General features: G+C 27.9%; 47 protein-coding genes and 1 other annotated feature (2 of these 48 running past the window's edge). Of the genes, 4 read left to right on the top strand and 43 right to left on the bottom strand.

Annotation, left to right across the window (positions count from 1 at the left end; all coding sequences use genetic code 11):
• The 12 genes from EGD97_RS05185 to rapZ all read right to left on the bottom strand — a co-directional run.
• Positions 1–500, bottom strand: the 5' portion of a protein-coding gene (locus tag EGD97_RS05185) for a phosphoribosylanthranilate isomerase (RefSeq protein ID WP_127836650.1). The gene continues 112 nt to the left of window position 1, outside the view; the window shows 500 of its 612 coding nt (coding positions 1–500); it begins with the start codon at positions 498–500; the stop codon falls past the left edge of the window.
• Positions 497–1,285 (bottom strand): indole-3-glycerol phosphate synthase TrpC, encoded by a 789-nt coding sequence (gene trpC, locus EGD97_RS05180; RefSeq protein ID WP_127836649.1) that lies wholly within the window; start codon positions 1,283–1,285, stop codon positions 497–499. Before trpC ends, EGD97_RS05185 begins: the two co-directional genes overlap by 4 nt.
• Positions 1,285–2,301 (bottom strand): anthranilate phosphoribosyltransferase, encoded by a 1,017-nt coding sequence (gene trpD, locus EGD97_RS05175; RefSeq protein ID WP_127836648.1) that lies wholly within the window; start codon positions 2,299–2,301, stop codon positions 1,285–1,287. Before trpD ends, trpC begins: the two co-directional genes overlap by 1 nt.
• The gene (locus EGD97_RS05170; protein WP_127836647.1) at positions 2,291–2,869 is read right to left on the bottom strand and encodes an anthranilate synthase component II; all 579 of its coding nucleotides are present in this window, start codon (positions 2,867–2,869) and stop codon (positions 2,291–2,293) included. Before EGD97_RS05170 ends, trpD begins: the two co-directional genes overlap by 11 nt.
• Complete coding sequence (gene trpE / locus EGD97_RS05165) at positions 2,869–4,296, bottom strand: anthranilate synthase component I (RefSeq protein WP_127836646.1); 1,428 nt, start codon at positions 4,294–4,296, stop codon at positions 2,869–2,871. The genes EGD97_RS05170 and trpE overlap by 1 nt, the downstream gene beginning before the upstream one ends.
• A gap of 47 nt (positions 4,297–4,343) precedes the next feature.
• Positions 4,344–4,681: a binding site (T-box leader), on the bottom strand.
• Positions 4,682–4,881: 200 nt separating this feature from the next.
• Positions 4,882–6,639, bottom strand: a complete 1,758-nt coding sequence (gene pyk, locus EGD97_RS05155) for a pyruvate kinase (RefSeq protein WP_127836645.1) — start codon at positions 6,637–6,639, stop codon at positions 4,882–4,884.
• A 21-nt stretch (positions 6,640–6,660) separates the two neighbouring features.
• A complete protein-coding gene (pfkA, locus tag EGD97_RS05150; RefSeq protein WP_078682734.1) occupies positions 6,661–7,620 on the bottom strand; it encodes a 6-phosphofructokinase in 960 nt (319 codons plus the stop codon).
• 194 nt (positions 7,621–7,814) lie between these two features.
• Positions 7,815–11,303 (bottom strand): DNA polymerase III subunit alpha, encoded by a 3,489-nt coding sequence (locus EGD97_RS05145; protein WP_078682735.1) that lies wholly within the window; start codon positions 11,301–11,303, stop codon positions 7,815–7,817.
• 45 nt (positions 11,304–11,348) lie between these two features.
• Positions 11,349–12,656, bottom strand: coding sequence for a DRTGG domain-containing protein (locus EGD97_RS05140; RefSeq protein WP_078682736.1), 1,308 nt, complete (start codon positions 12,654–12,656; stop codon positions 11,349–11,351).
• A gap of 6 nt (positions 12,657–12,662) precedes the next feature.
• Positions 12,663–13,622, bottom strand: coding sequence for a DNA-binding protein WhiA (whiA, locus tag EGD97_RS05135; protein ID WP_078682737.1), 960 nt, complete (start codon positions 13,620–13,622; stop codon positions 12,663–12,665).
• A 19-nt stretch (positions 13,623–13,641) separates the two neighbouring features.
• Complete coding sequence (locus tag EGD97_RS05130; RefSeq protein WP_078682738.1) at positions 13,642–14,982, bottom strand: gluconeogenesis factor YvcK family protein; 1,341 nt, start codon at positions 14,980–14,982, stop codon at positions 13,642–13,644.
• Entirely contained in the window at positions 14,979–15,863 is an 885-nt protein-coding gene (rapZ, locus tag EGD97_RS05125) for an RNase adapter RapZ (protein WP_078682739.1), read from the bottom strand. Before rapZ ends, EGD97_RS05130 begins: the two co-directional genes overlap by 4 nt.
• 508 nt (positions 15,864–16,371) lie before the next feature.
• Between rapZ and EGD97_RS05120 the strand changes: the two genes are divergently transcribed.
• On the top strand, positions 16,372–18,063 hold the full coding sequence (locus EGD97_RS05120) for a methyl-accepting chemotaxis protein (RefSeq protein WP_127836644.1): 1,692 nt from the start codon (positions 16,372–16,374) through the stop codon (positions 18,061–18,063).
• Positions 18,064–18,241: 178 nt separating this feature from the next.
• On the opposite strand, the gene EGD97_RS05115 is transcribed toward EGD97_RS05120, so the two are convergent.
• From EGD97_RS05115 to EGD97_RS04965, 31 genes are all read right to left on the bottom strand, one after another.
• Complete coding sequence (locus EGD97_RS05115) at positions 18,242–19,240, bottom strand: LacI family DNA-binding transcriptional regulator (RefSeq protein WP_127836643.1); 999 nt, start codon at positions 19,238–19,240, stop codon at positions 18,242–18,244.
• Positions 19,241–19,371: 131 nt separating this feature from the next.
• Positions 19,372–20,277: a ribose ABC transporter substrate-binding protein RbsB gene (gene rbsB, locus EGD97_RS05110; RefSeq protein WP_078682742.1), complete on the bottom strand. Its 906-nt coding sequence runs from the start codon at positions 20,275–20,277 to the stop codon at positions 19,372–19,374.
• Positions 20,278–20,312: 35 nt separating this feature from the next.
• Positions 20,313–21,242: a ribose ABC transporter permease gene (rbsC, locus tag EGD97_RS05105; protein WP_127836642.1), complete on the bottom strand. Its 930-nt coding sequence runs from the start codon at positions 21,240–21,242 to the stop codon at positions 20,313–20,315.
• A gap of 37 nt (positions 21,243–21,279) precedes the next feature.
• Positions 21,280–22,779: a sugar ABC transporter ATP-binding protein gene (locus EGD97_RS05100; protein ID WP_078682744.1), complete on the bottom strand. Its 1,500-nt coding sequence runs from the start codon at positions 22,777–22,779 to the stop codon at positions 21,280–21,282.
• Between the two features lie 22 nt (positions 22,780–22,801).
• On the bottom strand, positions 22,802–23,197 hold the full coding sequence (gene rbsD, locus EGD97_RS05095; protein WP_127836641.1) for a D-ribose pyranase: 396 nt from the start codon (positions 23,195–23,197) through the stop codon (positions 22,802–22,804).
• Between the two features lie 3 nt (positions 23,198–23,200).
• The gene (gene rbsK / locus EGD97_RS05090) at positions 23,201–24,133 is read right to left on the bottom strand and encodes a ribokinase (RefSeq protein ID WP_127836640.1); all 933 of its coding nucleotides are present in this window, start codon (positions 24,131–24,133) and stop codon (positions 23,201–23,203) included.
• Between the two features lie 380 nt (positions 24,134–24,513).
• Positions 24,514–25,611 (bottom strand): histidinol-phosphate transaminase, encoded by a 1,098-nt coding sequence (gene hisC / locus EGD97_RS05085; RefSeq protein ID WP_078682747.1) that lies wholly within the window; start codon positions 25,609–25,611, stop codon positions 24,514–24,516.
• A gap of 92 nt (positions 25,612–25,703) precedes the next feature.
• Positions 25,704–26,621, bottom strand: coding sequence for a UDP-N-acetylmuramate dehydrogenase (gene murB, locus EGD97_RS05080; RefSeq protein ID WP_078682748.1), 918 nt, complete (start codon positions 26,619–26,621; stop codon positions 25,704–25,706).
• 59 nt (positions 26,622–26,680) lie between these two features.
• Positions 26,681–27,421, bottom strand: coding sequence for a phosphatase (locus tag EGD97_RS05075; protein ID WP_078682749.1), 741 nt, complete (start codon positions 27,419–27,421; stop codon positions 26,681–26,683).
• Positions 27,422–27,471: 50 nt separating this feature from the next.
• A complete protein-coding gene (uvrC, locus tag EGD97_RS05070; RefSeq protein ID WP_127836639.1) occupies positions 27,472–29,346 on the bottom strand; it encodes an excinuclease ABC subunit UvrC in 1,875 nt (624 codons plus the stop codon).
• Between the two features lie 266 nt (positions 29,347–29,612).
• Entirely contained in the window at positions 29,613–30,212 is a 600-nt protein-coding gene (locus EGD97_RS05065) for a metal-dependent hydrolase (protein WP_078682751.1), read from the bottom strand.
• A gap of 114 nt (positions 30,213–30,326) precedes the next feature.
• On the bottom strand, positions 30,327–31,769 hold the full coding sequence (locus EGD97_RS05060; protein ID WP_078682752.1) for a peptidoglycan D,D-transpeptidase FtsI family protein: 1,443 nt from the start codon (positions 31,767–31,769) through the stop codon (positions 30,327–30,329).
• A 2-nt stretch (positions 31,770–31,771) separates the two neighbouring features.
• Entirely contained in the window at positions 31,772–32,971 is a 1,200-nt protein-coding gene (locus EGD97_RS05055; RefSeq protein WP_127836638.1) for an FtsW/RodA/SpoVE family cell cycle protein, read from the bottom strand.
• A gap of 10 nt (positions 32,972–32,981) precedes the next feature.
• Positions 32,982–33,416: an FHA domain-containing protein gene (locus EGD97_RS05050; RefSeq protein ID WP_078682754.1), complete on the bottom strand. Its 435-nt coding sequence runs from the start codon at positions 33,414–33,416 to the stop codon at positions 32,982–32,984.
• 61 nt (positions 33,417–33,477) lie between these two features.
• The gene (gene uvrA / locus EGD97_RS05045) at positions 33,478–36,300 is read right to left on the bottom strand and encodes an excinuclease ABC subunit UvrA (RefSeq protein ID WP_127836637.1); all 2,823 of its coding nucleotides are present in this window, start codon (positions 36,298–36,300) and stop codon (positions 33,478–33,480) included.
• A 26-nt stretch (positions 36,301–36,326) separates the two neighbouring features.
• Positions 36,327–38,303, bottom strand: coding sequence for an excinuclease ABC subunit UvrB (gene uvrB / locus EGD97_RS05040; protein WP_127836636.1), 1,977 nt, complete (start codon positions 38,301–38,303; stop codon positions 36,327–36,329).
• A 361-nt stretch (positions 38,304–38,664) separates the two neighbouring features.
• On the bottom strand, positions 38,665–39,879 hold the full coding sequence (locus tag EGD97_RS05035) for a PDZ domain-containing protein (protein ID WP_228201972.1): 1,215 nt from the start codon (positions 39,877–39,879) through the stop codon (positions 38,665–38,667).
• 25 nt (positions 39,880–39,904) lie between these two features.
• Entirely contained in the window at positions 39,905–41,104 is a 1,200-nt protein-coding gene (locus tag EGD97_RS05030; RefSeq protein ID WP_078682758.1) for a S41 family peptidase, read from the bottom strand.
• A gap of 129 nt (positions 41,105–41,233) precedes the next feature.
• On the bottom strand, positions 41,234–42,547 hold the full coding sequence (locus tag EGD97_RS05025) for a murein hydrolase activator EnvC family protein (RefSeq protein WP_127836635.1): 1,314 nt from the start codon (positions 42,545–42,547) through the stop codon (positions 41,234–41,236).
• Between the two features lie 110 nt (positions 42,548–42,657).
• The gene (ftsX, locus tag EGD97_RS05020; protein WP_127836634.1) at positions 42,658–43,548 is read right to left on the bottom strand and encodes a permease-like cell division protein FtsX; all 891 of its coding nucleotides are present in this window, start codon (positions 43,546–43,548) and stop codon (positions 42,658–42,660) included.
• Positions 43,538–44,227 carry a cell division ATP-binding protein FtsE gene (ftsE, locus tag EGD97_RS05015; protein WP_127836633.1) on the bottom strand — a complete coding sequence of 230 codons (690 nt, stop codon included), beginning with the start codon at positions 44,225–44,227 and terminating at the stop codon, positions 43,538–43,540. The genes ftsX and ftsE overlap by 11 nt, the downstream gene beginning before the upstream one ends.
• A 333-nt stretch (positions 44,228–44,560) precedes the next feature.
• Positions 44,561–45,415, bottom strand: coding sequence for a YitT family protein (locus tag EGD97_RS05010; RefSeq protein ID WP_078682762.1), 855 nt, complete (start codon positions 45,413–45,415; stop codon positions 44,561–44,563).
• 25 nt (positions 45,416–45,440) lie between these two features.
• Positions 45,441–45,791 (bottom strand): hypothetical protein, encoded by a 351-nt coding sequence (locus tag EGD97_RS05005; RefSeq protein WP_078682763.1) that lies wholly within the window; start codon positions 45,789–45,791, stop codon positions 45,441–45,443.
• Between the two features lie 60 nt (positions 45,792–45,851).
• A complete protein-coding gene (locus EGD97_RS05000; RefSeq protein ID WP_078682764.1) occupies positions 45,852–46,202 on the bottom strand; it encodes a type II toxin-antitoxin system PemK/MazF family toxin in 351 nt (116 codons plus the stop codon).
• The gene (locus EGD97_RS04995) at positions 46,162–46,482 is read right to left on the bottom strand and encodes a CopG family ribbon-helix-helix protein (RefSeq protein ID WP_078682765.1); all 321 of its coding nucleotides are present in this window, start codon (positions 46,480–46,482) and stop codon (positions 46,162–46,164) included. Before EGD97_RS04995 ends, EGD97_RS05000 begins: the two co-directional genes overlap by 41 nt.
• A gap of 232 nt (positions 46,483–46,714) precedes the next feature.
• Positions 46,715–47,875 (bottom strand): alanine racemase, encoded by a 1,161-nt coding sequence (gene alr / locus EGD97_RS04990; protein WP_127836632.1) that lies wholly within the window; start codon positions 47,873–47,875, stop codon positions 46,715–46,717.
• Between the two features lie 47 nt (positions 47,876–47,922).
• Positions 47,923–48,537: a germination lipoprotein GerS-related protein gene (locus tag EGD97_RS04985; protein WP_127836631.1), complete on the bottom strand. Its 615-nt coding sequence runs from the start codon at positions 48,535–48,537 to the stop codon at positions 47,923–47,925.
• Between the two features lie 81 nt (positions 48,538–48,618).
• Positions 48,619–50,121 (bottom strand): NAD(P)H-hydrate dehydratase, encoded by a 1,503-nt coding sequence (locus EGD97_RS04980; protein ID WP_127836665.1) that lies wholly within the window; start codon positions 50,119–50,121, stop codon positions 48,619–48,621.
• Positions 50,105–50,512: a holo-ACP synthase gene (gene acpS / locus EGD97_RS04975; RefSeq protein WP_127836630.1), complete on the bottom strand. Its 408-nt coding sequence runs from the start codon at positions 50,510–50,512 to the stop codon at positions 50,105–50,107. Before acpS ends, EGD97_RS04980 begins: the two co-directional genes overlap by 17 nt.
• A gap of 96 nt (positions 50,513–50,608) precedes the next feature.
• On the bottom strand, positions 50,609–50,962 hold the full coding sequence (locus EGD97_RS04970) for a DUF6514 family protein (RefSeq protein ID WP_323052675.1): 354 nt from the start codon (positions 50,960–50,962) through the stop codon (positions 50,609–50,611).
• A 332-nt stretch (positions 50,963–51,294) separates the two neighbouring features.
• Positions 51,295–51,888: a hypothetical protein gene (locus EGD97_RS04965; RefSeq protein WP_127836629.1), complete on the bottom strand. Its 594-nt coding sequence runs from the start codon at positions 51,886–51,888 to the stop codon at positions 51,295–51,297.
• Between the two features lie 303 nt (positions 51,889–52,191).
• On the opposite strand from EGD97_RS04965, the gene pgmB reads away from it, so the two are divergent.
• The 3 genes from pgmB to EGD97_RS04950 all read left to right on the top strand — a co-directional run.
• Positions 52,192–52,842, top strand: a complete 651-nt coding sequence (gene pgmB / locus EGD97_RS04960; protein ID WP_078682771.1) for a beta-phosphoglucomutase — start codon at positions 52,192–52,194, stop codon at positions 52,840–52,842.
• 83 nt (positions 52,843–52,925) lie between these two features.
• The gene (locus tag EGD97_RS04955) at positions 52,926–55,229 is read left to right on the top strand and encodes a glycoside hydrolase family 65 protein (protein WP_127836628.1); all 2,304 of its coding nucleotides are present in this window, start codon (positions 52,926–52,928) and stop codon (positions 55,227–55,229) included.
• Between the two features lie 309 nt (positions 55,230–55,538).
• A protein-coding gene (locus EGD97_RS04950) for an FAD-dependent oxidoreductase (RefSeq protein WP_078682773.1) crosses the window boundary here: on the top strand, positions 55,539–57,671 show its 5' portion. Its footprint extends 438 nt past the window's final position; only the first 2,133 of its 2,571 coding nucleotides appear in the window; it begins with the start codon at positions 55,539–55,541; its stop codon lies beyond the right edge, outside the window.

Here is a 57,671-nt window from a genome sequence, read left to right as displayed (position 1 = left end):
ATAGCATCTTGTACATTCTCACAGTTTAAACCTCCTGCGAGAATTATTTTATCCTCTAAATTATGTCCTTTTAATATATTCCAATCAAAACTTTTACCACTGCCTCCCTTTATTCCATCAACCTTTGAATCAAGAAGCAGTCTTATATTTTTATATTTATATATATTAGAAATATCATCTTTATTTTTAATTGGGATTGCCTTCCAAACTTCAAAATTTTTAAAATTTTTAGTATATTCAATATCTTCTTCACCGTGAAATTGTAATACATCTAATTTAACTTTTTTTGCAATTTCTTGTACAATTTCAATATCTTCATTTACAAAAATTCCTACAGCTTTTATATCTTTATTTAGTTTCTGCCGAAGTTTTAAAGCAGTATCAATACTTAATTTTCTCCTGCTTTTAGCAAATACAAAACCTGCATATTCTGGTCTTAACTTATTTACATATTCAACATCAATATCTCTTGTTAAACCACAAATTTTAATTTTTATCATAGTTTAACACCATCTTTACAAGCTCTTACAAATTCGTAAATTTTAATTCTATTTTCAATATTTCTCATAAAAGTTTCACCAACTAATATAGCATTAACTCCAAAACTTTTTAAATATTTTACATCTTCAGCATTAGCTATTCCACTTTCTGAAACTATTATTTTATCTTTAGGTATAGATTTTACAAGTTTTTCAGTATTATCTAAACTAACTTTAAATGTCTTAAGATCTCTGTTATTTATTCCTATTATCTTTCCACCGCTTTCAAGTGCTTCATAAAGCTCACTTTCATTATGAACTTCAATAAGTACATGAAGGCCTAAACTTGATGCTAAATCATAAAATTTTTTAAGTTTTCCAGGTAAAATAGCTGCTATAAGAAGAATAGCATCTGCGCCTATATCTAAAGCTTGATATATTTGATATTCATCTATAATAAAATCTTTTCTAAGCACAGGCTTACTAGATATTTCTTTTACATCTTTTATATATTTATCATTACCTTTAAAAAAATGTTTTTCTGTAAGTACTGAAATAGCATCTATATCAATTTGTTCATATATTTTTGCAATAGATTTATGATTGAAATTTTCTATAATAACCCCCTTTGAAGGAGAAGCTTTTTTTATCTCTGCTATTATAGATATAGAATCTTTATTAAGGGCTTTTTCAAAATTTCTAATATCTCTCGGTTTTATATTTTTAATTAAGTCATCTAAAGATCTTTCTGACTTTTCTATTTTAAGCTGTTTCTTTTTAACTTCAACAATTTCATCTAATATCATTAAACTGCCACCTTCTTGCTAAAGTTTACTATTTCATTTAACTTATCATAAGCCTTTCCAGAATCAATAATTTCTTCTGCCATAATAATCCCATCTTTAAAATTATCTACTGCCTTTCCTACATATAAAGCAGCTGCAGAATTCATTACTACTATGTTACGTTTAGGTCCTTTTTCGCCTTTAAATATATTTAAAATTATAGCTGCATTTTCTTTTGAATTTCCGCCTTTTATTTCTTCTTTTGTACAAAGTGGTATACCATAATCTAAAGGATTTATAGTATAATCTATAACTTTTCCATTTATTACTTCTGTTACAGTTGTAATAGTAGTAGTTGTTATTTCATCTAAACCGTCATTTCCATGTACTACAAGTGCTCTTTCTCTTCCAAGTTTTAAAAGTACTTCTCCAAGAATATGGGTTAAATTTATATCAAATACACCAAGCACCTGCCCCTTTATATCTGCAGGATTTGTAAGAGGTCCTAAAATATTAAATATAGTTCTTATTCCTAACTCGCTTCTTATAGGAGCTGCATTTTTCATTGCAGGATGATATTTTTGTGAAAATAAGAATGTCATTCCTGTTTCTTTAAGACATTGCTCAGAAATTTTAGTTTCAAAATCTATATTAAAACCTAACTCGCAAAGTACATCTGCACTGCCACTTTTACTTGAAACTGCTCTGTTACCATGTTTTGCAACATTTATACCTGCAGCAGCTGCGATTATAGCTACAGCCGTAGATATATTAAAAGTATTTGCACCATCTCCTCCTGTACCACAAGTATCTATTGCAAAAGAAGGTACATTGAAACTTTTTGCATTTTGTTTCATAGATTTAGCACATCCAGTTATTTCATCTATAGTTTCTCCTTTCATTCTAAGAGCTATAAGAAAAGCCCCTACTTGTGAAGGAGTACACTCTCCTTTCATTATTGCATTCATAGCTGTTTCTGCTTCTTCAATTGTTAGATTTTCTCCTGCAACAATTTTTTTAATAGCCTCATTTAACATTACAAATCACCTCTATAAAATTTTTCAATATTTTATCACCATATTCCGTTAAAATAGATTCAGGATGAAATTGAAGTCCATATAAATCAAAATTTTTATGTTTTACTCCCATTATTAAATCATCTTTTGTTTTTGCTATTATTTTTAGTTCTTTTGGCAAACTCTCTTTTTCAATAATTAATGAGTGATATCTCATTACATTAAAACTCTTTGGTATATCTTTAAATATGTTACTTTCATAAACAAAAATCTCTGAAGTTTTTCCATGCATTATTTCTTCTGCACCTATTATTCTCCCTCCAAAAGCATAGCCTATAGCTTGATGACCAAGACATATACCTAATATAGGAATTTTACCTGCAAAATTTTTTATTACATCAACACAAATACCAGCCTTCTCTGGCCTTCCAGGGCCTGGAGAAATAATAATTCCATCTATATTCATATTAGATATTTCTTCTATAGTAATAGAATCATTTCTAATAACTTTAATATCACTGTATATTTCTCCTAACATTTGATATAAATTAAAAGTAAATGAATCATAATTATCTATTAAAAGAAGCATTAAATCACCACCCTTAACGCTTTAGCTTTGTTTATCGTTTCTTCATACTCTTTAATTGGATCCGAATCATATACTATTCCGGCTCCCGCTTGAAGATACGCAGTTTTATTTTTGAAAATTACAGTTCTTATAGCAATACACATATCCATATTGCCATCATATGAGAAATACCCTAAAGCTCCTGCATATAAACCACGTCTTACATTTTCAAGTTCATCTATTATTTCCATTGCTCTTATTTTTGGAGCACCAGATACTGTTCCTGCTGGAAGACAGGCTTTTAATGCATCAAAGCAGTCTAATCCCTCTTTTAATTTGCCTGTAACTTTTGAAACCAAATGCATTACATGTGAATAAAACTCTATTTCCATAAATTTATCTAATTTAACAGTACCGAATTCACTTATTCTTCCAATATCATTTCTTCCTAAATCTACAAGCATTACATGTTCAGCTCTTTCTTTTTTATCTGACAGCAAATCTTGTGCTAATAATTTGTCTTCTTCGCTATTTTCTCCTCTAGGTCTTGTACCAGCTATAGGATTAGTAATTACTGTATTATCAATTACTTTTACAAGGCTCTCTGGAGATGATCCTACTACCTGAAAATCTTCAAACTCTATATAAAAAAGATATGGTGAAGGATTTTTAGATCTTAATCTTCTATATACTTCAAAAGGATTTTCATCTGTATGGATATTAAATCTTTGAGATAAAACTACTTGAAATATATCTCCTTTTTTTATATAGTCTTTAGCTTTATTTACAATTTTGCAGTACTCTTCTTTAGTTAAATTAGATTTTATGCTGTTAGCTGATCCATTGCTGTTAAGTGTGTGAATTTCCCTTCTGCTTTTTATCTTCTCATAAGTTAAATATAAAATATTTTTTATTTCTTCATATTTAAGATTATCTTCAGGAAGTACATTATAAATTATATAAACCTTATGATTATAATGGTCATAACAAATAACTGTTTTATAAAATAATAAATAAGCTTCTGGTATATTTATTTCATCTTTATTTTTATCAGGAAGTATTTCATATTGTCTTATAACATCATATCCTATATAACCTATAGCACCTCCACTAAAAGGTAAATCTACAGCTTTATACTCTAAATTTAATACTTTTTTAATTTCATCTAATATATTTCCTTGTTTTTCTATTTTTGTTCCATCATCTTTTATAATAGTTATATTGTTTTTGTAACTTTTAATTTTAAGATAAGGATTTTCTGCCATAAATGAATATCTGCCACTATCTTTAGTTGCCAAAGCACTTTCTAAAAGACATCTATATTTTCCTTCAAGGTTATAAAACATTATAATTGGAGTAAGTTCATCTGCATAGGCTTCATATATTACAGGAAAAACTTTATTACTTTTTTTTAGTGTATAAAATTCTTTTTCAGTTAAATTCAACATATCTTAGCCCCCTATTTTATAAAATAAAAAAAGCCACTTCGTCTAAGTTATGGGACGAAGTGACTCGTGGTGCCACCCATATTAAATTTCCAATTTAATAATAGCAAAGCTTACATAAATTTTAAAGTAAATAAAAAAACACCTAGCCCTCACATAGGGCGAGATGTTGTACTCGCTATGCCACCTAAATGGAAATTTATCTTTATCAGGTACAGAATTAATCGATACCCTGTCCTTTTAACGGAAGACTCCCGGAAAATGCTACTATAAATTCGCACTTCATCTCACAGACCCATTCAATACAGACTACAGTATCCGGCTTGCACCATCCCAGACTCGCTAAGACTAAATTTCTGTATTTACTCTTTCTGATCATTGATGTTAAATTAATTTTATATTATTTTGTATATTCAGTCAATAGTTTTTTTATAAATTATTTTATTCAATTTAATATATAATTTAACTATTTTTATTTTAAAAATGACGGTAACACTAATTATAACTTTAAAAAATGTATAATAAAAGGTATGCTTAAATAATTTATAAGCATACCTTTTATTATAAAAAATTTTTAAATAAATTTAATTATACTAAATTTACTTTTCCGCTGTATACAATTCCTCTTCTTATATCTAGAGTAATAAATGAACCTGTTTTTATAATATCAGCTGCTCCAACTGCATTATATATAAGAGGTATCTCTCTAGCTATACATTTGATTGATATATCTGATGAAACTTCCTTTTCTTCTGTTACTATTCCTGAAACTTTATCTAATAATTCCACATAATCTTCAGTAAGATGTTTTACAACAAGAATATCTCCATCTTGGATATTTTCTTCAGCTTCTTTTAAGTTTTCAACTACATTTGCTGTTCCGTATCCATGAGTTGAACCTAAAGCCTTACCTTGAACCAATATATCTCCAACAACATGTACTTTCATCATATTTGTAGTTCCAATGTAATTTACAGGTATTCCTGCTGCAATAACAACAAGATCTCCATTTTTTACATATCCAGCATTTTGAGCTATATTAACTGATTTTTCAATAACTTCATCTGTAGATTCCATCTTTTCAGAAACTATTGGGAATACTCCCCAATTAAGTGCAAGCTTTCTTGCTACTTTCCAATATGGTGTAACAGCTATTATTGGGCATTCTGGTCTGTAATTTGAAACTATCTTTGCAGTATGCCCGCTTTGAGTTGCAGTTATTATAGCTGAAGCTTTTAAATCCATAGCAGTATTGCAAGTTGCTAAACTTATAGCATTTGGTACATTTGGTATATGATTTCTTCTTCTTTTCTTTAATTTTTCTTCATAATTAAGTGCTTTTTCAGCTCTTTCAGCTATTTTAGACATAGTTATAACTGTTTCAACAGGATATTTACCATTTGCTGTTTCTCCGCTTAACATTATAGCATCAGTACCATCAAATATAGCATTAGCAACATCTGATGCTTCTGCTCTTGTAGGTCTTGGATTTTTAATCATAGAGTCAAGCATTTGAGTAGCAGTTATAACAGGTTTTCCTGCTATGTTACACTTTTCTATTATCATCTTTTGAACTACTGGAACATCTTCAGTAGGTATTTCAACTCCAAGATCTCCTCTTGCTACCATTATACCATCTGAAAACTTAATTATTTCATCTATATTATTTACACCTTCATGGTTTTCTATCTTTGAAAAAATTAAAACATCCTCTCCTCCATTTTCTTGGAGAACCTTTCTTATTGTAAGTACATCTGAAGCTTTTCTTATAAATGAAGCTGCAACTATATCTACCCCTACTTCAATACCAAATTTTAAATCTTCTATATCTTTTTCAGTTACAGGTGGTAGATTTGTAACAACTCCAGGTACATTAACATTTTTATTATTTCCTATAACACTATTATTTTTTACTTTGCAATATATTCTATTACCTTCAATAGATTGTACTTCAAGTCCTGCAAGACCATCTGCTATAAGAATAGAATCTCCTATCTTTACATCTTTGCATAAGTCTTTATAAGTTACAGAACACATATGACTATTACCTAAAATATCTTCACCACATATTACAGTAAAGTCATCTCCTTCTTTTAGTTCTGCACTTCCTCCTTCAAACTTACCAGTTCTAATTTCAGGACCTTTAGTATCAAGTATTATAGCTATAGGTCTATTATATTTTGCCCTTAATGCTTTAACAGTTTCAATTCTTCTTTTATGCTCTTCATGATCTCCGTGAGAAAAATTATGTCTTGAAGCATTCATCCCTGCTTCTATTAATTTAGAAATTGTTTCTTCGCTTTCACTTGCTGGACCTACCGTACAGATTATTTTTGTCTTTCTCATAATAATTTCCCCTTATATGTATTAATATGATAGAGTTTTTGCTATTTCAAAAGTTTTTTCATCAAACTTTCTTGGTATAGCAAGAGCTTCAGTAGTATCTAAATCAATAATCTCATTGCCTCTTACTCCAATTACTCTTGCAGTTTTACCTTCTACTAAAAGTTCTACAGCTCTAGCACCCATCTTTGAAGCTAGTATTCTATCAAAAGCGGATGGACTTCCACCTCTTTGTATATGACCAAGTATTGTAGCTCTTGTCTCAATGCCTGTTATATTTTCAACCTTTTCTGCAAGCTCGTTAGCTCCACCTACTCCTTCTGCAAGTATTATTAGATTATGAAGCTTTCCTTTTTGCTTTCCATCAAGTATTACTTTACAGATTTCATCTAAATCATATCCCTTTTCAGGAACAATTATGCTTTCTGCTCCACCTGCAAGCCCAGCATGTAGTGCAATATCTCCGCAATTTCTTCCCATAACTTCAACAATACTTATTCTTTCATGTGAAGTTGATGTATCTCTAAGTTTATTTATAGCATCTAAAACTGTGTTTAAAGCAGTATCAAAACCAATAGTATAATCTGTATATGGAAGATCATTATCTATAGTTCCAGGAATTCCTACAGTTTTAACTCCCAAATCAGATAAAAGCTTTGCTCCAGTAAATGAACCGTCTCCTCCTATTACAACAAGTCCATCTATTCCAAAAATTTTTAATATTTGAGCAGCCTTTTTTCTTACTTCTTCTTTTTTAAATTCATCACATCTGGCTGTTTTTAATATAGTTCCACCTTTATGAATTATATCAGATACACTGTTTCTGTTCATTTCAAAAATTTCTCCGTTTAAAAGGCCGCTATATCCTCTTTGAATTCCCATTACTTTAAGGCCTTTATCCAATCCTGCTCTAACAACTGCTCTTATAGCAGCATTCATTCCAGGAGCATCTCCTCCGCTAGTTAATATGGCGATTGTTTTCATAATTTCCCTCCTCATATAGTCCGCATAGATATAATTTTGTACTACATATGCTGCAAACTTACAATTATCAATCTAATTTTAGCTTAATATGACGAAATATGCAATATACAATATAATATAAGTAAATAAGTTAAGTTACAATTTTACAATATTTTTTGTATAAAATTTTAATATATATTTGTCATATCTTTGTCTTACTGCACCTTTACATTGTTTTCTCCAAATTCATCTTTTAAAAAAGATATTATTTCTTCGTTAGGTTTTACCCAAAATTCTCTATCAAGCCTAAATTTTTTTCTTTCCTTTTTGGTACAAATATAAACAGGCTGATTCCCTTTATTTTGAAGAAGTTTTTCTTTTATTTTTTTAAAAGCTTCCTTCCTTAGTTTTTCTTCTTCTATTAAAATATATACTTTTTCATTATTAATCTTTATTAAAGGTTCTATGCTTTCACAAAGTATTTTAGGCTGCTCTTCTTCTTTAATACTTATTCTCCCAGTTATAATTACAACATTATCTTCCAAAATAATATTTTTATAATTTTGAAAAGTTTTTGGAAATATTATAACTTCTATATCCCCATACATATCTTCAAGTTTTATAAAAGCCATCATATCATTATTTCTAGTAATTTTTTTATTTACTTCTGATATTAACCCGCCTATTATAACTTTATCACCATCTTTTATTTTAGATGTTTCCTCTAAATTTCCTTCTTCAAGGCTTTCATTTACTATTATATCAGATATCCTTGTATTAGTTTGAAGTTTTAAAGTTTCTTCGTACTCTTCAAGAGGATGGCCAGATAAATATATTCCTGTCATTTCTTTTTCCATAGCTAAAATATATTTTTTATCAAATTCTTTTATATTAGGATATTTAATTTCAAAATTACTAAGATCTGTATTAAAATCATTAAATAAACTAATCTGCCCTTGTATATTCCTTTTTCTATCATTGTTTGCACTATCTAAAAATTTTTCATAAACAGCTAACATCTGTGATCTAAATACTTTAAAACTATCAAATGCACCAGCTTTTATAAGACTTTCAATAACTCTTTTATTTATAACAGATATATCTATTTTATTATAAAAATCATTTAAATTTTTAAACTTTCCTTTTTCTTCTCTAGATTTTACTATACTTTCAATCGCGTTTATACCTACATTTTTAATTGATGCCATACCAAAACGTATTTTTCCATCTTTAACTGTAAATTTAGCAAAACTTTCATTTATATCTGGTGGAAGTACTTCAATTCCAAGTTCATTTGCAAAACGTATATAAAAAGCTATCTTTTCATTAATCCCCATAACACTGTTTAACATTGCTGCAATATATTCTGTAGGATAATAATACATAAGGTAGGCTGTCTGAAAACTTAATACAGCATAAGCTGCAGCATGAGATTTATTAAAAGCATAAGATGCAAAATCCATCATTTGATCAAATATTTTATTAGCTATTTCTTCACTTATGCCATTTCTAACACAACCTGGTACTTCTACATTCCCATTTTCATCTACAATACCATATATAAAATTATGTCTTTCCTGCTCCATAACTTTGTGTTTTTTCTTTGACATAGCACGACGTACTAAATCTGCACGTCCCATAGAATATCCTGCAAGTTTTCTAACTATCTCCATAACCTGCTCTTGATATACCATTACTCCATATGTTACGTTAAGAATAGATTCAAGTTCAGGTGTTTCATAGTGAGTTTTTTCTGGATTCCTTTTTCCTTCTATATATCTAGGTATCTCAGACATAGGACCTGGTCTATAAAGGCTTATCCCTGCTATAATATCTTCAAGATTATCTGGCTTTAATTCTTTCATAAATGAAGTCATGCCTGGAGATTCTAATTGAAATACCCCTACAGTTTTTCCGTCTCCAATCATTTTATATACTTCTTTGTCATTAAAATCAATTTTATCTAAATCTATATCTATGCCTCGCCCTTTTTTAATCATATCTACAGCATCTCTCATTACTGTAAGTGTACGAAGGCCAAGAAAATCCATCTTTAAAAGACCAAGTTCTTCTAAAGTACCCATAGGAAACTGAGTTACTATATTACCATCATTCTTTTGCATTGGAACATAATTAACTAAAGGCTCAGAAGCTATAACAACACCTGCAGCATGAGTACCTGAATGTCTTGGAAGACCTTCTAAAGCTCTTGCAACATCTATAAGTTCTTTTACTCTATCATCATTTTTATAAGCACTTTTAAGCTCTGGATTTATTTCAAGAGCTTTATCTATAGTTATTCCAAGCATAGACGGAATCATTTTTGCAATTTTATCTACTTCTGCATAAGAATAATTCATAGCTCTTCCAACATCTCTTATGCAGGCTCTAGCCGCCATTGTTCCAAAAGTTATTATTTGAGATACATTATTTACTCCATATTTTTCTACAACATAATCAATAACTTCCTGACGACGTTCATAACAAAAATCAGAATCAATATCTGGCATGGACACTCTATCTGGATTTAAAAAACGTTCAAATATTAATCCATATTTAAGTGGATCTATTTTAGTTATTCCTAAAGTGTATGCAACTAAAGAGCCTGCTGCTGATCCTCTCCCTGCGCCAACTGGTATTTGATTTTCTCTTGCAAATCTTATAAAATCCCAAACTATAAGAAAATAATCTACATAACCCATACTTTTTATTACTTCAAGTTCATATTCAAGCCTATCTGTAAGTTCTTTGCTTATTGTTTTATATCTTTCTTTTAATCCTTTGTAGCAATTTTCTCTAAGATAGTCATAAGCATTTAAACCACTTGGCAGAGGGAATTTAGGTAATTTAGAAACATGAAACTCATAATCAAAATTACATTGTTCTGCTATTTTAACTGTATTTTCTAATGCTTCAGGTATATAAGAAAATATTTCATACATTTCCTCAGGGGATTTTAAATAGAACTCATCTGTAGGATATCTCATTCTATTTTCTTCATCTACTGTCTTTCCAGTTTGAATACAAAGCAAAATATCGTGTGCCTTTGCATCTTCTTTATTTATATAGTGAACATCATTAGTGCATATTAATGGAATATTTAATTCTTTAGATAATTTTATAAGTTCTTCATTTACTGCAAGTTGTTCTTTTATTCCATGATTTTGAAGCTCTAAATAAAATCCATCTTTAAATATATCTTTATATAAAAGTGCTATTTCTTCTGCTTTTTTTCTATTACCGTTTAAAAGAGCTGACTGAACTTCACCTCCAAGACAGGCACTAGATGCAATTATTCCTTCACTATGCTTTTTTAAATAATCATGATCAACCCTAGGCTTATAGTAAAATCCATCTATAGAGGCTTTTGAAACTATTTTCATTAAATTTTTATATCCTATTTCATTTTTTACAAGAAGAACTAAATGATAAGTATTGTTCCCTTTATTACTGCTTTTATCATACATAGATTTTGAAGCTACATATATTTCGCATCCAATTATAGGCTTTATTCCTTGCTCTTTTGCTGCTTTATAAAAATCAACACAGCCATACATCGCTCCATGATCTGTTATAGCTATGCTTTTCATTCCAAGTTCCTTTGCCCGGGCAATTAAATCAGGTATTTTCCCTGAACCATCTAAAAGACTGTATTCTGTGTGTACATGTAAATGAACAAAATCTCTATCAAATTTTTCTTTCAAAGTTTCGCCCCTTTCTAAATAGATTTTTAAATAAAATGAAATAATTTATTTTTTCATAATTTTAGCTGAAATAAGTGCTTTACCTATAAGTTCTTTCTTAGTATCAACCATAGTTACTTCAACTTTGCAAAAATTTCTACCCATATCTATAATTTCTGTAAGTATATCAATTTGACTATCTATTTGAACAGGTTTCATAAAATATGTAGAAATACTATCTACAGATATATTTATATTATTTCTCTGCCTAAGAGTCATAATTCCCATAGTAGAAAGCATCATATTAAGAGCACTCCAAGATGCTGTGCCGACTGAATCAAGCATTTCGGGTATAATCTTTCCCCAAAAATGCATTTTATCTCCTTTATCATCAAATTCAAAATTTTTAAGTATTAAATCTTCAATAGTTTCTCCAACTTGCGGCTGCCGCGACATATACTGAAGAGCCTTTATAACATCATGCCTGCTTACAATTCCTATAAGCTTTCTCCCATTAACTACAGGACACATCTCAATGCCTTCCCAGCCCATTATATGTGCAGCATAAGCCGCTGTAGTTTTAGGCGTTACTGTTATAATATTTTTAGTCATAAACTTACTTATAGGCTCATCATCATCTATATTTTCAATAGACATATCTTTTAAAGTAACTATCCCAACTACTTTCATTTCACTATCTACAACTGGATAACGTTCATGTTTTGTTTCAATCATAAGCCCCTTCCAATGAGCTACTATATCAGTATCCCTTAAAAATACTGGCTCTGTTATCATTATGTCCTCAACCAATATTATATCCTTTTTTATAAGATTTTCAGACATAGCTTTATTTATCATGCTTGCTGTAGTAAAAGTATCATAGCTTGATGAAATTATAGGAAGTTGTTTTTCGTTAGCAATATTTTTAATTTCATCACTGCAGGTAAAACCTCCTGTTATAAGTACTGCACAATTATTTAAAAGAGCTAGTCTTTGAACTTCTTCTCTATTACCTACAATTACAAGACAATTTGGAGTAATATATTTTAAAATAGCATCTGTAGTCATAGCACCTATTATGAATTTAGTTAAAATTTTATGAACTCCATCTTTACCACCAAGAATAGTACCATCAACTATATTAACAACTTCCCCGAAAGTTAAAGCTTCTATACTTTTTTTTTCTACCTTTTCAACCCTTACAGTTCCAACCCTTGGTATAGTTGTTACAATACCCATTGCATCACAATCTTTTATCGCTCTATATGCAGTACCATCACTTACTGATAATTCATTTGCTATACTTCTTACAGAAATTTTAGTACCAACATCTAAAGATAATATATACTTTATAATATCTTCATGTTTTGACATAATAAATTAATACTCCTCTCCTCTAAGCTCTTGTGCAATTTTTTCAATTTTCCTTAATCTATGGTTTACCCCTGACTTCCCAACTGGGGGATCCAAAAGTTCTCCAAGCTCTTTTAACGATTCATCTGGATATAAAAGTCTTAATTTAGCAATATCTCTTAAATTTTTAGGAAGTCTTTGAAGTCCTATTGTTTTTTGTATAAGTTTAATACTTTCAACCTGCCTTACTGCAGCATTTACAGTTTTACTTAAATTTGCAGTTTCACAATTTACAAGTCTATTGACATTATTTCTCATTTCTTTCATAATTCTTATATTTTCAAGTTCTAAAAGAGAAGAGTGTGCACCTATTATATTTAAAAGATCAATTATCTGTTCTCCTTCTTTTATATAAACTATATAACTTCCTTTTCTTTGTATAACTTTAGAAGAAAGAGAAAAAGAATTTATAAGCATACTTAGTTCTTTTGCATAATCACTATTGTGTGTTACGAACTCAAGATGATAAGCTTTTTCAGGATTGCTTATGCTTCCTCCTCCTAAAAAAGATCCTCTAATATAGGCACGCTTGCATTCTTCTGTTTTTATAAGTTCTTTAGGAATATTGTAATCTAAAGATATAACTCCTTCTATTCCATTAATATTAAGTACTCCCATTTCTTTTAGTAAATCTCTAACACCCATTTCCTCAGTTATAACAACCATATATATATTAGTTCTTTTAAAAGAATTACTTTTTTTTACAAAAAGTTTACTGTGAATATTAAAATATTTTTTAAACATTTTAAATATTCTTCTTGCAATAGAAGGATTTTCTGTTGTAATTCTAAAGCTAAGCTGTTTATTAGAACCTAAAGATAAGGTTCCGCTAACCTTCATTATAGCTGCAAGCTCGGCCTTAATTTCTTCTTTTGTTAATTCATCTATTCTACAAATTTCACCTTTAACTTTGGCCGAAAATGACATATAGTTTCCTCCTCAGTTTTTATTTTATTTTTGTTCCTTTTATTTCTTTAAGTCTCTCTGATAAATAAAAATATTCTATTATTTTTTTCTTATCATATAAAAGTTTTTTATCCATTATAGTTTCAATAAGTATTGATGCAAGCTTTTCAGAATCATGCCTTACATATCCATTTTTAACTTTAATAAAGTTTCCTTCTATAACATTAACTCCCATCTTTTCAATTTCTTCTTCATCTACAGTTACAAGTTTTGAGCCTTCTTCTAAATATTTTTCTTCTAAAGATTTTTCAATTTTGCCTTTATTAGCTATTACATAATCTACTATTTCGCCGCCTGCATGTTTAAATATAGCTTGAAGATGTTCTTTAACACCATAATTATCAGTTTCTCCAGGTTGAGTCATTATATTAGCTACATATATTTTTATAGCCTTTGTTTTTTTAAGAGCTGATGAAATATCTTCAACTAAAAGATTTGGTATAACACTAGTATAAAGGCTTCCAGGTCCTAAAATTACAGCATCCGCCTCTTTTATTGCATTTACAGCTTCTTTAAGCGCTCTTGCATTTGAAGGCTCTAAAAAAACCCTATCAATAGGGCTGTTTCTTTCAAGTACTTCTTTGCCTATTTTAGACTCCCCTTCAGCTATAGTGCCATCCTTTAGCCTTGCTTTAAGTATTACATTGTCTAATGTAACTGGCAAAACTTTTCCTGTTACTGCAAGTACAGAACTCATTTTCTGAACAGCTTCCTCAAAATTTGAAGAAATTCCATCCATAGCCGCCAGAAAAAGGTTCCCAAAGCTTTGATTTTCAAGCCTTCCACCTTTAAACCTATACTGAAGAAGTTCTTCCATAAGAGGTTCTGTATCTGCTAAAGCTAATATACAGTTTCTTATATCTCCTGGAGGAAGTATACCTAAATCTTCTCTTAAATCTCCAGATCCTCCTCCATCATCTGCCACCGTTACTATAGCTGTAATATTGGAAGTGTAATGTTTTAATCCTCTAAGCATAGTGGATAAGCCAGTACCTCCTCCAATTACAACTATTTTAGGTCCTTTAACCAAAAGTCTCTTTTCATATATTAAATTTTCAAGTTTTTTTGAATCAATAGACACATTTATATACCCTTTATTAATTAAAAATATAAAAGAACGCATACCTTGTGAAACAGCCAGATAAAGTATAAAAGAACCTAATACTATAAGAAAAATATAAAAAGCAATATAAGATGCACTATAAAATCTGTGCTGTATCCATTCAACAAGACCAAAAGCTATTAAAAAAATTCCAAGGGCTCCAAGCAAAATCCATCTTTTAACTCTAATTCCTGGTCTTATCCAGTCGATAAATTTCATAACTTTATTCCACCCCTATTTATATCTTCATTTATATCTCTATGATCAATAGTTATATTGTGCCCTTTATTTTTCAATCTTTTATATAATTCATTTGCTATTGCTACAGAGCGATGTCTTCCACCTGTGCATCCTATAGATATAATAAGCTGCCTTTTCCCTTCTTTTAAATAATTAGGGATTAAAAATTCTATCATATCTTCAAGTTTATTAATAAAAATTTTAGTTTCTTCAAAATTAAATACATAATTATAAACTTCTTTATCATTTCCAGAAAAAGGCTTTAATTCTGGTATATAAAAAGGATTAGGTAAAAATCTTACATCAAATACTAAATCTGAATCTACTGGTATTCCATATTTAAATCCAAAGGATAATACAGTTATAATAAGTTTGTTTTCCACTTGCCCTTCTTCCGAATATATAGAAATAAGCTTATCTCTAAGTTCTCTAGGAGAAAGTTTTGTAGTATCAATTATGTTATTAGCTCTATCTTTAAGTTCTTTAAGCCTATTTCTTTCCATATTTATGCCGTTTAATATTCTTCCTTCTGGAGCAAGAGGATGCTTTCTTCTAGATTCTTTGAATCTTTTTATTAGTGTTTCATCATTAGCATCTAAAAAAAGTATTTCATAATTAAAATTTTGTTCTTTTAAGAAATTTAAACTTTCAAACAAATTATCAAAGAATTTGCCTCCTCGTATATCTATAACAAGTGCTATTTTATCTATTTTTCCATCTGTTTGATAACAAGCTTCTGCAAATTTAGGTATCAATGTTGCAGGTAAATTATCAACACAAAAATATCCTAAATCTTCTAAACATCTTACTGCCTGAGTTTTCCCTGCTCCTGATAATCCAGTAATTATAACAAATCTCATTTTTACCTCCTTGTGAGAACCAAATCAGTATTATTATAGTACAGCTTTATTTTATAATTATAACACAAAAGATATAAGGGTTAAATAAAAAAACTTAGATATATAACTTTGTATTATTCTTAACGTTAATTAAGTTTAATAAAAGTTATTATGCAAATAATTGCATAATAACTAAATTCATTCTTATAATACCTTAAATTAATTTGGATAACTGCTTATACATTTATATGTAACAGAAAGTGATTGGAAATAACATGTGAGAGAAAGTAAAAACTTATGAAAATGAAAGGAAGATGTTAATTTGCATTAAAAAGTTATTAAAATTTATGCATATGCTATTGAAAAATAATATGGTAAAAATATATAATTGTTTTGAAATTATCAATAAACAGTTAACTTTAAAACAATTTAAAAAATATAATTTTTAATAAAATTTATATTATACTACAAATAAATTGAAAAAAATATTTATTTTTATAATCAACATATAAGGGGGATACTAGAAAATATGAAAATAAAAACAAGAGGTAAATTACTCACATTTATTATTTCTATTATAATATTATTTAGTATAATTGTTAATATTATAATATATTTTCAATTTAATAATTTTATAACAAATAATCTTCTTAAAACAAACGCCAATTTAAGTATTCAATTGATTAACGAAAAATATCCTGGATACTGGAAAATAGAAAATGATAAACTGTACAAAGGAAATAAACTAATTAATAATGATTTTGCAATAGTAGACATGATTAAAAAAAATGCAAACATTCATTGTACCATATTTTTAAAAGATACACGAATATCTACAACTATAATTAATAATGGTACTCGAGCAATAGGAACAAAAGCAAACATAGAAATAACAAAAAAAGTTATAGGTGAAGGTAGTGAATATATAGGTTCTACAACTATTCTAAATGTACCTTATGAAGCAATATATATCCCTATAAAAGATGCTAATGGTTCTAATATAGGAATGTTTTTTATTGGAATTGATCAAAAATTAATTGATAATCAAATAAATAATATATTATTTAAAATTGTAATACTTACAGTATTATTAATTTTATTAACTATAATATTAGTTATAGTTATATGTTCAAAAATTATTATTAATCCAATTAGATATATAAATGAACAATTAAAATTAATTTCAACTGGAGATTTATCTGTTGACATTCAACAAAAATATTTAAATAAAAGTGACGAATTTGGAGAAATAGCAAGAGCTGTAAAAACGACACAGGATTCAATAAAAAGTATGATTAAAATAATTAAAGAAAGTTCCCAAAATATTGATAGCCACTCAGATACTTTGTCGGCAATATCAGAAGAAATTGCATCTTCTTCTGAAAATATTACAAATGCAATACAGAGTGTAACTAAAAGTACATGTTTACAAGCGGAAAGTTTGGCTCAAATTACAGGAATACTAAATAATTTCAATTCAGAATTAGAAAATATAGTACAATCGATAAAAAATATAAATTCAGATTCTAAGGAAATTAAAAACACGGCAGACAAAACAAATGAAAATATGAAGTTCCTTCAAGAATCAGTAATTAAATTTACCAATTCCTTTAAAGAATTTATAGGCAAGATTGAACGCCTTGGTGAAAATATAATAAAAATAAACGAAATAACCAGTTTTATAAATAACATTGCAAATCAAACAAACTTACTTGCGTTAAATGCAGCTATTGAAGCTGCTAGAGCTGGTGAAGCAGGAATAGGATTTTCTGTAGTAGCTGAAGAAATAAGAAAGCTTGCTGAACAGACAAAAATATCATCAGAAGATATAAATAAATTAATTAATAATATATCAAATGAGTTCAGTACAACAATTGAAAATACTACTAACAATATGAATAATCAATTAGATAACCAATCTATGATTATTAAAACCGCATTAGATTCCTACAATAAAATAATTACTGTTATAAACTTAATAATACCTAAAATAGAAGCAGTTAACTATTCCGCTTTAAATATAAATAACCAAAAGGATTCTATTTTAATAAATTTAAAAGAAGTATCTACTGTAGCTGAAGAGGTTTCATCATCATCCCAAGAAATATCAGCTTCTTCCGAAGAAATGAATGCGTCTACCGAAGAAGTGGCTTCAACAGCACAAAATTTGAGTAATATGACAAAAGATATGCTGGAACATGTGAACAAATTTAAATTCTAATTTTTTAAAATATATGTAATAAAAGACTAAATTAATTTTATATAAAAAATTAATTTAGTCTTTTATTACATATTAATTGAATCATTGTTAGGTAAATATCAAAACAAAATAACATAATACAATATTCACAGTTATAATTTAAAGTTAAACATATACAATTATCACAATAAGTATGCACTTAAGTTGTTTTTCTAATAATAAGTTCTGTTTTAAAATATATCTGTTTACTTGGTATTTCAATATTATTTATTATGTTTATCAATAATTCGCAAGCTTTTTTCCCCATATCATATATAGGCTGAGAAACAGTAGTTAACTCAGGTTCAAAAATTTCAGATATAACTATATTATCAAAACCCATAATACGTATATCTTCTGGAATTTTAAAATTATTCCTCAAAAGTACTTTCATGCCACCTAACGCCATTATATCATTACTATAAAATATAGCATCAATTTTATCTACTTTTTGTAAAATTTGTTCTGTGGCTTTAATACCTCCTTCTATAGTAAAGTTACCTTTAAATATAAGATTTTCATCAAATATACCATGTTTTTTCATTGCGTATTTGTATCCTTCTAATCTTTCATTTGAGATTTGAAGATTTTCATGTCCTTTTACAAAAACTATTTTTCTATTTCCTTTATTGTATAAATATTCAATGCCTTCTATAACTCCTTCTTTATTTAACGAATATACTCCATATTCATCTCTAAAATTTTCTATATATCTATCTACAAGAATAAATGGAATATCATTATCCTTTAGTAATTTTATACTGCTACGACTTTCACCTCCAGATATAAATATAACCCCATCAACTAATTTACTTATTAAAAGTTTTATATAGTCTAACTCTTTTTCTACTTTATTATCCGTATTGCAAAATATTACATTATATCCAAAAGAACTAGCTGCATCTTCAATAGCTCTTGCAATGTATGAAAAGAAGGGATTTGTAATATCAGGAAGAATTATTCCTATTGTAGATGTTTTATTAATAGTTAACCCTCTTGCTAATGAATTAGGAATATAATTTAATTCTTCAGCTAGCTTTAATATTTTATTTTTGGTTTCTTCACTTATAGATTCATCTCTTTTATTTAAAACCATAGAAACTGTTGTTTTTGATACTCCAGCTCTTTTCGCTATATCCATCATAGTAATTTTTTTCATATTAATTCCTCTACTCTACTTTATATATTAAGTTATATTTTATATTAATATTTTATAAATTTAAATACTAACTTATATATACTATAACTTTTTATTTTATAAAATCCAAGGACAAAGCCTTGGATTTTACATTATTTTTTTATAAGTTTTAAATCAACTGGTATTTCTTTTTCAACTTTTTCTCCTTTTATAACTTTTACAGCGGTTTCAACTGCTAAGCTTCCCATTAAATCTGGCTGTTGTGCAATAGTTGCTGCCATATCACCGCTTTCAACTGCTTTTTTTGCATCATCATTACCATCAAATCCAACTACTAATACTTTTTTATCCTTTAATGCTTTAACTGCACCTAATGCCATTTCATCATTATGTGCAAATACTGCATCAAATTGAGGAGTAGCCTGTATTATATTCTCCATTACATTTAATCCTTTTTGTCTATCAAAATCTGCTGATTGACTTGCTACAACTTTAACACCATCTTTTCCATCAATTACATCGTGGAATCCTTTACCCCTATCTCTTGTAGCTGATGCCCCTGGTATTCCTTGAAGTTCAACTATGTTGCCTTTGCCTCCAAGTTTTTCAAGAATAAATTCTGCAGCCATCTTTCCTCCTTGTACATTATCTGAAGCTATATGTGCTGTAACCTCACCTTTATTTGCCTGTCTATCAACAGTTAAAACTGGTACTTTATTATTATTTGCAACTTGAATTGAATTACCAACTGCATCACTATCTGTTGGATTTATAATAAGAACAGATACTCCTTGCTGCAAAAGATCTTCTACATTAGATCTTTCTTTAGCTGCATCATTTTGTGAATCAACAATTACTAAATCATATCCTAACTCTTTTGCTTTTTTAGTAGCTCCATCTTTCATGGATACAAAGAATGGATTATTTAAAGTTGACACTACCATTCCTATTTTCTTTTTATCTCCACCAGTTTGAGCTTTATTACATCCTGCAAAGCCTGCCATAGCAATAACACTAGTTAAAGCAATTGATAACATTTTTATATATGTTCTTTTCATGATAATTCCTCCTTAAATTTTAAAATATATAAATTTTATTTATTTTTTTTATCAAGCATAACTGCTAATAATATAACCAATCCTTTTACTATTGACTGATAAAATGGTGATACATTTATTAAATTTAATCCATTGTTAAGCACTCCTATTATCATAGCACCTATTATTGTTCCTATAACAGAACCTTCTCCACCTGAAAGACTTGTTCCTCCTAAAACAACTGCTGCTATAGCATCAAGTTCAAATCCAACTCCAGCATTTGGAGATGCTGATCCTATTCTGCTTGTTACTACAACACCACTTAATGCTGCAGTCATACCACAAATTACATAAACTAAAGTCTTAATTTTAACTGTATTTATTCCTGAAAGTCTTGCAGAATCTTCATTTCCTCCAACTGCATATACATATCTTCCATATCTTGTTTGATTTAATATATACCATGCAGCTAAAACTACTATTATTATTAAAATTATAGGCATAGGTATTCCTGCTATTTTCCCATTTCCTACAAATGTGAATTTTGAATCAACTACAGATATAGGGGTACCTTTAGTATAAACATAAGTAACTCCTCTAAATACAGTCATAGTAGCTAATGTAACTATAAATGCTTGTATTTTCCCTTTTGCAACTGTTATTCCATTTAAAAAACCTATAAAAGCACCTATTAATAAAACTATTAATAAATTTAAAATTACATTTACATTTTTAGTAGCTAGTGTAGCTGCTATAGCTCCTGTTATAGCAAGTATTGAACCTACAGATAAATCTATTCCTCCAGTTAATATTACAAAACACATACCTACAGCTATTATTGCATTAACTGAAACTTGAGTAAGAACATTTAAAATATTTGTTATAGTTAAAAATCTAGGTGTAATAATGGATATTATTAGGCATAGTATTATTAAACCTATTAAAGATTTATATTTTATAATTAAATTTTTTATATTATTTTCCATGTTACACTCCCCTTTACTTTAAAATGCCAGCTGAAAATTAAATTCCAACAGCATATTTCATTATATTTTCTTGAGTAAGCTCATTTCTACTTAACTCTCCTGTTATTTCCCCTTCATGCATTACTAGTACTCTATCACTAACTCCTATAATTTCTGCCATATCAGAAGAAATCATTATAACTGCTTTTCCCATACTTTTTAATTCATTCAATACTTCATAAATTTCTTTTTTAGCACCTACATCTATACCTTTAGTAGGTTCATCAATAATTAAAACATTTGGTGAAAGCATAAGCCATTTAGCTATAATTACCTTTTGCTGATTTCCTCCACTAAGATTTTTTATTATTTGATCTTGATTAGGAGTTTTTATAGAAAGCTTTTGTATATATTCATCTACTTCTTCTTTTTCAGCTTTTTTATTAATCTTCATTAAATTGTTTTCATAATTTTTTAAATTAGGAAGTGTCATATTTTCTCTGACAGACATATTTAAAATTAAACCTTCCTTTTTTCTATCTTCTGAAAGATAACAAATTCCATGTTTTATAGCATCTTTAGGAGAGTTAATTGTTACTTTTTCACCATTTATATATATTTCTCCCGAAGATTTTTTGTAATCACCAAATATAGTTTTTGCAAGTTCTGTTCTTCCTGCTCCCATTAATCCTGCAAATCCTAAAATTTCTCCTGCCTTTACTTCAAAACTTACATTTTTTACTTTATTTTTTAATGATATATTTTCAACTTTTAATAAGGTTTTTGATTTTTTAACACTTTTATATGGAAATTGTTCTTCTAGTTTTCTTCCTACCATCATTGTGATAAGTTCATCTTTAGTTACATTTTTAGTTTCTACATGTCCAACATATTTACCATCTCTTAAAACTGTTATAGAATCGCAAATTTCAAAAATTTCATCCATTCTATGAGATATATATATAACTGCAATACCTTTATTTTTTAGTTTTTTAATTACTTCAAAAAGTTTTTTAGTTTCTACATCTGTAAGGGCTGTAGTAGGTTCATCCATAATTATTACGCTAGAATTTTTGGTCAAAGCTTTTGCTATTTCAATCATTTGCATTTCCCCTACATTTATATCTTTTACTAATGTATCTGGATCTATATTGCAGCCTATTTGTTCTAAAAAGCTTATACTTCTTTCTCTCATCCATTGCTTATTTATTTTTCTGCTTACTTTACCAAATTTTTCATTACCTAAAAATATATTTTCAGCTACTGTTAAATTAGGAAGAACACTAAGCTCTTGATGTATTATAGTAATTCCTAATTTTTCTGCATGTTTAATACCATGAATTTCAACTTCATTTCCTTCTATTAAAATTTTACCTGAATCTTTTTTATAAACTCCACTTAATACTTTCATAAGAGTAGATTTTCCAGCCCCATTTTCTCCAAGCAGTGCCAATACCTCTCCTGCATGAACTTTTAAATTTACGTTTTCAAGTGCTTTTACACCTGGAAAAGATTTTGATATATTAACCATTTCTAAAAGAGGTTTTTTATCCTTCATATCCTCTCCTCCTAAAATCTATTTAAAAAACAACTCCTGATTTTAATATTATATTTGCATAAGGAGTCTGTTCTCCTGTTCTTATAACTGCCTTACATTCTTTTAATTTTTGTTTAAGTTCTTCATGTGTAATAATTTTTATCTTAACATCACCTATTTCTTTTTTTATTCCTTCATATAAATTTTTACTAACTTCAATTGTTTCTTTTGCTAATTCTACTTCTTCTATTTGTAATTCCATTAAAACAGCTTTTAATGTATCGATAAAACTCGGCACATCTTTTATAAGTGCTAAATCTATTCTTTGAGTTTCATTTGGAATAGGAAGACCACAATCCCCTATTGCTAAAGCATCTGTATGCCCCATTTTAGATATAACTTCAGAAATATTTGAATTTAATAATCCTCTTTTTTTCATTTTTTATTCACCACCATATATTTTTATAACTTCTTCCATGTAAGGAAGTGAAGGTTGAGCACCTTTTCTTTGAACTACTATTGATGAAACTTTATTAGCAAATTTAACTGCTTCTTCTATAACTTTAAAATTTATATTTTCTTTTGTTTTTAATCTGCTAGCTAATGCCCCAATAAAACTATCTCCTGCAGCAGTTGTATCTATAGCTTTTACTTTATGTGCTTTTATAATGCTGAAATTATCACTATCTATTAAAGCCGCTCCTCTTTCTCCTAAAGTGATTATTACGAATTTTACTCCTTTTTCTATAAATTTATTTGCAGCTTTTCTTATATCGTTTTCATTAATTGCATTAATTCCTGTTATTTCAAAAGTTTCACTTTCATTTGGAACTATAATATCAGTAAGTTTTAAAAGATCATCTGGTATTTTATTTGCAGGTGCAGGGTTTAATATGGTTATAACTCCATTTTCTTTAGCAATTTTAAAAGCATTTATTGCAGTTTTTATAGGAGTTTCAAATTGTGTAATTATAACATCAGATTCCCTTATAATATCTTTAGCATTTTCTATTAAATTTTCATCTACATCCATATTCGCACCTGGAACTACTACAATTGAATTTCTTCCATCATCATCAACAGTAATAATTGCCATTCCAGTAGGATTGTTATTGCTTATCATTACATTTTTTACATCTATCTTATCTTCTTTAAGAGATTTTAATAATGATTTACCATTTTCATCATCTCCAACTTTACCTATAAAACAAACATTAGCTCCTAATCTCTGAGCAGCAACAGCTTGATTAGCACCCTTTCCTCCAGGTAACTTGCTGTATTCTTTAGATAATATAGTTTGTCCTGCCTCTGGCATTTTATCTACTTTTAATACTAAATCCATATTTATGCTTCCTAAAATACAAATTTTATTCATATTTTTTCTACACCTCTTTTCTACTTAACCGGTTTATTGAACCGGTTAAGTATATTTTATATCATCTTTATAACCATGTCAATTATTTTTTGTAAACTTTTTCAGATTTTTTTAAATTGGTTAGTAATTATTTTATTTAAATAACTTTATTAATAAATTATAAAAAATAATTATTTTTGAATATAAAACTATCTTTTCAAACATATAAGTATGTTTTTATAAAAAATAATTTTAAAAAACTAAAAATACTTTAAATAAATTAAAAAGCTATGCACAAAAAGGATTTCCCTGATTTATGCATAGCTTTTGTTTTGAAATATTTACATACTTTCTCTAAAAACACTATGATAGTAGTAAATTTAATTATAATATCAAAATATTTATATGTTTTCTTTAAAAACTTCTGTGAGTGCTTTTATAAATGCTTCATTTTGATTTTGAGTTCCTATTGTAACTCTCATCCAACCTGGCATTCCAAGGAAAGCACCTGGTCTTATTATTATTCCTTTCTTTAAAAGTTCATTAAAAACTAATTTATCGTCTAATTTACTTTTTACCATTATAAAGTTAGCATTTGTTTCTATATATTCTAAACCTAGTTTACTAAATTCTTTATATAAATATTCTTTCCCAACTTTATTTGTTTCATATACCAATTTTATATGTTCTTTATCTTCTAGAGCTTTTACAGCTGCCTTTTGTGCAAATAAATTTACATCAAATGGTCCTAATACTGTATTAAAATATTGTACAAGTTCTTCATTAGCTATTCCATAGCCACATCTTAAACTTGCAAGCCCATATGCTTTTGAAAATGTTCTTAGTATTATAATATTAGGATATTTTTCAAGTAAACTTAAAGAATCTGGATAATCTGGATCTGTAACATACTCTATGTAAGCTTCATCCAAAATTATAAGAACACTTTCAGGAATTTTATTAATAACTCTTTCTAAATCAGCTTTTTTAAATATAGTTCCAGTTGGGTTATTAGGATTGCAAAACCATATTAATTTAGTTTTATCAGTTATAGCTTCAACCATTTTATCAATATCTAAAGCATTGTCTTTCATGGGAACAATTACAGATTTTCCTCCCATAAGTTTAGTTGATGCATCATAACGTGAGAATGTTACTTCTCCCATTATACTTTCATCTCCGGGGTTTAAAACAGTACTGCAAATTATTCTTATTAAAAGATCTGAACCAGTACCACAAAAAACTTGACTTGGTTTAACATTTAAATGTTTTGCAATAGCATTTTTAAGTTCAAAGCTTGAAGCATCAGGATATAAATGAGCTTCTTCTATAGCTTCTTTTAAAGCTTCTTTTGCTTTAGGAGAACAACCTAATGGATTTTCATTTGAAGCTAACTTTATAACATCTGTAAGCCCAAGCTCTCTTTTTACTTCACTTATAGGTTTTCCTGCCACATACATTTCAAGTCCAAGCACTTCTTTTCTTACAAAATGGGTCATAAAAATTCCTCCTATTGTATTTTATTAAAATTTAAAAATTAATCTACTGTACTAGATTTAGTACAGTAGATTAATTATTGTTTTTTATATTATTAGGCTTCTTCTCCAATTATTCTTACTTCTGGTTGGAGTTCTACGTTATATTTTGTTTTTATAGTATTTTGTATATGTTTTATCAAATTTATTATATCTTCTGCAGTAGCATTATTTTTATTTATAACAAAACCTGCATGTTTTTCTGAAACTTGAGCTCCTCCAATTGTATAACCTTTAAGGTTACTTTCTTCTATAAGCTTACCTGTAAAATAACCTTCTGGTCTTTTAAATGTGCTTCCTGCTGAAGGATATTCTAAAGGCTGCTTTTCCTGCCTTTTTAAAGTTAAATCATCTATTCTTTCTTTTATTTTATTGTATTCTCCTTTAGTAAGCTTAAAAGTTGCCTCAAGAACAGTATATTCATATTTTTGTATAGCACTTATTCTATATCCCAATTCAAGTTCATCTTTATTTAAAGTTATTAAATTTCCTTTTTTATCTACTACAAGAGCACTTTCAATAACTTGACTTATCTCACCATTATATGCTCCTGCATTCATAGTAACAGCTCCACCTACAGTTCCAGGAATTCCACATGCAAATTCAAAACCAGTTAAACTGTGCTTAAGTGCTTCATCAGAAACTGCAGATAAATCTGCTCCCCCTTGTGCTATAATTTTTTCATCTAAAACTTGTATTTTATTTAATGATGTAAGTTTTATTATTACTCCCCTAAAGCCACCATCTTTTACTAAAAGATTAGAACCTCTCCCAATTATATAATAAGGTAAGTTTTTTTGATTGCAAAATTTAATAATTTTAACTACTTCTTCATAATTTTTAGGTGTAACTAATATATCAGCAGGTCCTCCAACCTTAAATGAAGTATGATTTTTCATTGGTTCATCAATTGATATATTTTCTTTCCCCAAAATATTATTAAAATCATTAATAAAATTTTTACATTGATTCATCACATATCTCCTTAACAACATTAATGCTTACTTATTCAGTATAATGTATAATTAACAAATTAATCAATATTAAAATTTACTAATTTACCTTTATTTTTTAAATATGTAATAAGTTTTTTTGTTTCAGTATTTATTATGAGTTCTTCTGGCATGCCAACTTCCATAAGCATTTCATGAGCAGAATCAAATTTACCTATTTGAAAAGCACAGTGAGCATCACTTCCTATTACTATTTTTACCCCATACTGTTTACATAATTTAGCTACTTTTGTGCAAGTTTCAACACTTCCTTCTCTAGAACCACCAGGAGTAAGAGAACTGTTATTTATCTCAATAAGTACATTTTCTTCTTTAGCCTTTTTTACTACTTCCTCTTCATATATAGGGAAATATGGATTACCACAATGTCCTATAATATCTACATATGGATTTTTCATAGCATTTATAAGAGCTTCTGTATTCTTTTCTCTACTTGATGTTTCTATGCATACATCATGTAAACTAGCTATTATTATATCTAATCTCTCTTGAATTCTAAGAGGTATATCTAAATTTCCTTCATAATCTATTATATTAGCTTCGCATCCTTTAAGAAGCTTTATTCCATAAATTTCTTGAGGTAGAACCTTTAAATTTGAAAAATAAAAAATATGAGGTCCTCCAGGCATATTAGGACCATGATCAGTAACTGCTACAAGTTCCATTCCATTTTCTTTAGCCTCTTTTAAGTTTTCTAATAAAGTATTATATGCATGCCCACTAGAAACTGTATGAGTATGCGTATCTAAAACATACTTCAACTTTGTCACTCCTTTTTTAAAATTCAATTTTATAAATATTTCATATAAATTTATTTATTGTCCTTATTTTTATTAAAATAATTAAAAATACTTTCTGCAGCTTTTTTATTAATACTTGGTGTTTCTTCTAATTCTTCAATAGATGCATTTTTAATATTTTCTATACTACCAAATTTTTTTAAAAGTTCTTTTCTTCTCTTTTCTCCAATATTTGGTATATCTTCAAGGACAGAGTGTAAAATTCTTTTATCTCTTAAGCTTCTATGATAAGTTATAGCAAATCTATGAACTTCATCTTGTATTCTTGTAATAAGATGCATAACATTAGAATTTTGCTTAATTATCATCTCATTATTATTATATATAAGTCCTCTTGTATTATGTTTATCATCTTTAACCATACCACATACAGGTATATCTATATTAAGTTCTTTTAAAACTTCTAATGCTACATTAACTTGCCCTTTTCCTCCATCCATTAAAATTAAATCAGGAAATATACAAAATTTACCTGCACTTAATTCTAAATTTCTTTCTTTAATTTTTTTAACTTCTTCAAGTCCATGCTTAAAACGTCTATTTAAAATTTCTCTCATACTTTCATAATCATTTGCTCCGATTACGCTTTTTATTTTAAATCTCCTATAATCACTATTTTTAGGTTTACCATCTTCGAATACTATCATACTTCCAACTGAATCTAATCCTTGAATGTTTGATATATCATAAGCCTCTATTCTATTTGGTAGATTTTCTAAATCTAAAAGTTCAGCTAATTCTTTAAGCGCTGTTTTGTGTATTTCTTTATCTGCTTTAAGTTTAGATTTAAATTGCTCTAAAGTAATCTTAGCATTTTTAAATACCATGTCTAAAATTTCTTTTTTTTCTCCTCTTTGAGGGACTTTAATATAAACTTTACTTTCTCTTTTCATTGTAAGCCATTGTTCTAAAAGTTCTGAGTCTTCAACTTCATTAACATATATATTTTTAGGAACAAATGCAGTACCACCATAAAACTCTTTAATAAAATCTGATACTATCTCCTTAGATTCTATTCCTGATGTGTCTTCAAGCATATAATGTTCTCTTCCTACTATCTTTCCATCTCTTAAAAAAAATATCATAGCACAAGTATCAGTTTCATCACTATAAATATTTATAAAATCTTCATCTTCAAAATTTCCAATAATAATTTTCTGCTTTTCTATAATTTTTTCCACAGCAATTATCTTATCTCTATATGAAGCTGCCTTTTCAAATTCTAAGTTTTCAGCAGCCTTTTCCATTTGAATTCTTAAATCTTTTGTTATCTGTTTATCTTTACCTGAAAGCAAATCTATAATATTTTGTATAGTTTTATTATACTCTTCTTTTGTTGTAAGTCCAGCACATGGGGCAGTACATAAACCTATATGATAATTAAGACATGGTCTTGCTTTTATTTCTCCATCTTTAATAGTCATTTTACAAGTTCTAACTGGGAAAATTTTTTTTATTAAATCTAAAGTTTCATATACTGCACTATAATCTGTATAAGGTCCAAAATACTTTCCTCCATCTTTAGCATGTGTTCTTGTCATAAAAACTCTAGGAAAATCCTCATTTATTGTAACTTTTATAAAAGGATAATGTTTATCATCTTTAAGAAGAATATTATATCTAGGCCTATACTTCTTTATAAGATTACATTCAAGTATAAGAGCTTCCATTTCAGAATCTGTAACTATATATTCAAATTCAGCTATGTTCTTAACCATAGCTTTAACTTTATCAGAATGATTTTTGGAAGATTGAAAATACTGCCTTACTCTATTTTTAAGTATTTTTGCTTTTCCAACATAAATAACTTCGCCTAAAGAATTTTTCATAATATAAACTCCTGGCTTTTCCGGCAGTATTTTTAATTGATATTCAAAATCAAACAATTTTTTCACCTCCATTTTATAAAAGTGAAATTTTATCATTTTATATTATATTTAGTTTTCATATTGTGATTATTTTATGAAAAGTCTTTTTATTAAATATTGAATGCTTATATATAGACGTAATAGAAATTTAGAAACACTATAAATTGTAGAGTTAAATTTAATTTACGTCTTATTAAAGGTTAATCATATTGTAAATTTAAAATAATGTGCAATTATTTACTTAATTATTATATCACTATACCAGTTAAAACTAAAAATTTTTATTAAATCCCTGGCAGTCTATATATTATATAAATCAATCCTGCTATTACCAATATTAGCTCTATAAAGTTACCAAATTTAGATCCTACTCTATATGTTACAGGAAATTTTATTTTTTTATTTTTGAAAGGATAAAAAAGAGGTACTCCTCTGTTTGTAGACATATCGCAAATGAGATGAAGACTGTATCCTATAATAAAATAATATGTTATATTTTTTAAACTATATTTATTACTTATATACGAGATTATAAAACTAAAAGTTATCATCCCAAGAAGGCTATGAGTAAGCCCGTTTCTGTGTGAAGATATGCCTATTGAAATAAGTGCCACACCTAACGCTTTATATGCTGGCTGATTTGTATATACATAATCGAAATATAAAACAATTATACCACTGCAAATATATAAAGTAATTTTTGCTCCTTTATTTTTAAAGGGAAGTATATATTTATTTATAATACTTTTAGGATGATCTATATCTGGGAATAAAGAAGCTATAACAACTACTCCCATACCTAAATAACTAAAACCACCAGGCAATTTATTGCTGAGAGCTACAAAAGCTGCCAATCCTATTCCTGCATGTGTCTTACCATTCATGTTATTTCTCCTTAATAAATTAAAAAAAGTCAGGTATCGTCAAAATTTTACACATACCTAACTTTATTATATCACAGAAACATATGTTCATATACTTATAAATGCTTATATTCTCTATTTTTTTAAAGCTTCTTTAATAACTTGACCCGCAATTTTAGCTGCTGCTTTTCCTCCTGTTCCTCCTTCTTCTACAATAACCGATATAGCTATCTTGGGATCTTCATAAGGTGCAAAACCTATAAACCAAGAATGAGGTGGTTCATCTACATTTGGTATATCATCATGATCTGCAGTCCCTGTTTTCCCTGCAACTTTTATACCTGATACAGAAGCATTTTTCCCTGTACCTTTTAATACAACTTCTCTCATTAAATCTCTCATTATTTTTGAATTTTCTTCAGAAATTATATTTCCTATTTTTTCCGAATTAATCTTTTTTACTACATTTTTTTCATTATTTAAAATTTCACTTACTATATATGGTTTCATCATAACACCATTATTTGCAATTGTACTAGCAACAAGAGCCATTTCCATAGGTGTAGCAAGTACTTCTGCTTGCCCTATAGCACTTTGAGCAAGATTACCTTTTTCATTATCTTTATAAGATGGAAACCTGCTGTTTTCTATTGTTAATCCATCTGAAGGAATATCTTTATTAAATAAAAATTTTTCTGCAGTTTCTTTAAGCTTTTCATTTCCAAGCTCTATACCAAGACTTCCAAAATACACATTACTAGATTCTGCAAAAGCTTTTTTTAAATCAATATTTCCATAAGCTTTTCCTCCATAATTACTTATAGATTCATTTGAATTAAAAACTAATTTACCATTATCTTTAAATTTTCTCGAAGTTATGCCTTTGATATTTTCTAAAGCACTTACAGCTGTTATAACTTTAAATGTAGAACCTGGAGCATAAAGTCCAGATGTAGCTCTATTTATAAAAGGATAATTTGCTTCTTTCTTTTGAAGGCTATCCCATATTTTGTCTAAATTATTAGCATCAAATGATGGCTTAGATACCATAGTAAGCACTTCTCCAGTTTTAGGATTTAAAACTACTATTGCGCCTCTATTATTCCCTAAAAGTTCATAAGAGAGCATCTGCAAATCTGTGTCTAATGTTGTTTTTAAACTTCTTCCTACCTTTTCATCATTTTCTTTTGTTTTTCCTTTATTTTTTATAAAGCTTATTATATCAAATCCTTCATCATAACTAAGCTGTGAATCATATTTTTTTTCAAGTCCAGTAATACCATATTTTAAATCTATATATCCTATTGCATGGGTAAAGGCTTCTCCACCTTCATAAACTCTTTTTTGTCCATCTTCATTTGTTTTTTCACTTTTAGCAAGTATTGTCATATTCCTATCATAAATAGTTCCTCTTAAAACTTTATTTCTTACGGCCCAAGTTCTTTTATTATATGGACTTTTTACAATTTCTTCTGACTTGTAAAGTTCAAAATAAGTTATATATGACATAATTACTATAAAACATAAAAGAAAAACTACGAAAATTTTCTTTATATTAGCCGAAATATCTTTTTCCATAATTATTCTCCTTCCGAAATCTTTTGCACTATCCCCAAAGAGCAGAAGGTTATGAGCATAGATGTACCTCCATAACTTACAAGTGGAAGTGTAATACCTGTTAAAGGAATTAAATTTATAACTCCTCCTAAAATTACCAAAGCTTGAGAAGCAATAATAGAACTATACCCAACAGCAACTAGTCTTGAAAAATTATCTTCTATATAAACTGCAGCTCTCATACATCTATAAAAAAGTAAGAAATAAATTATTATTAATCCAAGTCCAGTAACTATACCTAATTCTTCACAAATTACTGTAAATATAAAATCTGAAACATTTACTGGTATATAATTAGGAAAGCCAAAGCCAAGGCCTGTTCCAAAAAGTCCTCCCCATGCTATAGCTATAAGAGATTGAACTATTTGAAGTCCTTCATTATTAGCATAATTCCAAGGATTTTGCCAAATCATAATTCTTATTCTAACATGATCAAAAATTTCATAACTTATTACTCCGCCTAAAATAAAAAGGATTAAACAGGTTATAACATACTTAACCTTTGAAGTTGCTATGTAAAGAATAGTTACTGATAAAGCAAACACTATAAGAGCAGTTCCTAAATCTCTTTGAAGTACCATAAATCCAAGAGATATCATAACTACAAATGCAGGCTCTATTAAATTTTTATAACTTTTATAATCTTTAAGAGCAGAGGCAAGATAAGCTACTAAAAATAATTTCCCAAATTCTGCCGGCTGAAAACTTATATTTTTTATTATAATCCAGTTTTTAGCCCCTCCTCTTTCTGTACCAAATATGAGAGCCATAGACATAAAAATTAAAGTAAGTGCAAGATAAATATATTTATATTTTTGAAAACTTTTTAAATCTGGGAAAAGTACAATAATAATTATAAATGCAGATACTCCAAGAGCAAACCACATTACCTGTTTTAAAGCTAATGTAGGATTAAGACGGTATATAACTGCAATACCAATAACAGATAAAATACTTGCAAATATCAATATATATTTATCTCCGTCAGGATAAAATTTTCTTATTATAAATTGAGAATATGCTATTAATACAATTATTATTATTCCTATAAGTACCGCACCTTCATCAAAAGGATTTTTTAATAAAGCAAGATTTACAAAACATACAATACAAAGTAAATATATATATCTAATAATTCTTTTTTCATCTTTTAAACTATCCACCAAATATCACCTATCCTATAACTTTAAACAAAGCACTTCCTATTTGTATTTCATCTCCAACTTTAAGTATAGCTTTACCTTCAAGCCTTTTATCATTTATAATTGTTCCATTTGTACTTCCTAAATCTTCAATTATGTAATCAGTATTTTTTAAAAATATTCTAGCATGGTTTCCTGAAACATACTGATCATCTAAAATTAAATTATTTGTTGTTTTTCTTCCAATAGTAATCTCACCTTTAATTGGAATAACAGCACCATTTTTTAATTCATGATTTTCTCCTTTATCTAATATTTCAAGTCCAAAAGTTTTTTTCTTTGTAGGATTTCTTTTACCTCCATTTTTAATGTCTTTGTACATTATTTTAAGTGATAAGAATATAATTATGTAAATTATGCCTATAATAATAAATCTAAATATTGTAGTTAATTTACTAAAATCCAACTTCGACACTGCCTTTCTTTTAAATTAATAAGACTAGTATATTAAATACTAGCCTTATTAATTATAACATCTTTTTAAGGTATTGTCCTGTATAAGAATTTTCAACTTTAATAATTTCTTCAGGAGTTCCTGAAGCTAAAATAGTTCCTCCTCTTTCTCCACCTTCAGGACCTAAATCTATAATATAATCTGCAGATTTTATAACATCAAGATTGTGTTCTATAACTACTACTGTATTTCCAGCATCAGTAAGCCTTTGAAGAATATCAATAAGCCTTTTAACATCGTCTATATGAAGACCTGTTGTAGGTTCATCTAAAATATAAAAAGTTTTTCCAGTACTTCTTTTGGAAAGTTCATAAGCAAGTTTAATTCTTTGAGCTTCTCCACCAGATAATTGAGTTGAAGGCTGCCCAAGCTTTATATAACCAAGACCTACATCCATAAGAGTCTGAAACTTACTTTTTATTCTTGGAATATTTTCAAAAAAATTTATTGCCTCTTCAACAGTCATATTAAGAACATCATCTATATTTTTACCTTTATATTTTACTTCAAGGGTTTCTCTATTATATCTTTTTCCTTTACATACCTCACAAGGTACATAAACATCAGATAAAAATTGCATTTCTATCTTTATAATTCCATCTCCACTACAAGCTTCACATCGCCCGCCCTTAACATTAAAACTAAAGCGTCCTGGTTTATAACCTCTCATTCTAGCCTCTGAAGTTGAAGCAAAAACTTCTCTTATAATATCAAAAACTCCTGTATAAGTTGCAGGATTAGAACGAGGTGTTCTTCCTATTGGGCTTTGGTCTATATTTATTATTTTATCAATATTTTCAATACCAATTATATCTTTATGTTTACCTGGTATATCTTTTGAATTATTTAATTTTTTATTTAATCCTTTATAAAGTATTTCATTTACAAGAGTACTTTTACCAGAACCAGAAACTCCTGTAACAGCAGTAAACACTCCAATAGGAAATTTTACATCTATATTTTTAAGATTATTTTCCTTTGCTCCTATAACAGTTATATAATTTTCATTAGGTTTTCTTCTTTCTTTTGGAACAGGGATAAATTTTTTACCACTTAAATACTGTCCTGTAATAGACTCTTCACATTTTGAAATTTCATCTAATGTTCCAACAGCTACAACCCTTCCTCCATGTTCTCCTGCACCAGGTCCTATATCCACAATACAATCTGCTGCTCTCATAGTATCTTCATCATGCTCTACAACAATAAGAGTATTTCCTAAATCTCTAAGGCGTTTTAAAGTAGCTATAAGTTTATCATTGTCCCTTTGATGAAGCCCTATACTTGGCTCATCAAGTATATATAAAACTCCAACCAAGCTTGAACCTATTTGTGTAGCAAGTCTTATTCTTTGGGCTTCGCCTCCAGATAAAGTACCTGCATTTCTCCAAAGATTTAGGTAATCTAAACCAACATCTATTAAAAATTTAAGTCTGTTTTTTATTTCTTTTAATATCTGACTGCTTATTATAGTATCCTTTTCTGAAAGTACTAAATTTTCTACATAATCAAGTTCATCTTTTATTGACATAAGACAAAATTCATATATATTTTTATCTCCTACTGTTACAGCTAAAACTTCAGGTTTAAGCCTTGCTCCTTTACATTTAGGGCAAGGTGCATCACTCATATAGTTTTCAATTTCACTTTTAATATAATCAGAATTACTTTCCATATATCTTCTTTTTAAACTATTTATAACACCTTCAAATTTATGATTAAACTCTCCTACTCCGCTTTCTCTTTCATATCTAACTTTTATTGTTTTACCTTCCGTTCCATATAAAAGTATTTTAACTATTTCAGGAGGAAGTTTTTCAATTGGAGTATCTAAACTAAAATTATATTCTTTAGCTAAAGCTTTAAGCACACTATAAGTCCAGGAATCATCTTTACCACTTGTACCTGCCCAAGGCAAAATTGCTCCTTCTGAAAGACTTTTACTTTTATCTGGAATAACTAAATTTTCATCTATTTCCATAAGAGTCCCAAGTCCATCACATTTATCACATTTCCCAAAAGGAGAATTAAATGAAAACATTCTTGGAGCTAATTCATCTATGCTTATGCCGCAATCAGGGCATGCAAATTTTTCACTAAAAAGGACATCTCCTTTTCCTATAATGTTTACTAAAACTAATCCTTCCCCAAGTTCTAATGCAGTTTCTATAGAATCAGCTAATCTGCTTTTTATGTCTTCTTTTATAACAAGTCTATCTACAACAGCTTCTATATTATGTTTTTTATTTTTTTCAAGCTTTATATCTTCTTCTGAAAGCTCTATAATTTCCCCATCTATTCTAGCTCTTACAAAACCATTTTTCCTTATGTTTTCTAAAATTTTAACATGCTCTCCTTTTCTTCCTTTTACAAGTGGAGCAAGTATTTGAATTTTAGTTCTTTCTGGCATTTCCATTATTTTATCTACCATCTGATCTACAGTTTGTGCTTTAATTTCTTTACCACACTTTGGGCAATGAGGAACGCCTATTCTAGCATATAAAAGTCTTAAATAATCATATATTTCTGTAACAGTTCCAACAGTAGAACGTGGATTTCTGCTAGTAGTTTTTTGATCTATAGAAATAGCAGGAGATAAGCCTTCTATATATTCTACATCAGGCTTATTCATCTGACCTAAAAATTGTCTTGCATAAGCAGAAAGTGATTCTACATATCTTCTTTGTCCCTCTGCATATAAAGTATCAAAGGCAAGAGAAGATTTACCAGAACCAGAAAGGCCTGTGAATACAATAAATTTATCTCTAGGTATTTCAAGATCCACATTTTTTAAATTATGAACCTTAGCACCTTTTATAATAATTTTTTCCTTCATTAGTACCTCCATTTTTATAAAACTAACTATTTTGTTTTCTGCTTTTTAAGTTTAAATATAATATCCCTAAGTTGGGCTGCTCTTTCAAATTGCAAATCTTTAGCAGCTTGTGACATTTCCATTTCATATTTTTCTATAAGTTTATCTATATTTTCGTTATTAGCTGCAATTGCTTCTTCCAAGCTTTCATAATGATTTTCTTCTGCTTTTGTAACTTCAATAATTTCTCTTATATCTTTAACAACTGTAGAAGGCACAATACCATTTTTTTTGTTATATTCCATTTGAATCTTTCTTCTTCTATTTGTTTCACTTATAGCTCTTTCCATAGATTTAGTTATAACATCTGCATACATTATAACTTTACTTTCTGAATTTCTAGCTGCTCTTCCTATAGTCTGTATAAGAGAAGTTTCAGATCTTAAAAATCCTTCTTTATCCGCATCTAAAATAGCTACTAAAGCAACTTCAGGGATATCAAGTCCTTCTCTTAAAAGATTTATACCCACAAGTACATCAAATTCACCTTTTCTTAAATCTCGTATAATTTTCATTCTTTCAATTGTATCTATATCTGAATGAAGATAATTAGTTTTAATATTCATATCTTTAAAATATTTAGTTAAATCCTCTGCCATCTTTTTGGTAAGAGTAGTTACCAAAACTCTAAATCCTTTGTCTATTGTATTTTTAATATTTTCATATAAATCATCTATCTGTCCTTTAATAGGTTTTACTATTATTTCAGGATCCAAAAGTCCTGTAGGTCTAATAATCTGCTCTGCCACATTTGTAGAATGTTCAAGCTCATAAGTTGATGGTGTAGCACTTACAAAAACAACCTGATTAAGTTTTTGTTCAAATTCTTCAAATTTTAATGGTCTATTATCATATGCACTTGGAAGCCTAAAACCATACTCTACTAATGTATCTTTTCTAGAACGATCCCCTGCATACATAGCTCTTACTTGCGGAAGGGTAACATGGCTTTCGTCTATAAACATTAAAAAATCTTTTGGAAAATAATCTATAAGAGTCTGTGGTGGTGAACCTTTGGCTCTTCCGTCAAGTATCCGTGAATAATTTTCTATGCCGCTGCAATATCCAACTTCTCTTATCATCTCTATATCAAAATTTGTTCTTTGCTTTAATCTTTGAGCTTCTAAAATTTTATCTTGAGCAATAAGTTCTTTAAGACGTTCTTCTAACTCTTCTTCAATTTTTTTAATAGCTATTTCAAGTTTTTCATAAGAAGTAGCAAAATGAGAAGCTGGAAAAATTGATATATGGCTTCTGCTATTTAGAATTTCGCCAGTTAAAACATCAAATTCTCTAATCTTTTCTATTTCATCTCCAAAAAATTCAACTCTAACAGCTTTATTTGTAGACCCTGCAGGAAAAATATCTAATACATCTCCCCTTACTCTAAATGTACCTCTTACAAAATTAATTTCATTTCGTTCATATTGTATTTCTATAAGTTTTTTAATTACTTCATCTCTATCTTTAATCATTCCTTCTCTTAAAGAAATTGTTAAATTTTTATACTCTTCAGGATTTCCTAAACCATATATACATGAAACTGATGCAACTATTATAACATCTTTTCTTTCAAAAAGTGCTGCTGTAGCAGAGTGTCTAAGCTTATCTATTTCATCGTTTATAGCTGCATCTTTTTCTATATAAGTATCTGTTTGAGGCACATAAGCTTCTGGCTGGTAATAATCATAATAAGAAACAAAATATTCTACCGCATTATTAGGAAAAAACTCTCTAAACTCAGAACAAAGCTGAGCAGCGAGAGTTTTATTGTGAGCCAAAACCAAAGTAGGTTTTTGAACTCTTTCGATTATATTAGCCATAGTGAAAGTTTTTCCAGAACCAGTTACTCCAAGAAGAGTCTGAAATTTTTCACCACGTTCTATTCCCTTGGAAATACTATCTATAGCCTGAGGCTGATCACCAGTAGGCTTAAATTTTGAACTTATTTTAAATTTACCCATTTATATCACTCACTTTACGAACATTTGTTCAATAATAATTATTCTATACTTTTATAATGTCTATGTCAATAATTCTTAATTAGTAAGTGAGAGTATATATTTTTTAAAACTTTATATTAATAAACTACTTATATTAAGTATAATACTTAATATAAATATATAATTGTATAGAATTTAAGTAAAAATGTAAATCTCTTAAAACAGTTTAAATAATAAAACTGTTTTAAGAGATTTACATTAATTTTTTATTCATCGTCATCTTTTTTATTTTTAATTTTATCAAATATTTCTTTAAATTTAGTTTCATCATAATGTATTACAGTACTATCTTTAGGAATGTTTTTAGGCACAAAAACTATTCCTATTTTTTTTCTTTATTCATTTTGTTATAACTTACTTCATAATGCTTGCCCATTCCTCTTTCAATTTTGAAACTAATATAATTTACTCCTTCTATCGATGGATACAAAATATCATTTTCACTTGTAATTTTTTTATTATTAACTTCTACTAATAAATCCCCACTTTTAATTCCCATTTCTTGTGCTGGAGAGTTAGGTGCTACCTCTAGAACCATAATCCCATTATCTCCACTTACATATTTAGGATTTCTTTTTACTTCAAGGAAATTTTGTATATTAATCATAAATTCATGAGCCACAGGTGTAAATATTATTAAAAGAAGTTTATACATATAACTTAAATATGAAAACTGAGCTAACACAAAAAGTATTATGCTATATAGTAAAAGTGCTATACCTGAAGAAAAAGTTTTTTCTTCTTTACTTTTAGTAAATGTTACACTACTATATCCTATTATACTAAAGTAGGCAAATAAGGTAACTGCAGCTCCTTTTGCCATATTTAAAAATGGTGAAATTTTAAGAAAAGGCCACCAACTAGGAGTTGCAATATTTTGAGTATATTCTAAATTAATTGGATTGTTAATTATTAAAAATAATGCTACTGGAACTAGCCAATTTCTTCTAAGAGCAAAACCGCCTATTATTTTATCTCCTCTATTTGTAAATACAGGAATAGCACCTCTTTTACCATCTATAATAACTAAAATTCCTTCTATAAAATGAAGAACAGAAATTAATACTATAAGAGAGCCTATATCTATTTTAAGAATGTCTACATTTGCTAAATCTATAACACTTCCAAATAAATTTATTTTAACTCCAGCATATATCTTTGATATAAGTTCTAAAATTAAACTTAAAATTCCAAGCAATGCTCCTGAATATGCAAAGCATATAAACCTTGGTTTTATAAACATAAAAAATATTGATATTAAAAATATTAAATATATAGCTGAATTTTCATCAAAAGCTACTCCTAAAAAGGCAAGTATAATGCTGGAGACTGCTCCAGCAATTATACCTATTACTATTTGAGAAATAGTAAGCTCTAATGAAGAGTCAAAATTTTCTCCAACTATCATCTTTTGCATTATAGTTATATTCTTATTTTGTCTATACAACATAAAAGCAAGCATTATAAGAATTAATACACTATTAGGATTTACTAAAGTGTAAGCAATAGCTCTTAAAGTATTTATTAAAATGCTCATGTAAAAAAATTCTCCTCAAATAAAATTATTTCATTTTTTCTTTTAATGTTTCTAATGCTTTATTAAATTGTGGATCTTTATTCCTTGCATATGGTTCTTTTAAAAGTTCCTCAGGATACTTAACTTCTATATCTGGCTTAATACCTGTTTTGTGTATATTTACTCCATTAGGAGTATAGTATTTAGATATTGTAACTTTTAATGCTGTTCCATCTCCAGTATCAACTAAAGTTTGAACAACTCCCTTTCCAAAAGTTTTTTCGCCTACCAATGTTCCTACTTTATAATCTTTTACTGCACCTGAAACTATTTCAGAAGCACTAGCAGTAAGTCCGTCAGTTAATACAACTAAAGGCATTCCTATTGCTATTCCTCCCTTAGATTTATACTTTTCTTCTTTTTTGTATTTATCAATAGTAGAAACTATTACTTCTCCCTTTGGTACAAAATTTGATACTACATCTACGCAAGTAGATAATAACCCTCCTGGATTTTGTCTTAAGTCTAAAATTATTCCTTTAGCACCTTTATCTTTCAAATCTTTTAATTTTTTATTAAAATCTTCTCCTGTGTTTTTATCAAACATAGAAATTCTTATATAGCCTATATTGTTAGAAAGAAGTTCACCACTTACAGTTTGTAAATTTATTTTAGCTCTTTTTACAGTATATGTATATGTTTCTTTCCCATTTCTTGTAACTGTTATATTTACAGTTGTACCTTCTTTTCCTTTCATCATAGCCACTGCATTTTGATAGTCTTTACCAGATACTTTAGTATCATTTACTTTTTCTATAACATCTCCTGGAAGTATACCTGCCTTTTGTGCTGGTGAATCATCAAACGTACTTAAAACTATTATTTTATCATCCTTTACTTCTATTTGAAGTCCTATACCTGAATAACTTCCCTCTGTTTGAGTATTAAACGCTTGAAATTCTTCTTGATTCATAAATACAGTATAAGGATCTTCAAGAGATGCTGTCATGCCTTTAATAGCTCCTTCTACTAATTTATTTTCATCTATTGGTCCATCATATAATTTATATATAAGATCCCTCACTTCAAATAATTTATTGTAACTTGAAATATTTTCATTATTTCCTGCTTGTATTACATGCCCAGTTGAAAATATAGGCAACGTTTTTGCGCTTACAAAGGTTAATACATTAGTAGCTAAAACAATAGCTATTGTTCCAGCTATCCATTTTTTCTTATTATTCATATATTTATCTCTCCTCACTACTTAGGCATTTTTATTTTTACTATATCTATATATTTATATAAATCTTCAATAATTATAACACTAAAAAAAATAAATTTGCAAAAACATTGCAAATTTATTTTTAATCATTTATTTAACATAATATGGAGTTGGATTAATAGTACTTCCATTTGGTTTCCTTATTTCAAAATGAAGATGCGGTCCTGTGGAATTTCCAGTACTTCCAGCTCTAGATATAAGTTGTCCACCTTTTACAGTTTGTCCTACACTAACTGCTAAAGAAGAATTGTGTGCATACAAACTTATAATATCTCCATGATCAATCATAACAACATTCCCATATCCTCCCTGGACTCCAGCATAAATTACCTCACCATCTTTTAAAGCATATATAGGTGTTCCATACCCAACTCCAATATCTATACCAGTATGAGGTTTTTGCACTCCAAATATAGGATGAATTCTTGGACCATAAGGAGAAGTTATAGGATAAACTCTTCCTGTAACACAATATAACTTTTGAGCACTATTACTAGAAGAAGACTGAGATAAAATTGTTTGATTAGTATTAGTAGTGTTATTAGTATTAGTACTACTGGTGTTTGCAGCTGATCCGCCTCTACTTGCTTCTTGCTCAGCTTTTTTCTTAGCCTCCTCAGCTTTTTTCTTAGCCTCCTCAGCTTTTCTTCTCGCTTCTTCTGCTTTTTTCCTAGCCTCTTCTTCCTTTTTCTTTTTTATAGTAGCTATTAATGACGCTATTGCCTGCGATTCCTTTTCTTCCTCTTCAATCATTTTTTCATAGGAAGCCTTATCTTTCTCTAAAGATTCCATTAAGTTTTGTTTTTGAGCTAAGTTTGCTTGAAGTTCTTTATATTGCTTATCTGCTTGAGTTTTTAAAACTATATTTTCTTTTTTAGTTTTATCAAGTTCAGCTTTTTGAAGTTCCAAAGCTTTTTTATTATTTTCCATGCTTTCAATTAATTTTTTATCATATTCCATAACTTTACTTACAGATTCAATCCTAGAAAAAAACTCTGAAAAACTATTAGAACTAAAAATTAGTTCTAAATAGCTTTCATTTCCATTTATATAAAGAGCTCTTACCCTTTTTTTAAATAGTTCATCTTGTTCTTCTAAATTTTTCTTGCTCTCTTCTATTTTTTTCTCATAGTTTTTTATTTTTTTATCTATATTTGTAATTTTACTATTTAAATTATTTAATGCTTTTTCTGATTCATTTACCTTTTCATCAAGCTGTTCTACGCTCTTTTTTGTATCCATATGTTTTTGGTTAATATTTTCTAATTCTTCTTTTTTATCATTTATTGAATTTTGAATATTTTCCAAATTATTTTGAGCATCAGTTAAATTATCAGCTTTTACTGTAATTACAGAAGTAATACTCAAGGTTAGTGCTAATACTAGACTTACCCCTTTTTTCATAAATATTCCCCCAAACTTTTAAGATGTTACTAAAATAAGTTTGTTATTTATTTAAAAGTTTATATTAGACTTTTAATATATATATAAGTATCCTAATTTTTAAACCACTTTTAAACTACTAAAAATTTTCTAATTGCCATTATACTACCAACTATTCCTATAAAAATCCCCCCAAGAATAAATTCCCCTAGTATAACGCTATATACATAAGCTGGATTTATAAGTGGTATCATCATAATTTGTGCAGACATTTTTATAAAAACAAATTTATATCCATAATAGAGTAAAAGGTCTGCAACAATAGCTCCTAGTATACCTATAAACATACCTTCCAATATAAAAGGCCATCTTATGAACCAATCTGTAGCACCAATATATTTCATTATATTAATCTCTTTTCTTCTAGAATATACAGTAAGTTTTATAGTATTGCCTATAAGGAATAAAGAAACTCCTATAAGTATCACAAATATAATAATTCCTATCCATCTTATAGCATTACTAAATGTTATAATTTTATCTACTACTTCTTTAGCGTCTTTTATTGTTTCAATTCCAGCCATACCTTCTATATCTTTTACTACTTGAGATATTAATTCAGGTTTTTCTACTTTAACTATGTAAGATGCTGGGAGTGGATTTTCTTTTTCAAGACCTTCTAAAGCTGATTCATACTGTTTTCCAAATCTGCTTTTTAAATTTTCAAGTGCTTGAGATTTGCTTTCATATTCAACACTCGTAACACTTGATGTATTTTTTAATTTATTTTCAATAGCCTTTTGTTCATCAAGTTTTATATCATCTTTTAAAATTATTTTTATTTCTACTTTAGATTCCATTTCACTCATAACTTGATTTATGTTTTGTATAACAAGTAAAAATGTTCCAAGTATAAACAAAGTTGCTGCAACAGTTGCCGCAGAAGCTATGCTTATAGTCTTGTTTCTTTTTAAACTTTTAGCTGCATCACTTATAAAATTAACAAATGTATTAATCTTCATACCCATATGCTCCCCTCTGCTCATCTCTTGATATTACACCTTTTTCAATTGCTATAACTCTCTTTTTCATAATGTCTACTATTTCTTTAGCATGGGTAGCCATAATTATAGTAGTCCCTGCACGATTAATATCACTTAATATTTCCATAATTTCCATGGATGTATCTGGATCAAGATTACCAGTAGGCTCGTCCGCAATTAAAATAGATGGATTATTTACTATAGCTCTTGCTAAAGAAACTCTTTGTTGTTCTCCTCCAGAGAGCATACTTGGTAGGGATTTATATTTGTCAGAAAGGCCTACAAGTGAAAGCATCATAGGTACTCTTTTTCTTATTTCTTTTTCTGATGCCTCTGTGACTCTCATAGCAAAAGCCACATTTTCATAAACATTTAAAGTAGGAATTAATCTAAAATCTTGAAAAACCACACCTATTTTTCTTCTATAGTATGGAATCTGTCTTCTTTTTAATTTTGTTATATCTATATTATCATTTAAAATTATTGAGCCTTTAGTAGGTTCTACTTCTTTTAAAATCATTTTTATAAATGTGGATTTTCCTGCGCCACTGGATCCTACTAAAAAAACAAATTCTCCTTTTTCAATTTTTATATTAATATCTTTAAGAGCAGTCACATTATTGTCATATATTTTGGTTACATTTTTAAATTCAATCATTACTGCATCTCCCTCTATTTCATATTTATATACAAAATTTATACACAAAAATACATATTTCACTTTTTTATTATAACATAATAATACTAAAATAAACAATTAACATTTTTTAAAGGAAGTATTTACTTTTATATATCTAATATGAAAACTAAATAATAATCTCCTACATGCTCTAATCTAATATATACTCTATTTCTATATTTAAACCTAAAATATTATCATTTTAATCTTAGTGTGCAAAATTAGACAAAAAATAAAATAGCCACAAATCAAGCTTTTCCGTTAAACTTAATATCTAAAAAACGAAAAGCACTAAAATTTGTGGCTATTTTTTTATTCATCTCCAAGTATATCTTTAAATCCTTCTCCTAAAACTTCATGAGTTTCACTTACTGTTATAAAAGCTTTATTATCCACATCTTTAATAAATTTTTTAAGCTTTATAAACTGTTTTCTATATAACACAGTATATAAAATATTTGTGTCTTTTTTAGTGAATCCACCTTTTCCTTTAAAAATAGTACATCCTCTATCTAATTCATTAATTATATAATTGCTTATTTCATCTATTTTTGTACTTACAACTATAACCTCTTTACAAGTATTTACACCTTCAATTACATTATCTATAACAAAACCATTCATTATAACACAAAGTAAAGAATACAGTGCTATATTTGTACCAAAAGTAATACCTGCAAATAAAGTTACAATAAAATCAACAATTAAAATAGCTTTGCCTATATCTATATGAAAAAATTTATTTAATATTTTAGCAATTATGTCTGTTCCTCCAGTAGAAGCATTTTGATTAAAAACTATAGCCATACCTATACCAGAGAGTAAAGTCCCAAATATAGATGCAAGAAGTAAATCATTTGTAATAGCTTTATCAAAAATTTTAAGATTATCTGTTAACCATATAGTTAATGATATACCTAAGCTTGCATATATACTTTTTGCACCAAATTTATTCCCTATTACTGCAAAAGCTATTATAAATAATACGGCATCTATGCCAAGCATTATCATACCAACATTTAAAAAAGGGAAAATACTATTTAGTATTATAGCTATTCCAGAAACCCCTCCTGCTGCTATTTTATTTGGTACTAGGAAAAGTCTAAGAGAAAGTGCTACTAGCATAAAACCTATTGTTATAAATATGTATTCTTTAAATTTTCTCATAAAAACCTCCTCACTTACATATTTTTTAAAAAGAAGGAATTGGCCTTACAAAGTAATCAACTATAAAAGAAAAAGCTAAAATAGAGATTGATATTATAAATATAACATGAGATAAATTTAATTTATGAAAATATGTTTCCCAAGTTTTTTGATAATTAAGAGGTCTCATTAAATCCCATTTTACAAAAGATATTGCTGATATAGATAAGCCAAATACAGATACTATTTGAGATAATCTACATCCCCAAAGCATTACGTTTATAAAATCAAATCCATATAAAATAAGCCCTATTATAATTCCAAATATAAAAGAACCTATAAAATAATATATTGATAATTTAAGTGCATACAATATATCTTCTATATATTGCTTCATTTAATACCTCCTCTTTTGTATATTTAAAAACAACCAAATATAGGGAGCTTATAAAGCCCCCTATTGTAACCCAACACTTATGGAAAGTGCTTCATCTACCATTTTCATGTCTTTGTCTGTCATATGCCCTATTTTTTCTTTAAGTCTTTTTTTATCCAAAGTTCTTATTTGCTCAAGCAATACTACTGAATCTTTGTTTAAACCATACTCTTCTGAGGAGATTTCAACATGAGTTGGAAGTTTAGCTTTATTTATCTGTGAAGTAATTGCTGCTACAATTACTGTTGGACTGTACTTATTGCCAACATCATTTTGTATAACGATGACTGGCCTTATTCCTCCTTGTTCTGAGCCTACTACTGGGCTTAAATCAGCATAAAATATATCTCCTCTTTTCACTATCGTTGTCATTAGGAAAATCACTCTCCGCTAGCTTCGCTTCATACTTTTTTAATTCATCAACATCATTTGCAAAGCCCATTTCTGCTATTTCAAGATTTAATTGAGCCATTTCCATATATCCCTTTCTCATACTGTCCATTAAACTAAGTCTTTTTTTCTCCTCAATATATACTATTATAGCATCACGAATAAATTCACTTCTTTTTTTGCAATCTTCTTCAAGGGCTTTATTAAATTCATTATACAGTGTTTCATTAAGATTAACCACCAGTTTTTTTGAACCTGCCATGGGAAAAACGCCTCCTAAAAATCCGTATACTAAGTACTTATCGAAAAGTAACATAATTGTTAATAATTTGCAGCACTAAAATATATTAACTTATATAAAAGTGCACAAATATGTACTATATTATTATAATTTAAAATTATTATAATTTAAAATATTAAAATATGTCAAAGCAAATTATTGATATTTCCCCATTCTTAGGCATAATAGCATTATAACACAACTTAAAAAATAATTAAATATAATTTCTAATTTTTATAACTTTTCCAGACTTTAAATACACTCTAGGTACCCTTTTACTTATCATGCAAGTTACTTCATAGTTTATAGTTCCTATTAATTTTGCTATATCATCTGCATCAAATTTTAAATTATCTTTTTCTCCTAAAAGTATAACTTCATCTCCAAGCTGTACATTTTTTATATCTGTAACATCGACCATACATTGATCCATACAAATTCGTCCTACTACCGGAGCAAAGCTTCCATTTATAATTACCTTTGCTTTTTCAAATAAAAATCTAGTATATCCATCTGCATAACCTACAGGAAGGGTAGCTATAATACTTTCTCTATTTGTTTTAAATTTTCTTCCATATCCTATATATTCTCCAGCTGGAAGTTTTTTTATGTGAACAATATTAGTTTTTAAACTCATTACAGGTTTTAAATTTATTTTTTCTCTGCTTACTTCTTCAGAAGGATAATAACCATAAAGTATTACTCCAGGTCTTACTGCTTCAAAATGTGATTTAGGCAAATCAATTATAGCAGCACTATTGGCAATATGTCTAATATTTATTTTAATGCCTTTTTTAATTAATTTATCATAAAATTCATTAAATTTTTTTAATTGAAGTTCTGTATAAGTTTTATCTTCTTCATCTGCAGTAGAAAAATGGGAATAAAGACCTTCTATAATTATATTTGGCAGTTTACTTATTTTATATACATCCTCTATACTTTCATCATTAGGCAAAAATCCTATTCTGCCCATTCCTGTATCTAATGCAATATGTATTTTTGCCTTTTTATTTTTCTTTTGAGCCATATTAGATATTTCTTTAGCTAACTCATAAGAATAAACTGTCTGTTCTATATCATATCGTAAAAGCATATCTATAAGGCTTGGAGGAGTAAACCCTAAAATAATTATAGGTGCTTTAATTCCTCCCCGTCTTAATTCTATAGCTTCATTTAAAACTGCTACAGCAATTTTTGTAGCTCCATTTTCTAAAAGTGTTGGTGCTATATCTAAAGCTCCATGCCCATAACCATCTGCTTTAATAACTGCTATAATATCTTTACTTTTAGAAATTTTCCTTATTTCTCTCATATTATGTGCTAAATTATCTAAATTTACTTCTGCCCATACTGGTCTTAAATGCTTAAACAAAACTTTGCCTCCTATCTTTTGTGCTTAAATATTATTATAAAATTATTTCATTTATTCTCCGTTTGAAATAGATTTTTATTAAGCTTTGGATTAACTTCAAAGTTTTTATAGGTTACCTTAATTTTTTCATTGTTTTTTTCATCATATATGAAAATATATTCAGGTATATAGTTTTCAAGATTAACATACATTTGTGCATTATCAATTTCTTTATTTGAAGTTGGAATAATAAGTTTTATAATTTGATATTTTTTTCCATCTATTTCTTTAAAATCATATTTTATTTCTTCATTAGTATATAAAAGTTCAATGTATTTTTCAATAAAAGTATATATAAAACCTTCATCAAATTCTTTATCAACAGTATATTTAACATTATTTTTTATATCATTAGCATATATCTTGTCCTCTTTATAAACAAAAATTTTATCTTCACCAAGTTTCATCACATGACCTAAATTTTTATCATAGTAATGTTTCCCTTCGTAAGTTATTACTTGTTTATCATTTTTTATTTCCATTTTAAAATCTGATGTATATGTGTTTAAATCTTTTAAAAAATTAACTACTTCCTCAGGGCTTTTATTTTTTTTTATGCAAGATCCAAATACTATAGGAAAAATAAGCATCAGAGAAAATAGTATTAATATTTTTTTTCTCATGGCAGCCTCCAAACTTAAATGTACTTCAATATTAATACTATTCTTATTATTTTATTAATATTCTTTAATTAAAATTTCATTTCAATTATTTTGAATTTCTTTTATTATATAAGGAATACTTTCTAAAAGATGACTTGCATTTACACAAAACATATCTTCAGAAAGATTTTCTCCAGCATATCCATGTATAAATGCAGAAATATATGTAGCTTTTAAAGGCTCATATTTTTGAGCTGCAAAAGATGCTATAATGCCAGTTAAACAATCTCCCATACCACCTGAAGCCATAGAACTATTTCCAGTTGAATTTATAAATATATATTCTCCATCAGTTATTACAGTATTATATCCTTTTAATAACACTATAATTCCATAATCTTGTGCTAATTTTTTAGAAACCTCTATTCTATGTTTATTTATATATTCTGTTTCAAGACCTGTTATTCTTGACATCTCTCCTACATGAGGAGTTATTATAACTTTACATTTTTTGTTTTTTAAAATATAAAGGTTGTCTTTTAGCACATTTATTCCATCTGCGTCTATAATTACAGGGCATTTAGCATTTAATAGCACATATTTTAGAATTTCAAAAGTTTTTGTATTATTCCCAAGTCCAGGACCTATAGCAATAGCATTGCTTTTTTGTATTAATTCTTTAAGTTTAATTTCATCATTATAAGATATGGTCATAGCTTCTATAAGCTTAGAACTTAAAATATCTTGTATTTCTTCATTACATGCTAAAGTAACAAGACCTGCTCCGCTTCTTACTGCTGCTTCAGTGCATATATATGAAGCTCCAGTAAAACCTTTTGACCCTGCAATAATTAATACTCTTCCATAATCTCCTTTATGAGAATATTTATCTCTAATTTTAATACTATTTTTTATAAGAGTTTTATCTACAATAAATTCTTTATTATAAAATTTATCTTCTACAAATTTTGGAATTCCAATATCTTCTACAATAATTTCTCCTGTGTATTTATCATTTCCATAATTTAAAAAACCTCTTTTATAATACTGAAAAGTAACTGTTTTATTTGATTTTATGCAGTTTCCCATAACTTCTCCAGTATCCCCGTTAAGCCCTGAGGGTATATCTATAGATAAAGTAAATTTACTATTTTCATTTATTATAGTTATGGCTAAATCATATATACCTTCTATATTTCTTGTAATTCCTGTTCCAAATAAGGCATCTATACACATATCACAACGTGTTGCTACCTCTTTTAATTCATTGGCATCTTCTAAATTATTTACTTTATTAATTTTCAATCCCATATTTTTTAAAATATTATAATTTGTTCTGCAATCAGAAGTCATTTTATCTTCTGAACCTATAAAAAATACTTCTATATTTTTATTAATTGAAAAAAGATGTCTAGCTACTGCAAAACCATCTCCACCGTTGTTCCCAATTCCACATAAAACTAAAAAACTTTTATAACAATCAAAATCTATATTTTTAATTATTTTAAGGGCTGCATTTTCCATCAAAACAATGCCGGGTATTTTCAAAACTTCTATACAAAATTTGTCAACTTCTCTTGTTATAGAACTAGAAGCTATTTTCATTTCCTTCACCTTCATTTGAATTACTTTCGATTAAAGCATAAGCAATAGCATTATCTTCTCCATGACTTATACTTATATGTATTTTGCATTCCCCGTATTTTTGTATTAAAAGTTTAGCTTTACCTTTAAGTACAACAATAGGTTTTCCTAATGCTGTTCTATCTATTACTATATCTTTAAAATCAAATCCTCTAAAACCTGTACCTAAAGCTTTAGAAACAGCTTCTTTAGCAGCAAATCTTCCAGCTATATACTCTGGTCTTAAATTTCTGCTTTTTAAATATTCGATTTCTTCTTTGGTAAATAACTTATCCATAAATTTATCATTTTTATCTAAAGCTTCCTTTATTCTTCTTATCTCTACTATATCTACTCCGACACCAATTATCATTAAATTCACCCCTAATTTATATTGGTACTTATATTTTACCACTAAAATTTTTTTAATAATAGTAAAAAATAAAAAAGAGGAAAACTCACCTCTTTTTTAATAAGCAGATATTTCTTTTAAAGCATCATCAAAATCTACAATATATTCATCTATATACTCACCTAAAACATCTATAAGATGTATTGGCGAAACGCCTCTATCATATAAAAGCTTTAGGAGATTATGTACTTTATGTCTATGTGGACTTATACTTTCAACACAATCTCTTTCAATATTTACTATGGATCCATTTACAACATCTTGTCTTTCTATTTCAATTCCATAAGATTGAACTTTCATTTCATCTCCACCTAAAGTAAGAGAAACAGTATTTCTTGTAAGCCTATAAAAATAGTTTCTCTTCATATCTTCACATACTTCATTTCTAATCATATTTTCAACTATCATCATAACATTTTGTTCTATGTATACTTTATAATTTTTATTTAGAAATAAACTTGTCCACATTATTAACATTAACTATTAACATATGTGGATTATTTTTTACTATTTTAAAATCAGCTACATAGAACATTTCTTCACCCCCTGAATAACTCTTTACCACAATATTAACATTATTAACATAAAAACATTGTCGTTTTATGAAAATGTTATCAAATTTCTTGTACCCATAATATGACATGTAAATCACATTAGTTCCATTAGTTACAAAATTATATGGATTTTGATTACATATTTTATATATATTATTGTGAATTGTGTCGAATCCACAATAATAATGACTATATTTTTTTATTTAATACAGTATCATTTATCACTTGTACAATTAAGCTTTCTTTTATTCTTATGTACTTGCAAATATCTTCCAAAATCAAAATACATGCAATAACAGCTCCAATATCTTCCCCCTTATATTCTGTTAGAAAATAATCTCTTTTGTACTTATCCACAATATCTTTTTTGCATTTTATTTCACTATAAATGGATTGCAAAGTATGATACAAAATAGAGTAAGAAATAGTTACAAAATCCTTTTGAGATTTTTCACTGCCATTTATCACATCCTTTATTATTTTATTTAAAGCTGCATTTTTATAGTACTCTTCTATTTTTATGTTATAATTGTTTCCAATATGCTTACCTAATATATTTGCATCTATTACTGCTATTTCTCCGTTTGTGTTGAAAAGTATACTAAATTCTATATCCTCATTTTTTTCTTTTTTTATTTCTTGTATAATTTTTTTCATTCTATAATTAAAACTTGAAGTAAATTTTGAATCTAATACAAAATATTCAAGTTCTCTAGCTGAAGCTACAGAAACAAAATCAGAAAATTTTTTATATATTTTTTTCATAAATTCTTTATTTTTCATTTTCTCATCCTCCGTTAACACTTTTTTATTTTATGCATAAAATAAAAAATTATACAGAAGCATTTAAATAAATATTTTTGTATAGTTTTCTAAATCAAATATATATTTCTTTATTCATTTGTTTAAAAATAGACCTGTATTTAAAATTTTTATTAACCTTTACATTCTTTTATGATATACTTTACATTAAGGTATATTATGCTTTTATCTATGTTTACTCAAAATATTTTTATTTATTTATTTTGAGTTTACGCTTTTATTAAAGTTTTATAAATTATATAAAAAACTGTGGGAGGGTTTTAATTGAAAGATGTAAAAGCTTGTTTATTTGATTTAGACGGAGTTATAGTAGACACCGCAAAATACCATTATCTCGCTTGGAAAAGATTAGCAGAAGAATTAGGCTTTGAATTTACTAAAGAACAAAACGAAAGACTTAAAGGTGTAAGCCGAATGAAATCCTTAGATATACTTTTAGAAATTGGAGGTCTTTCTTTTGATGATAAAACAAAAGAAAAACTTGCAGAGAAAAAAAATAATTGGTATGTAGAGTATATATCTAAAATGGATTCTTCAGAGATACTCCCAGGGGTAATAAGTTTTTTAAACTCTTTAAAAGAAAATAATATTAAAATAGCTCTTGGTTCTGTAAGCAAAAATTCAAAATTAATATTAGAAAAAACAGGTATAACACACTATTTTGATGCAATAATAGATGGAACTAAAATAACTCATGCTAAACCTAATCCTGAAGTTTTTCTTAAAGGTGCTCAAGAATTAAATATAGATCCAAAATATTGTGTAGTATTTGAAGATGCACAAGCAGGAATAGAGGCAGCTATAAATGCTGGTATGCACAGCATAGGTGTTGGTTCCCCTGAAATATTAAATAAAGCTGATTTAGTCATACCATCTTTTGAAGATATGACAATAGAGAAACTTTGGTTAGTTTGATTTAACTAACCTTAAATTTATAATCTTTATGCAAACGCTTGTCTATATTTAATTTTATTTTATGAAAGGAAGATGTAAATATTATGAAACAATATTTTAAAATTGATGAATGGAATATAATCGAGGAAAATTTTTCTCCTGAAGAAAATAGAGTTGCAGAAAGTGTATTTAGCTTAGGAAATGGTCATATGGGACAAAGGGCAAATTTTGAAGAAAAATATAGTGGTGATTCTCTTCAAGGTAGTTATATGGCTGGAGTTTATTATCCTGATAAAACAAGAGTAGGCTGGTGGAAAAATGGATATCCTGAATATTTTGCTAAAGTTTTAAATTCAACAAATTGGATAGGCATAGACATAGTTATAAACGGTGAAACTTTAGATTTAGCTAAAGCCAAAGTGAAAAATTTTAAAAGAGTTTTAAATATGAAAGAAGCTTACTTAAAAAGAACTTTTACAGCTACTTTATCTAATGGAAATACAGTAAATGTAGAAAGTTTAAGATTTTTAAGTGCAGTATATCCTGAAATTGGTGCTATAAAATATTCTATAACTCCTGTTAATTTTTCTGGAGAAATTATAATAACACCTTATTTAGATGGTGATGTTATAAATGAAGACTCAAATTATGATGAAAAATTTTGGGAAGAAGTTGAAATTATTCCATCGTCAGATATTTCAACTTTAGTTATAAAAACAAAAAAACTTGATTTTCATCTTTCCTCTTCAATGAAATTTGATGTATTTAAAGATGGAAATTTAATAAAAGATGAAATAAAAATAGATAAAAAGGAAAAATTTGTTTCAAATACTCTAAAAATTCATGCTGAAGAAGGAAAAGAAATTGTTGTTTATAAATATGTTTCTAATGTAACTTCACGAGATCACTCTTTAAAAAATTTAGTTCCTTATGGTAAAGAAATATTAACAAAAGCCTATAATGAAGGCTTTGAAAATCTTTTAAAAAATCATATTAAAGTTTGGGAAAACAAATGGTTGGAAAGTGATATAGTTATTGAAGGAGATACTGCTGCACAACAAGGAATCAGATTTAATATATTTCAGCTTAATCAAACCTATACTGGTGAAGATGAACGTTTAAATATAGGTCCTAAAGGTTTTACTGGTGAAAAATATGGAGGAAGCACATATTGGGATACAGAGGCCTACTGTCTGCCTTTTTATTTATCTACTTCTGATCAAAAGGTAGCTAGAAATTTATTAATTTATAGATATAAACACCTTGAAAAAGCTAAAGAAAATGCTAGAAAGCTTGGTTTTAAAAAAGGTGCATTGTACCCAATGGTTACAATGAATGGTGAAGAATGTCATAATGAATGGGAGATAACTTTTGAAGAAATTCACAGAAACGGAGCAATAGCATATGCTATATACAATTATGTAAATTATACTGGAGATAAATCTTATTTAGGTCAATACGGATTTGAAGTTCTTGTTGAAATATCAAGATTTTGGGAAGAAAGAGTTCACTACGCTCCTAGAAAAGGTAAATATGTAATTCATGGAGTTACAGGCCCAAATGAATATGAAAATAATGTAAATAATAATTGGTACACCAATAGAATAGCTTCATGGACAATGGAATATACTTTAGAAGTTATAGATTATTTAAAAAATAATGAACCTGATAGATATAATGAATTGATTAACAAACTTGATCTTAAAGAAGAAGAAATCATTAAATGGAAAGATATTATAAAAAATATGTTTTATCCTGTAGATGAAGAGCTTGGAATATTTCTGCAGCAAGAAGGTTATATGGATAAAGAACAACGTCTTGTGTCAGAATTAAGCGAAGAAGATAGACCTTTAAATCAAAAATGGTCTTGGGATAGAATATTGCGTTCTTGTTTTATAAAACAAGCCGATGTACTTCAAGGTTTATATTTCTTAGAACATTTATATGATGATGAAACTATAAGAAGAAACTTTGAATTTTACGAGCCTAGGACAGTACACGAATCTTCTTTATCACCATGTGTTCATTCCATTTTAGCTTCAAAACTTGGAATGCATGATAAAGCTTATGAAATGTATTTAAGAACTTCAAGGCTTGATTTAGATAACTATAACAATGATACAAAAGATGGATGCCATATAACAAGTATGGCTGGAACTTGGATGTCAGTTGTGCAAGGCTTTGGAGGTATGAGAGTTAGAAATGATAAACTTCATCTAAATCCATTCATACCAAAACACTGGCAATCATTTTCTTTTAAAATCATGTTTAGAGGTACATTATTAAAAGTCAATGTAACTAAAGAAAATATAATAATATCAAACGAAAGTTCTAAAGATTTGATATTATCTGTATATGGTAAAGATTATAAAATTAATGCAAATGATACTTTAAATATTGCATGCTAATAACAAAAATATCAAGTAAAGCTAATAATAATTTCACAAATAGAAAACTATATACTAAATAATAAATAGAAAACTCGGGACATAATCTCGAGTTTTTTCTTTAAGCAAAAATAGCTTTAAAAAATATTTGTTATTTTTAAAACATTTTTCTAACTTTCAATATTACACATATAAATTAGACATACTAAATATATTAAATTTTATTGAAAATTATATTTTTATATAATATAATTAATTCATAAATAATTATTGTTAATTAATAGTCATAGTAATAATGAAATTTATTGGAAAGAAAGGTGATTTAATATAATGAAAGCACTAGAAGTAAAAAAAGACATATATTGGGTAGGTTCTTTAGACCCAGATCTTAAAATTTTTGACATAGTAATGTATACTCCTTATGGCACAACTTATAATTCATATGTTGTAAAAGGAAGTGAAAAAACGGCTTTATTTGAAACAGTAAAGGAAAATACTTTTGATCAATATATCGAAAGATTAAAATCTTTAAATGTTAATTTTGATGAAATAGCTTATATAGTAATAGAACATACAGAACCAGATCACGCAGGCTCCGTAGCAAAACTTTTAGATTATGCAAAAAATGCTAAAATAGTTGGTTCTGCCACTGCTATAAGATTTTTAAAGCAAATAGCAAACAGACCTTTTGAATCTATAGTAGTAAAAAATAATGATACTTTAAGTCTTGGAAATAAAACATTAAGATTTATTGATGCTCCATTTCTTCATTGGCCTGATTCTATATACACATATATAGAAGAAGATAATACGTTAATGACTTGTGATTCTTTTGGAAGCCACTATTGTTTTGAAGATATGTTTGTTGATTTAATTCCAAAAGAAAAGCAAAATGAATATATGGATGCTTTAAAATATTACTATGATTGCATAATGGGACCATTTAAACCCTATGTTTTAAAAGCTTTAGATAAAATTAAAGATTTTAAAATAGACACAATATGCACAGGTCATGGACCAATACTTAGAGGTAATATAGACTTTTATAAAGATATTTATCGAAAATGGAGTACTGAAACTGCTCCTCAAGATAAAAAAGCCAGAGTCGTTATTCCTTATGTCTCTGCTTATGGATTCACTGAAGAAATTGCTAACAAAATTGCCCAGGGAATAAAGTCGAAAATAAGCGATGCAATTATCGACATTTACAATGTAATTTATCATAAACAAGAAGAAATACTAGATAAAATATATTGGGCAGATGCCGTACTCTTTGGCTCTCCAACAATAAATGGAGATGCTTTAAAACCTATACTTGATATTTTAACTTCTATGAACCCATTAGTACATGGAGGCAAAATATCCGCAGCTTTTGGTTCTTTTGGATGGAGTGGCGAGGCTGTACCTAATATTGAAGCAAGACTTAAATCTTTAAGAATGAATATTATAACTCCTGGACTTAAAATAAACTTTAAGCCAAGTGAAGAAGATCTTTTAAAAGCCTATAAGTTTGGTGAAAGTGTAGCTATTAAAATAAAAGAAAATACAAATAATGGAGTTAAACCATCAAAAAAATCTAACTTGAAAATTTGGAAGTGTATTGTCTGTGGAGAAGAATTTGAATCAGAAGAAGCCCCTGAGGTTTGTCCTGCTTGTGGTGCAGGAAAAGACCAATTTATAGAAGTAAAAAGAGAAGAAATAAAATTTAAACAAAATAAAAAAGAAAAATACGTTATAGTTGGAAATGGTATATCAGGCTATTATGCTGCAGATTCTATAAGAAAAAGAAATTCTGAAGCAGAAATAAATATAATTTCAAATGACAAAGTTTTAACTTATTATCGTCCTCAACTTTCAGACTACTTAAATAAAGATATTTTAGATAAAAATTTCTTTGTAACTCCTGAGGATTGGTATGATAAAAATAACATAAATGTAACTCTTGGAGTAAAAGTTGAATCTATAAATAAAGATAAAAAAACAGTTACTTTAAACAATGGCAAAGAATTAAGTTATGATAAATTAATTCTTGCAACAGGTGCAAGTAACTTTATTCCCCCACTTAAAGGATTTGAAAATAAAGGAGTATATGTTTTAAGAGATATTGAAGATGCTGAAAATATTAAAAAAGAAATGAAAAATGCTAAAAATGCTGTAATTGTCGGCGGCGGTCTTTTAGGACTTGAAGCTGCATGGGAAATGAAAAATGCAGGTTTAAATGTTTCAGTAGTAGAACTAGCTCCAAGGTTATTACCTCTTCAACTTGATGAAGAAGCTTCTCCTTTATTTGAACAAATAGTTGCTGAAAATGGAATAACAGTCTATACTAACGATGCTGCTGAAGAAATTTTAGGAGAAGGATCAGTAACTGGACTTAAATTAAAAACTGGTAAAATTATTGATGCAGATTTAATATTATTCTCAGTTGGCATAAGACCAAATAAATCTCTAGCAGAAAAAGCA

Origin of the sequence: Clostridium prolinivorans, from assembly GCF_004011155.1 — a bacterium.
Lineage (GTDB): Bacteria > Bacillota > Clostridia > Clostridiales > Clostridiaceae > Clostridium_AT > Clostridium_AT prolinivorans.
Note: the sequence above shows the minus strand (reverse complement) of the source record. Positions and strands in the feature narration are given on the sequence as shown.

Bases quoted from the DNA above. Each gene is read 5' to 3' on its own strand.
- trpC (WP_127836649.1), bottom strand. From the start codon at position 1,285: ATGATATTAGATGAAATTGTTGAAGTTAAAAAGAAACAGCTTAAAATA.
- trpD (WP_127836648.1), bottom strand. From the start codon at position 2,301: ATGTTAAATGAGGCTATTAAAAAAATTGTTGCAGGAGAAAATCTAACA.
- EGD97_RS05170 (WP_127836647.1), bottom strand. From the start codon at position 2,869: ATGCTTCTTTTAATAGATAATTATGATTCATTTACTTTTAATTTATAT.
- trpE (WP_127836646.1), bottom strand. From the start codon at position 4,296: ATGTTGAATTTAACTGAAAAAGAATTTTATACACTAAAAAAAAGTAAT.
- pyk (WP_127836645.1), bottom strand. From the start codon at position 6,639: ATGAGAAAGACAAAAATAATCTGTACGGTAGGTCCAGCAAGTGAAAGC.
- pfkA (WP_078682734.1), bottom strand. From the start codon at position 7,620: ATGAAAACAATCGCCATATTAACTAGCGGAGGAGATGCTCCTGGAATG.
- EGD97_RS05140 (WP_078682736.1), bottom strand. From the start codon at position 12,656: ATGTCAAAACATGAAGATATTATAAAGTATATATTATCTTTAGATGTT.
- whiA (WP_078682737.1), bottom strand. From the start codon at position 13,622: ATGTCATTTTCGGCCAAAGTTAAAGGTGAAATTTGTAGAATAGATGAA.
- EGD97_RS05130 (WP_078682738.1), bottom strand. From the start codon at position 14,982: ATGAAATTTATCGACTGGATAAGACCAGGAATTAGAGTTAAAAGATGG.
- rapZ (WP_078682739.1), bottom strand. From the start codon at position 15,863: ATGAGATTTGTTATAATTACTGGATTATCAGGAGCAGGGAAAACTCAG.
- EGD97_RS05120 (WP_127836644.1), top strand. From the start codon at position 16,372: ATGAAAATAAAAACAAGAGGTAAATTACTCACATTTATTATTTCTATT.
- EGD97_RS05115 (WP_127836643.1), bottom strand. From the start codon at position 19,240: ATGAAAAAAATTACTATGATGGATATAGCGAAAAGAGCTGGAGTATCA.
- rbsB (WP_078682742.1), bottom strand. From the start codon at position 20,277: ATGAAAAGAACATATATAAAAATGTTATCAATTGCTTTAACTAGTGTT.
- rbsC (WP_127836642.1), bottom strand. From the start codon at position 21,242: ATGGAAAATAATATAAAAAATTTAATTATAAAATATAAATCTTTAATA.
- EGD97_RS05100 (WP_078682744.1), bottom strand. From the start codon at position 22,779: ATGAAGGATAAAAAACCTCTTTTAGAAATGGTTAATATATCAAAATCT.
- rbsD (WP_127836641.1), bottom strand. From the start codon at position 23,197: ATGAAAAAAAGAGGATTATTAAATTCAAATATTTCTGAAGTTATATCT.
- rbsK (WP_127836640.1), bottom strand. From the start codon at position 24,133: ATGAATAAAATTTGTATTTTAGGAAGCATAAATATGGATTTAGTATTA.
- hisC (WP_078682747.1), bottom strand. From the start codon at position 25,611: ATGACCCATTTTGTAAGAAAAGAAGTGCTTGGACTTGAAATGTATGTG.
- murB (WP_078682748.1), bottom strand. From the start codon at position 26,621: ATGAATCAATGTAAAAATTTTATTAATGATTTTAATAATATTTTGGGG.
- EGD97_RS05065 (WP_078682751.1), bottom strand. From the start codon at position 30,212: ATGAATGGTAAGACACATGCAGGAATAGGATTGGCAGCTTTTGTAGCT.
- EGD97_RS05060 (WP_078682752.1), bottom strand. From the start codon at position 31,769: ATGGAAAAAGATATTTCGGCTAATATAAAGAAAATTTTCGTAGTTTTT.
- uvrA (WP_127836637.1), bottom strand. From the start codon at position 36,300: ATGAAGGAAAAAATTATTATAAAAGGTGCTAAGGTTCATAATTTAAAA.
- uvrB (WP_127836636.1), bottom strand. From the start codon at position 38,303: ATGGGTAAATTTAAAATAAGTTCAAAATTTAAGCCTACTGGTGATCAG.
- EGD97_RS05035 (WP_228201972.1), bottom strand. From the start codon at position 39,879: ATGAGCATTTTAATAAATACTTTAAGAGCTATTGCTTACACTTTAGTA.
- EGD97_RS05030 (WP_078682758.1), bottom strand. From the start codon at position 41,104: ATGAATAATAAGAAAAAATGGATAGCTGGAACAATAGCTATTGTTTTA.
- EGD97_RS05025 (WP_127836635.1), bottom strand. From the start codon at position 42,547: ATGAAAAAAGGGGTAAGTCTAGTATTAGCACTAACCTTGAGTATTACT.
- ftsX (WP_127836634.1), bottom strand. From the start codon at position 43,548: ATGAAGATTAATACATTTGTTAATTTTATAAGTGATGCAGCTAAAAGT.
- ftsE (WP_127836633.1), bottom strand. From the start codon at position 44,227: ATGATTGAATTTAAAAATGTAACCAAAATATATGACAATAATGTGACT.
- EGD97_RS05010 (WP_078682762.1), bottom strand. From the start codon at position 45,415: ATGAGAAAATTTAAAGAATACATATTTATAACAATAGGTTTTATGCTA.
- EGD97_RS05005 (WP_078682763.1), bottom strand. From the start codon at position 45,791: ATGAAGCAATATATAGAAGATATATTGTATGCACTTAAATTATCAATA.
- EGD97_RS05000 (WP_078682764.1), bottom strand. From the start codon at position 46,202: ATGACAACGATAGTGAAAAGAGGAGATATATTTTATGCTGATTTAAGC.
- EGD97_RS04995 (WP_078682765.1), bottom strand. From the start codon at position 46,482: ATGGCAGGTTCAAAAAAACTGGTGGTTAATCTTAATGAAACACTGTAT.
- EGD97_RS04985 (WP_127836631.1), bottom strand. From the start codon at position 48,537: ATGAGAAAAAAAATATTAATACTATTTTCTCTGATGCTTATTTTTCCT.
- EGD97_RS04980 (WP_127836665.1), bottom strand. From the start codon at position 50,121: ATGAAAATAGCTTCTAGTTCTATAACAAGAGAAGTTGACAAATTTTGT.
- acpS (WP_127836630.1), bottom strand. From the start codon at position 50,512: ATGATAATTGGTGTCGGAGTAGATATAGTAGAGATAAGAAGAATAAAG.
- EGD97_RS04970 (WP_323052675.1), bottom strand. From the start codon at position 50,962: ATGATGATAGTTGAAAATATGATTAGAAATGAAGTATGTGAAGATATG.
- EGD97_RS04965 (WP_127836629.1), bottom strand. From the start codon at position 51,888: ATGAAAAATAAAGAATTTATGAAAAAAATATATAAAAAATTTTCTGAT.
- EGD97_RS04955 (WP_127836628.1), top strand. From the start codon at position 52,926: ATGAAACAATATTTTAAAATTGATGAATGGAATATAATCGAGGAAAAT.